Annotated in this window: 30 protein-coding genes and 1 rRNA gene; 7 read left to right on the plus strand and 24 right to left on the minus strand. The window is 34.5% G+C overall.

Annotation, left to right across the window (positions count from 1 at the left end; genetic code table 11):
• Window positions 1-74 precede the first annotated feature (74 nt).
• The 4 genes from BM289_RS22685 (at window position 75) to BM289_RS22700 (ending at window position 5,548) form a co-directional block, all read left to right on the plus strand.
• On the plus strand, window positions 75-1,070 hold the full coding sequence (locus BM289_RS22685; protein ID WP_091498062.1) for a hypothetical protein: 996 nt from the start codon (window positions 75-77) through the stop codon (window positions 1,068-1,070).
• A gap of 292 nt (window positions 1,071-1,362) precedes the next feature.
• Window positions 1,363-1,827 carry a hypothetical protein gene (locus BM289_RS22690; RefSeq protein ID WP_091498065.1) on the plus strand — a complete coding sequence of 155 codons (465 nt, stop codon included), beginning with the start codon at window positions 1,363-1,365 and terminating at the stop codon, window positions 1,825-1,827.
• Window position 1,828: 1 nt separating this feature from the next.
• Window positions 1,829-4,450 carry a BspA family leucine-rich repeat surface protein gene (locus BM289_RS22695; protein ID WP_091498067.1) on the plus strand — a complete coding sequence of 874 codons (2,622 nt, stop codon included), beginning with the start codon at window positions 1,829-1,831 and terminating at the stop codon, window positions 4,448-4,450.
• A gap of 177 nt (window positions 4,451-4,627) precedes the next feature.
• A complete protein-coding gene (locus BM289_RS22700) occupies window positions 4,628-5,548 on the plus strand; it encodes a bifunctional helix-turn-helix transcriptional regulator/GNAT family N-acetyltransferase (RefSeq protein WP_091498070.1) in 921 nt (306 codons plus the stop codon).
• 50 nt (window positions 5,549-5,598) lie between these two features.
• On the opposite strand, the gene BM289_RS22705 is transcribed toward BM289_RS22700, so the two are convergent.
• The 8 genes from BM289_RS22705 to BM289_RS22740 all read right to left on the minus strand — a co-directional run bounded on the left by BM289_RS22705 (window position 5,599) and on the right by BM289_RS22740 (window position 21,105).
• Window positions 5,599-7,107, minus strand: a complete 1,509-nt coding sequence (locus tag BM289_RS22705) for an aminotransferase class V-fold PLP-dependent enzyme (protein ID WP_091498073.1) — start codon at window positions 7,105-7,107, stop codon at window positions 5,599-5,601.
• Window positions 7,108-7,120: 13 nt separating this feature from the next.
• On the minus strand, window positions 7,121-9,130 hold the full coding sequence (locus BM289_RS22710; protein WP_091498075.1) for a protein-disulfide reductase DsbD family protein: 2,010 nt from the start codon (window positions 9,128-9,130) through the stop codon (window positions 7,121-7,123).
• Window positions 9,131-9,316: 186 nt separating this feature from the next.
• Complete coding sequence (locus BM289_RS22715) at window positions 9,317-12,106, minus strand: M16 family metallopeptidase (protein ID WP_091498078.1); 2,790 nt, start codon at window positions 12,104-12,106, stop codon at window positions 9,317-9,319.
• A 127-nt stretch (window positions 12,107-12,233) separates the two neighbouring features.
• A complete protein-coding gene (locus BM289_RS22720; protein ID WP_091498080.1) occupies window positions 12,234-13,373 on the minus strand; it encodes a TlpA disulfide reductase family protein in 1,140 nt (379 codons plus the stop codon).
• A gap of 98 nt (window positions 13,374-13,471) precedes the next feature.
• Window positions 13,472-14,674, minus strand: coding sequence for a TlpA disulfide reductase family protein (locus BM289_RS22725; protein WP_091498083.1), 1,203 nt, complete (start codon window positions 14,672-14,674; stop codon window positions 13,472-13,474).
• A gap of 61 nt (window positions 14,675-14,735) precedes the next feature.
• Window positions 14,736-16,142, minus strand: a complete 1,407-nt coding sequence (locus BM289_RS22730) for a RagB/SusD family nutrient uptake outer membrane protein (protein ID WP_091498085.1) — start codon at window positions 16,140-16,142, stop codon at window positions 14,736-14,738.
• 17 nt (window positions 16,143-16,159) lie between these two features.
• Complete coding sequence (locus BM289_RS22735; protein ID WP_091498087.1) at window positions 16,160-19,723, minus strand: SusC/RagA family TonB-linked outer membrane protein; 3,564 nt, start codon at window positions 19,721-19,723, stop codon at window positions 16,160-16,162.
• A 230-nt stretch (window positions 19,724-19,953) separates the two neighbouring features.
• Window positions 19,954-21,105 carry a FecR family protein gene (locus BM289_RS22740; protein WP_091498090.1) on the minus strand — a complete coding sequence of 384 codons (1,152 nt, stop codon included), beginning with the start codon at window positions 21,103-21,105 and terminating at the stop codon, window positions 19,954-19,956.
• A 279-nt stretch (window positions 21,106-21,384) separates the two neighbouring features.
• Between BM289_RS22740 and BM289_RS22745 the strand changes: the two genes are divergently transcribed.
• Complete coding sequence (locus tag BM289_RS22745; protein WP_091498092.1) at window positions 21,385-21,996, plus strand: RNA polymerase sigma factor; 612 nt, start codon at window positions 21,385-21,387, stop codon at window positions 21,994-21,996.
• Window positions 21,997-22,044: 48 nt separating this feature from the next.
• On the opposite strand, the gene BM289_RS22750 is transcribed toward BM289_RS22745, so the two are convergent.
• Window positions 22,045-22,794 (minus strand): MBL fold metallo-hydrolase, encoded by a 750-nt coding sequence (locus BM289_RS22750; protein ID WP_091498095.1) that lies wholly within the window; start codon window positions 22,792-22,794, stop codon window positions 22,045-22,047.
• 102 nt (window positions 22,795-22,896) lie between these two features.
• Here BM289_RS22750 and BM289_RS22755 point away from each other — a divergent pair, with 102 nt between their 5' ends.
• Window positions 22,897-23,775 (plus strand): LysR substrate-binding domain-containing protein, encoded by an 879-nt coding sequence (locus BM289_RS22755; protein ID WP_091498098.1) that lies wholly within the window; start codon window positions 22,897-22,899, stop codon window positions 23,773-23,775.
• 77 nt (window positions 23,776-23,852) lie between these two features.
• On the opposite strand, the gene fsa is transcribed toward BM289_RS22755, so the two are convergent.
• The 14 genes from fsa to BM289_RS22825 all read right to left on the minus strand — a co-directional run bounded on the left by fsa (window position 23,853) and on the right by BM289_RS22825 (window position 40,978).
• Window positions 23,853-24,509 carry a fructose-6-phosphate aldolase gene (gene fsa / locus BM289_RS22760; protein ID WP_091498100.1) on the minus strand — a complete coding sequence of 219 codons (657 nt, stop codon included), beginning with the start codon at window positions 24,507-24,509 and terminating at the stop codon, window positions 23,853-23,855.
• Between the two features lie 328 nt (window positions 24,510-24,837).
• On the minus strand, window positions 24,838-26,163 hold the full coding sequence (gene xylA / locus BM289_RS22765; RefSeq protein ID WP_091498103.1) for a xylose isomerase: 1,326 nt from the start codon (window positions 26,161-26,163) through the stop codon (window positions 24,838-24,840).
• A gap of 8 nt (window positions 26,164-26,171) precedes the next feature.
• Window positions 26,172-27,653, minus strand: a complete 1,482-nt coding sequence (locus BM289_RS22770) for a xylulokinase (RefSeq protein WP_091498106.1) — start codon at window positions 27,651-27,653, stop codon at window positions 26,172-26,174.
• Window positions 27,654-27,655: 2 nt separating this feature from the next.
• Window positions 27,656-28,663, minus strand: coding sequence for a GntR family transcriptional regulator (locus BM289_RS22775; RefSeq protein WP_091498109.1), 1,008 nt, complete (start codon window positions 28,661-28,663; stop codon window positions 27,656-27,658).
• Window positions 28,664-29,140: 477 nt separating this feature from the next.
• Complete coding sequence (locus BM289_RS22780; RefSeq protein WP_091498111.1) at window positions 29,141-30,175, minus strand: glycoside hydrolase family 43 protein; 1,035 nt, start codon at window positions 30,173-30,175, stop codon at window positions 29,141-29,143.
• Between the two features lie 21 nt (window positions 30,176-30,196).
• Complete coding sequence (locus tag BM289_RS22785; protein WP_091498114.1) at window positions 30,197-31,630, minus strand: MFS transporter; 1,434 nt, start codon at window positions 31,628-31,630, stop codon at window positions 30,197-30,199.
• Window positions 31,631-31,924: 294 nt separating this feature from the next.
• Window positions 31,925-33,034: an endo-1,4-beta-xylanase gene (locus BM289_RS22790; RefSeq protein ID WP_091498116.1), complete on the minus strand. Its 1,110-nt coding sequence runs from the start codon at window positions 33,032-33,034 to the stop codon at window positions 31,925-31,927.
• Window positions 33,035-33,112: 78 nt separating this feature from the next.
• The gene (gene uxuA, locus BM289_RS22795) at window positions 33,113-34,276 is read right to left on the minus strand and encodes a mannonate dehydratase (protein ID WP_091498136.1); all 1,164 of its coding nucleotides are present in this window, start codon (window positions 34,274-34,276) and stop codon (window positions 33,113-33,115) included.
• A gap of 261 nt (window positions 34,277-34,537) precedes the next feature.
• On the minus strand, window positions 34,538-35,275 hold the full coding sequence (locus BM289_RS22800; protein WP_091498139.1) for an SDR family NAD(P)-dependent oxidoreductase: 738 nt from the start codon (window positions 35,273-35,275) through the stop codon (window positions 34,538-34,540).
• Window positions 35,276-35,441: 166 nt separating this feature from the next.
• Window positions 35,442-37,595, minus strand: coding sequence for an alpha-glucuronidase family glycosyl hydrolase (locus BM289_RS22805; RefSeq protein WP_091498117.1), 2,154 nt, complete (start codon window positions 37,593-37,595; stop codon window positions 35,442-35,444).
• Window positions 37,596-37,871: 276 nt separating this feature from the next.
• Window positions 37,872-38,414, minus strand: coding sequence for a YbhB/YbcL family Raf kinase inhibitor-like protein (locus BM289_RS22810; protein WP_091498120.1), 543 nt, complete (start codon window positions 38,412-38,414; stop codon window positions 37,872-37,874).
• Window positions 38,415-38,500: 86 nt separating this feature from the next.
• Window positions 38,501-39,337, minus strand: coding sequence for a helix-turn-helix domain-containing protein (locus BM289_RS22815; RefSeq protein ID WP_091498122.1), 837 nt, complete (start codon window positions 39,335-39,337; stop codon window positions 38,501-38,503).
• Window positions 39,338-39,417: 80 nt separating this feature from the next.
• Window positions 39,418-40,446 (minus strand): LacI family DNA-binding transcriptional regulator, encoded by a 1,029-nt coding sequence (locus BM289_RS22820; RefSeq protein WP_091498125.1) that lies wholly within the window; start codon window positions 40,444-40,446, stop codon window positions 39,418-39,420.
• 85 nt (window positions 40,447-40,531) lie between these two features.
• The gene (locus tag BM289_RS22825; RefSeq protein WP_091498128.1) at window positions 40,532-40,978 is read right to left on the minus strand and encodes a PepSY-like domain-containing protein; all 447 of its coding nucleotides are present in this window, start codon (window positions 40,976-40,978) and stop codon (window positions 40,532-40,534) included.
• A 180-nt stretch (window positions 40,979-41,158) separates the two neighbouring features.
• Between BM289_RS22825 and BM289_RS22830 the strand changes: the two genes are divergently transcribed.
• The gene (locus BM289_RS22830) at window positions 41,159-42,175 is read left to right on the plus strand and encodes a proline-specific peptidase family protein (RefSeq protein WP_091498131.1); all 1,017 of its coding nucleotides are present in this window, start codon (window positions 41,159-41,161) and stop codon (window positions 42,173-42,175) included.
• A gap of 362 nt (window positions 42,176-42,537) precedes the next feature.
• On the opposite strand, the gene rrf is transcribed toward BM289_RS22830, so the two are convergent.
• A 5S ribosomal RNA gene (rrf, locus tag BM289_RS22835) occupies window positions 42,538-42,647 on the minus strand.
• Between the last annotated feature and the right edge of the window lie 233 nt (window positions 42,648-42,880).

Below are 42,880 nucleotides of genomic sequence, written 5' to 3' on the forward strand. Positions count from 1 at the left end.
GTTGGAGAAAAACAGATATTTACTTTCATGCAAAATGAAGGCCAGCATTCGATAATGATTTTAGGACTATAAGTATGGGGTTACGAAAAACAATATTTGGACGTAATAAAAGCAGTTATTATCTCTATTTTAAGACTAAAGCAGATTCAAGTGTTTTTAATATACAATTGACAGCAACTTATTCTGGCGCTGTACAAGTAAAACTTGTAGGACTTACATCAAACTATGTTTATTATAAAGGTTTAAAGACCAATAATCAAAACTTTGATTTATCCTATAATACAATTGACGAAGAAATAGGTTATTTTCTTTCAACAAAAGAATTTATCTGCTTTTATATCAACATGCCTTCCAAAAGTCTTACAATGATAGATTTTTCCAGATTTAGATGCACTTGGCTTTCCGTAAATCAGTTACAAAACAACAATATTACAACATGTATTTGGGGAGGTGCTCACCTTGAAACAGCTTCTACTGGTTACGACTTTACAGGTAATTTGAATTTTACTGAATCCATGTTACCAACTGATACAGTTTCTACTAGCAAGTTCATTACTTTAATCGTCCCGGAAACTAAAGTTACTGATGTTTATTTTTTGTTGAACAATTTTAAAAATTTAACAAATTTAACTATTGGAAATTCCTTTGATAATTTTGTGTTTCCGTCGCCAATTACAAGCTTAAAACTTTCAAGTTTTACTATAAAAGCGGTACAGAATACTATACCTAACCTAATATTTGAGAACTGTCCAATGTTGAAGTTTTTTGACTTTCTTCTTATTAAAATTGTAAACATTACTATAGATAACTGTCCATTATTCGAAACTTTTAATGCATGGAACAATAAACCAATATTTGATATTAACCGAAAAGGATCTTCTAAAATTAAATCCGTCAATATAGGTTTAAACAGTTTTACCCCTGCCATTAAAGATAAAATAATCGATTATTGTGTAAATGATGGTGAGCTAAATGGTTGGTTGCAAATTTCAAAAACACCAAATCCGCCAACAAATATGACTGGACTTGCTATTTTAAAAGCGAGGGGCTGGACAGGAAATTCATTATAATTCAAAATAAGATTAATCAAAAAACAATACCAGACACAACGAATTTAGTGATTATAGTTTAAATAGTTATGAGTTTGTTTTTTTAAAACGGTTCACAATAATCTGATTGAATATCAATTCTTCCTTAATCAACAAATAATACTGATAGTTCTTGAAAGTTATTATCTACAACTCTTATTTTATTTGACAAAGCTATTTCTTTTCCTGATTTTAACTAGAGGATTCAACTCAATTTATTACAAACAAATACGATAATCTCTTTACAAGGTAAAGACAAAAAAATAACAATCAAATGAACACAACCCACAACAGAATAAAAGTCTCCGATCTAGAAACCAATGATCCAGATAAAATTCTAATAACCAATGAAGATGGGGAATTAGAATTTAATGATTTAACCTCTTCCTTAGATTTCAAAACAATCAATGGAGAATCCATCATTGGAGATGGAAATATTGATTTATCAAATAAGCAGGATATTTCAAATCAGATTGAAGTAAGTACAAACCAAACCGTTTCTTCCAATTGGCATGGCAAAACCATTCTTTTCACTGCAAGTTGCACTATTACAGTTCCCGCTGTATTAGTAGAAAGCTTTATCTTTAACGGAATCACTTTAGCTGGCGTTACCATTACGTGGGTAATTACAGCCCCACACACTTGGCTGTTTGGAACACCTTCTCCCACAACTGAAAAACAAATTTTCACGTTTACAAAACGTGGCAATACAAATAGCGTTTTATTATTAGGAGTATAATATGGGAGCTCTATTACAAAATACAGTTTTCGGAAGAGCAAAAAATGCTTTCGTTTCGACTTGGAGAACTTCAAACATCTCTTCTGGTTCAAGTGCTGACAACCAAATAAAACTTCCTTTGGTTGCATCTGGAACCTATAATTTTTTAGTTGATTGGGGAGATGGAACTTCAAACAACATTACAACATGGAATCAAGCTCAGGTCACGCATACTTATGCATCAGCAGGAAATTACACTATAAAAATAAACGGAATTTGTAAGGGATGGCAGTTTGGTAACGTAGGAGACAGATTGAAAATATTATCAATACAATCTTGGGGAAAACTTAAACTAGGAACATCATCATTTAATCATTTTCAAGGATGTTCCAATTTAAATCTTTCGAATGTATCAGATATTTTGGATCTGACTGACACAACTTCAATTAGTGGTTTATTCGCAGGATGTTCTTCATTGACAACAATAGCTAGAATTAACGAATGGAATGTTTCTTCTGTGTCTATTATGAGTGGCGTGTTTTCTGGTGCAACAGCATTTAATCAAAATTTAGGTTCTTGGAATGTTTCTGCTGTGACCAATTTTTCATTTATGTTTTCTGGTACAAATTCATTTAACAATGGCGGAAGTAACAGTATTAATAACTGGACAATTAATACCACATCCTCTGTCTTAATGAATAGTATGTTTGCTGGTGCATTAATATTTAATCAACCCATCGGAGCTTGGAACACTTCTAAAGTTTCGAGTATGAATCAAATGTTTTTTAACGCAACTACTTTTAATCAGCCAATAGGATCATGGAATACATCTGCAGTTACAGACATGAGCCAAATGTTTCAAGCGGCACTTAGTTTTGATCAAAATATTGGCTCTTGGAATATTTCAAATGTAATTAGTTTTTCAAGCATGTTTCGAGGTGCAAAGGTATTCAACAATGGTGGAAGCTCAGATATAAATAATTGGACAATCAATACCATTAGTAATGTATCGTTTAATTCTATGTTTGTTAGTGCTTCTAAATTCAATCAGCCTATTGGAAACTGGAATACTTTGAGAGTGACGAATATGAGTTATATGTTTGATTCAGCTTCTGTATTCGACCAAGCTCTCGGAGATTGGAATATAGAAAATGTTACTATTACTGATTACATGTTTCAAAGTGCAATAGCTTTTAACAACGGAGGTATACCTAACATAAACAATTGGAATACTTCTAATGTTATTACAATGAACAATATGTTTTATAATGCAAAATCATTTAATCAAAACATCGGATCTTGGAATACGGCCAGTGTTACCACCATGTCCAATATGTTCAATAATGCAACATCATTTAATAATGGAGGAGATTCCAGTATTAGCAACTGGGTAACAGCTTCTGCAACATCAATGTTTAATATGTTTAAATCTACTCCTTTTAATCAAAATATTGGAAATTGGGATGTTTCAAATGTTACTTCAATGGCTGGAATGTTTGAGTCGGCAAAAGAATTCAATCAAAATTTAGGAAGCTGGAATGTTTCAAAAGTAACAGTATTTAATTTAATGTTTTCTATGGCTACAGCATTCAATAATGGAGGAAGTCCCGATATCAATAATTGGGCAATAAATACTACAGCAGATGTAACAATGAATGCTATGTTTTACCAATGCGCAAACTTCAATCAGCCTATAGGAAATTGGGACGTATCTAAAGTAACTAGTTTTCAGCAATTTTTAAATACTTGTTATACATTTAACCAATCGTTAAGCTTTTGGAATACCGCATCTTTAAAAAATGCAAATCAGATGTTTTCTGGTTGTGCAATCTTCGATGGTGATATAAGCAATTTTAATATGTCAAATGTTACTAATGCCTCAAACATGTTTCTTAATTGTTATGCTTTTAATAATGGAGGCAGTCCATTAATTAATTCTTGGGACGTAGGTTTGTTATCCAATGCTTCAGGAATGTTTAGTGGAGCTCGTGCATTTAATCAGCCACTAAATAACTGGAATACGGTTTCCTTTACAAACACGTCGGGAATGTTCGGCAATGCAATGTCTTTTAATCAAAATATTGGAAATTGGAACGTATCTAATGTAACCGATTTTTCTAATATGTTTACTTCAACTTCAACTCATAAATTTAATAATGGTGGAAGTCCGGATATTAATAACTGGACAATAAAAACTAATGGTACTGTTGTCATGAATAGTATGTTTGCAACAAGTACGTCATTTAATCAGCCCCTAAATAATTGGAATACTTCTGCTGTAACAAACATGTCGTTTATGTTTTCTACTGCAGTTAGTTTTAACCAAGATATAGGAAACTGGAATGTTTCAAATGTTACAAATATGCAAGGCATGCTAAACAATACCACATCATTTAACCAAGATATAGGCAGATGGAATGTATTAAATGTCACAAACTTTGTAAATTTTATGAGTGCAAAAACACCTGCCACATTTACAAGTGCAAATCTAGACGCAATATATAACGGCTGGAGCACAAGACCCGTTAAAACACCAATAAATATAACTTTTGGCACTGCAAAAAGGACTTCTGCGAGTAATGCTGGGAAATCTATTTTAACCTCCGCACCAAATAATTGGGTTATTACAGATGGCGGAATATAGTTTCCTAGAAGTTATAGATACTGACTTCTAATTTTTCCATATTTATAAAAAACATTCAACTTGTGTTGAATGTTTTTTATAAATATAATGTTCGAAAAAAATAAATATCAAATTAAACATAGTTGACAAAAGCAACTAATTTTATATATTTGTATCTAAACAATACATTTAAATCCCATGAATACCTCAACTTCAAAAATCAGAAGTTTCAACCGCTTTTATACCGCACATCTCGATATTTTAAACCAGCATTATCTGGATAGTAATTATTCTTTGACTGAAGTCCGAATCTTATATGAAATCAGCGAAAGCGAAAGTATAACGGCTCAAAGATTAACCGAAATCTTAAATCTGGATAAAGGCTATTTAAGCAGAATCCTGAAACGTTTTTTGAAAGAAAATCTCATAATCAGAGTTTCTTCTGAAGCAGATAAAAGAACTTTTAATATCAAATTGAGTGATTATGGGAATGAATTATTAAACGCTTTAAACACCAAATCTGAAAAACAGATTGAGAATAAAATTGAAAAACTGAATTTCACCGAAAAAGAAATATTAGTCAGTTCTATGCAAAAGGTTAGAAATCTTTTGACTGAAAATAAAATAGAACGTCATGAAATTTCGTATCGCCATAACATTAATCCAGGTGATATTGGATACATTATTTATCTTCACGGTTATATTTACGGAAATGAATCTCATTTTTCTACTGATTTTGAAAAATATGTAATCAAGACTTTTTATCATTTTCTGGAGAATTATGATTCTGAAAATGACCGTATTTGGATGGCAGAATATAACAACAAAATTGTAGGCTGTATTGCAATTCAGCATCAACCGGAAAATGAAGCGCAACTGAGATGGTTTTTACTGGATCCTGCTTTTAGAGGACTTGGAATTGGTAAAAAACTCTTAAATGATGCTGTTGATTTTTGCCGAGAAAAGAAATTTAAAAATGTATTCCTGCTTACAACCAATCTTCAAAATAAAGCACTCGAAATGTATAAACTGGCCGGTTTTGAGCTTACCTCATCTGAAGAAGTACAGGAATGGGGAAAAACATTTAATGAAGAACGTTATGATTTAAAACTGCAATAAAAAAACAACCTCCAAAATCAACTGACTTTGGAGGTTTATTTTTTTTGTTTTTAATCTAACGAAAACCACTCTTTCACATCTTCCTCAATAGTTTCTTTTATCACAAGATGATCAAACTCATTGGTTACAGGATTATATTGATAATCTTTCTGCCATTCTTCAATATTTATAACAATTTCCTTAACAGCATTACAAATAAATGAAAGCTCTTCATTTTTCATTGTTGGATGAAGTGAAAGCCTTACCCAGCCCGGTTTTTCGGTTAAGTTTTTCTGAAGGATTCCGTTGGTTATCGTAGCTGATTTTTCTTCATCAATATCCAATAGAAAATGAGCATAAGTACTCGCACAAGACCAGCCTCCGCGAACCTGAATTCCGAATCTATCATTTAAAAGCCTTACTATTAAATTGTAATGAATATTTTCAACAGTAAACGAAACACAGCCGATTCTTTCGGTTTCTAAATCTCCCAAAATGGTTAAACCTTTTATTTTCTGTAATTCAGAAAAACAAAGATCAAGCAGTTCTGTTTCTCTGTCTTTCATTTTTTGAACACTCATTTTGTCTTTCAGTTCCAGACATAAAGCCGTTCGCATTACCTGCAAAAATCCGGGAGTTCCGCCATCTTCCTTTACTTCGATGGCATCACTGTAATGATATTCTCCCCAAGGATTGGTGCATTTTACATTTCCACCGCCTGGATTATCAGGAAAATTGGATTTGTAGAGTTTTTCGTTGAAAACCAAAATACCGCAGGTTCCGGGTCCGCCCAAAAATTTATGAGGCGAAAAGAAAATGGCATCCAATTGCTCTTCTGGATCTTTTGGATGCATATCAATTTGTACATAAGGCGCCGAAGCTGCAAAATCGACAAAACAATATCCTCCGTTTTGATGCATTATTTTAGCCAATTCATGATAAGGCGTAATAATTCCCGTTACATTCGAACAGGCCGTAAAAGAACCAATTTTTAATCGTCTATTAGAATATTTTTTAAGCTCTTCGGAAAGCATTTCCGGGTCGACTAAATTATTTTCGCCGCAAGGCAAAACCACAACATCAGCAATGGTTTCATACCACGGAACCTGATTGGAATGATGCTCCATATGGGTAATAAAAACCACAGGTCTTTCCTCATCAAAATTCAGTTTTACATTGTAAATATTATCCTCAGAACGCAGTCCCATAATACGCTGCAGCTTGTTTAAAGCTGCTGTCATTCCGGTTCCGGTTGTGACTAAACAATCTGATTCTGATGCATTAACATGTTTTTTAATTAACTGTCTCGCATATTGATAGGCATAAGTAGAAGCTTTTCCGGTCTGACTGGAAAAAGAATGTGTATTGGCAATCATTGGTCCTATTTTTCGTAGCATAATGTCTTCAATAGGAAAATACAATCTGCCACTGGCAATCCAGTCAGCGTATAGTAAATGCTGTTCTCCGTAAATCGATTCGAACCTGTGAGTTATTCCTATTGTGTTCTCTCTAAACTCAGAGAAATAATTCTCCAATTCGCTTGGTTTTGTTTTCAAAATAGTGTCCATTTCGTTTATCATTTCTTAAAATGGTTTATTTTTTAAAGTTTTTAATCCCACTTTGCAGCCAGTTGTAATATTCCGTTATATCTGGATTATAAGCTGAAGTTTCCGTTAAAGAATTACTGCTGTGATCCACAATTACATAAAATGGCTGTGCGTTTGCCTTGTAAGTTTTAATCTGTAAATCGCTCCATTTGTTACCAATAGTTTTGATTTTTTTTCCAGTAGTTTCAGAAACATATTGCTCGTTTTCTGGCAGTTCTTTTTTGTCGTCAACATAAAGTGAAATCAACACCACATCGTTATTTAAAACTCCTAAAACTTTGGGATCCGACCAGACCAATTCTTCCATTTTTCGGCAGTTTACGCAGGCATATCCTGTGAAATCCAATAAAACTGGTTTTCCTTGTTTTTTGGCATATTCCATTCCTTTATCGTAATCATGAAAAGTGATAATATTCTGCGGGCCGTGTTCTGCTCCTTCCGGCAGCGAACCTGTTATTTTTAATTCAGAATTTCCAGAAACACCCAATCCGTTTGGAGATTCACTGTACTGCATTGGAGGAGGAAATCCGCTGATTAATTTTAACGGTGCACCCCAAAGTCCTGGAATTAAATAAATCGTAAAACTCAAAACGATGAGTCCGAAACCTAATCTTCCGACAGAAATATGATTTAATGGAGAATCATGCGGCAAGGTGATTTTCCCAAATAAATAAAAAGCCAGCATTCCAAAAACAGCAATCCAGATGGCTAAAAAAGTTTCTCTTTCCAGCCAATGCAATTGCAGCACTAAATCGGCATTGGATAAAAATTTGAAAGCTAAAGCCAGTTCCAAAAATCCTAAAACCACTTTTACCGTATTCAGCCATCCGCCTGATTTTGGCAATGCATTTAGCCAGCCTGGAAAAGCGGCAAATAATGAAAACGGTAATGCAATAGCAATTGAAAATCCTAACATTCCCACAATTGGAGCGATTCCGCCTTTTGAAGCCGCTTCAACCAATAAAGTTCCTACAATGGGTCCTGTACAAGAAAAAGATACAATGGCTAAAGCCAAAGCCATAAAGAAAATCCCGATCAGTCCTCCTCTATCGGCCTGTGAATCGACTTTGTTGGCTAATGCATTTGGAAGCATAATTTCGAAAGCGCCCAAAAAGGAACAGGCAAAAACAACCAATAAAATAAAGAAAATCAGGTTGAACCAGACATTTGTTGAAAGCGCATTTAAGGAATCAGCACCAAAAATAGCCGTTACAATAGAACCTAATAAAACGTAAATGATTACAATTGAAAAACCGTAAATCATCGCATTTCTAATTCCTGCTGCTTTGGTTTTACTTTGTTTGGTAAAATAACTTACCGTCATTGGAATCATTGGGAAAACACATGGCGTTAGCAAAGCTGCAAAACCAGATAAAAAAGCTAAAATAAATATAGTCAGCAATCCTCTTTGTTCATTTTTCTTTGGCGATTCGGCTGTTACTGCTTTTTCAGTTTTATCAACCGCTTTTACCAAAGTTACTTCCTCAGTAATGACTGAATCTTTTTCCGTCGCTGGAGTTTCTTCAACAGCGACGGTTTTCTTTTCTGCGGGAATTTTAAAAATTAATTCTTCTGTTGTCGGCGGTAAACAGTTGCTGTCATCGCAGACCATAAATTCTACTTCTCCGTCAATGCTCGAAAGACCTTCTGAGGTTAGTTTTATTTTCTGTGTAAAAAGTGCTTTATCTTCAAAATATTTAATTTTCATATCGAAGATTTTGTCGACAACTTCATGCCCTTTTTCTTCGGTTGTTTTCCCAACAAGTTCGAATTTTTTATTGGTGTTTTTGAAGGTAAAAGCAGTTCTCGAAGGACCACCTTCTTCAATATATTGTCCGTATAAATGCCAGCCAGATTGGATTACAGCTTTGGCTTTTAAAATATATTCTTTATCTGATACTTTCTCTACAGATGTCGACCATTTTACGGGATTGTACATTTGGGCAGACATACTCACAGAAAGAATTAACAGTATTATAATGATACTATTTTTCATGTTTTTTTGAGTTTGATTAAAAAAAGAGCTGCTTGCCGACAGCTCTTGAAAGTCTTTCCTATAAAATTTGGCTTACTAATTCAGATTTTAAAATGAAGTGATGGAAGACTTTTTTTTAGTTTTCAGTCTCAGTCACAGTTTTCAGATCGAAACTTAAAACTGTGACCGAAAACCGAGACTGAAAACTTACTTCAACGGATTCCCTTCTTTATCCAAAGAACCCGATTTAATGATGATCATTTTATCCAGTTTAACATACTTTTTAATCGCATCATTAACCTGCTGCAACGTTGCTTTTTCGATGTCTTTTGGATATAGGTCGATATAATTTGGTTCCAATCCTCTTTCCATGAAACTTAAAATTGTTCTTGCCATACCGTTTGTGGTTGACATTCCTACTTTAAAACTCCCGATTAAATTGGTTTTCTTGTTTTCCAGTTCTGCCGCTGTGATTCCTTCTTTAACCCATTTATCTACCTGGACCATAGTCGCATCAAATCCTTTCTGGAATAAATTCGGATTGAAAGAAGCATTTACAAACCAATAACCACCCGTTTCTATATTTCCACCGATTCCTGATGAAATGTTATAAGTTAGACCGTCATTGTCACGTACCGTCTGCATTAAACGTCCTGCAAATCCGGCTCCCAAAGTATAATTTCCAATGAAAAACGGAATATAATCGGCATCGGCTCTTTTTAAACCTGTAAACTGCCCGATAAATAATTCTGCACTTGGTTTTTCAGGAATGGTTACCACTTCTGTTTTTGAGTTTGATTTTGAAGCCTCTTCAAATTTTAATTTTTCTGTAACACCGCCATTCCAGTTTTTGAATGATTTTTTTAAGGAATTATTTAAGTTCGCTCCTTCTGTATCACCTACAATTACTAATCGCATTGAAGCCGGTCCGAAATATTTTTTATGAAAAGCTTTTATTTCTTCTAGAGTTGCTCTCTTAATATTTTCAATATTTTCCTCAACACTTAAACTGTAGTTTGGATTATTTTTTGGATAAATAGACTGCGATAAAGCGATGCTTCCTCTTTCCCCTGGATCGTTTAAATCCTGCTGCGTATTCCCGATAAACTGCTGTTTCAAATTTTCAAATTCTTTGGCGTCAAACAACGGATTTCTTAACTCTTCAGCCAGTAAAGCAATTACCTGATCCAGATCTTTCTTCAGACATTTAAATCCGATATTGATTTTGAAAGTTGAAGCATTTACATTTAAAGTCACTCCTAATTTCTGCAGTTTTTCCGAGAATTTGAATTTATCATTTAGCGTTGTTCCTTTTGATAACATAGAAGCCGTTAAAGCCGGAATACTATTATTTTTAGTTTCACTGGCATAATTTCCTAATGAAATGCTCGCTGCAACGGTAACAAAATCTTTAGCTGAGGTTTTCACGGAAACTACATCAATTCCTACAACCTTTTCTCTTTTGTAAGCTGAAGCAGATTTTTCAATTGTATCATCAAAAGTAATTGCAGCATTATTTTTTTGCTCTATTGAAACAGCTGTTGTTTCACTTTCTTCATGCACATGTCCATCTTCTGAATGTCTGTAATAAAACGGTCCATTATCTGGCATAAAATTACCCGTCTGTACTGTTTCCTTTTTCTGTGAACCAGTCTGTTTCGGAATAAAATAACCTGTTGTGCTCTGGTCTTCCACCAGATATTTATTGGCTACGCGCAATACATCTGCCGGAGTCACTTTTTTCAATCGGTCAACTCCTGTAACATAATCTGTCCAGTCTCCTGCTGCAATGGCTTCATTTAAAGCCGAAGCAATAACTCCCGAACCGTCGCGGGCTAAAACAGTCTGAGCGCTGATTTTTGCCACGACACGATTTACCTCATCCTGAGTTACGCCTTCTTTTTGGATTTTTGCCACCACTTCACTGATTTTAGCATCGATATCTTCGTGTTTGGAAGTAGTTGGAAATCCTACTCCAATAGTAAACAATCCTACTTCTTTGAAATTGGTTGCGCTGGCATAAGAATAAATTCCCAAACGGGTATCTACAAAAGTTTTATTCAAAATAGCTGATGGCCCATTTCCAATAATCTGAGCCAGAATATTCATAGCTGGAAGATCTTCATTTAAGGCACCTGGAATTTTATACGCTTTATTTACGACACCCAGTTCACCCGGTTTTCTAACCACAATTTTACGAGGGCCATATTGTTGCGGTTCTTCTGTGTAAGGCTGAGGCATTACATGAGGGGCTTTTGTAATTTTTCCGAAATACTTTTCAATCAACTCAAAAACATTCTCTTTTCTGAAATCACCGATAATGGTTAAAGTAGCATTATCCGGCCAATAATAGGTATTGTAGAAATTCTTTAAAACCTCAATCGGTGCTTTTTCAATATCCGATTTCCATCCAATTGTCGAATGATGATATGGATGTGCAATATAAGCCGAAGCCCAGATTTCTTTATCCAATAAACTGTTAGGGTTGTTTTCGCCTCGTTCGAATTCGTTGCGTACTACGGTCATTTCGGCTTCTTTATCTTCTTTGGTTAATAAAGAATTACGCATTCTATCGGCTTCAATTTGAAGCGCTAGCTCAATTTTATCGCTTGGTAGTGTTTCAAAATAGTTCGTTCTGTCGTACCAGGTTGTAGCATTTAATTGTGCTCCTGTATTTTGCAAAACATCCGTAATAGTATTTCCATTCTTTTTGTTGAAAGTCGGCGTTCCTTTAAACATTAAATGCTCTAAAAGATGCGTTGATCCTGTATTTCCTAAAACTTCATGTTTAGAACCTACGCGATATACAATTTGTACCGTTGCAACCGGCGAGGCATTGTCCTGTAAAAGTAACACACTCATGCCGTTTGGCTGGTATAAATATTCCTCTATACCGCCTAATTCTTTGATTTTCTTAAAATTAACTGATTTGTTCTGCGCTGAAATAAGGGTACAGAAAGCTAATGAGCAATAGCCCAGAAAGATGTATTTTTTCATTTTTTTGTGATTGAGAATATTTATTAGAGTGTTCCGTTTTTCAGTATTTAGTGTTCGGTCTCACTCCAGAATTGAAAACTTTGACCGAAATGAACTGAACACTAAATACTGAAGACTGTGAACTAATTTAAGATTTACTGAAAATTTCCTTCAATTTAGACTGAAGTTCAGCTTCTCTAAGGTTTTTTGCAAGGATTTTGCCGTCAGGGCCAATTAAGTAGTTGGTTGGCACCATTTTTACACCGTATAAAAGAGCAGCTTCATTCTGCCATCCTTTTAAGTCTGAAACATGAGTCCAGGTTAATCCGTCTTTTTCGATGGCTTTTTCCCAAAGATTCTTTTTATCATCCAAAGAAACTCCTAAAACATCAAATCCTTTGTCATGGTATGTTTTGTAGGCCACAACTACGTTTGGGTTTTCTTTACGGCATGGTCCGCACCACGAAGCCCAGAAATCTACCAAAACATATTTTCCTTTGTAATCTGAAAGTTTTACTACTTTTCCGTTTACATCTGTCTGAGAAAACTCTGGGGCTGTGGCTCCTATTGCTGTTTTATCATTCAGATCAATTGCTTCTTTTAATTGTTTTCCGTAAAACGATTTTTGAACTTCTGGCGTCAAAATGCCATAATACATTTTTACCTGTTCTGGCGTTCCATATGACACAATTCTGTCATTAATTACTAAAGCGCCAGCAATTTTATCTTTATTTTTTCTGATAAATTTATCGGTTAAATCATCAGCAAAAGTCTGAAGATCTTTCCATTTTTTGTCCATTGCAGTTTGCTGTTCTGCTGTCAATTTTAATTTTCCGTTCTGCGTTAACGAATCTGATAATTTATAAACAGGACCTGCAAGATCATGTATTTTTTTAAACTCGTTATCATAATAGGATCGATAAATATCATTCTGAACTGCTCCACTTACTTTTGCTTTATAAATTGAATCTTTTTTAGCTTCAACTTTAATATTTTCATTGTCTAAAAGAAAAAATGCACCGTAATCTTCTCCTTTTAATTTAATGGTATGCAGTAAAGGTTCTGAAACCTTTCCGGTAAGAATAAAAGTTCCATCCTTTTGAATTTCTGCGGAATCAGCGATTTTTTTGTTTCCTTTTTCATCTGTATTTTCCAGATAAACTGTTCCTTTTTCTAAACCAGCAATTGTACCGTTGATTGTAAATCCTTCTTCTTTTTTCGAACAAGAATTCAGCACGGTCAGCAATGCTAATCCAGCTAAACCTGATTTTAAGATTGTACTTTTCATGTTGTTATTTTTTGTTTATTACTTTTTTATTTTTTTTCAGTTTAGGTTTCCAGTCTTAAATTTTCGACTGCGACTGAAAACCACGACTGAAAACTGAACTACGATTTTAAAAGCTCTTTCAATTTCGCTTCCAATTCTGCACCTCTTAAATTGTCGCCGATAATTACACCTTTACTGTCCACTAAATAAGTTGCAGGAATTGTTTTTACATTGAACGTTTTACTTACTTTATCATCATCTAAAAGATTATGCCATTGCATGTTTTCCTGTCCTAATGCTTTTTGCCAAGCTTTTTCGTCTTTATCAATTGAAATACTCAAGATTTCAAAACCTTTGCCTGCATATTCTGCATAAGCCGTTTTTAAGTTTGGAATTTCTTTACGGCATGGTCCACACCACGAAGCCCAGAAATCAACTAAAATGTATTTTTTTCCTGCTACAATGTCTTTTGCATTATATGCTTTTCCGTCTTTATCTTTCAAATTGAAATTAGCGATACTGGTTCCGATTAATGATTTTGGATTCAAATCCTTATCCACTAATTGTCCATAATAGCTTTTCTTTGCTGCATCAGAAAATTGATCATATAAAGGTTTTTGCTCTGGTGTGAAATAACTGTAATTTGTTAACATGAAAAATGGTCCCCACCAAGTCGCCTTATGTTTTGCAATAACTTCTAAAGTTGTTTTTTCAACTTTGGAAAAAAAAGCTTTTTCTTTTGCTTCAAAAGTTTTCCATTCTTCTGTACTATAAAGAGAATCCAGAACTTTTTTGTTACCTTCTCTTCTAGCTTTACCCACTTTATTACTCAATTCATCTATTCCAACATGGTATGCGGCATAATCTTTATCTAGTTCCTCTTTAAAAGCAGTTTCTTTTTTGTAAAAATCATGTGCTTTTGAACCTATAACAACTACGTCTTTAAATTTAATATATTGTCCTTCATCATTTGAAACATTCCCTGCTGCTGTCACTTTAATTTTAGCATTTTCTGCCATAAGCGGAAAACTTCCTTTATTTTTTCCAAAAACAACATAGAAGAAACGAGGCTCATTTAACTTTCCCATAAAAGTGAATTTGCCTTCTTTGAGTGTAGTTTCAGCAACTGGTAATTCAGAAGAATGTGTTGCTCCCGGAATTAATTTTACAGCTGTTCCGTCTTCAAGACCTGTAATATTTCCATCAATTGTATAAGATGTTGCTGCAGGAGCTGTTGCTTTTTTCTTTTGTGCAATACTGCTGTTTGAAATCGCAAACAAGCAGATGCACAATCCTAATATTTTATATTTAATTGTGTTCATTTTTGATTGATATTAAAAATGCTTCCCTTTCGGAGTTCCTAATCAGGAAGCTTTTAAGCTATTATTTAGCTACGTTTTGTGTTATTGTTCCGTTTCCTGGATTTTGCACTGCTCCTTGTGGAAAAGGCATTGTCCATAAATGAGAATCAGATTTTAATGTATACGTATTTCCATTTGCTGTTTTGGTATAACTCACTTTGTAAATACCTTCTGCATTTAAACGACGTGCGTCTGCAAATGGAATCAATGTGTTCGTAAGTTCGTTATTCTTAGTTCTGAAAATAGCATTAAGAGCGGTTGTTTTATCTGCAGTTGCAATATCCTGATAAGAAGCAGGAAGAATACGTGTTTTACGAACTGTATTTAAAACGCCTAATGCCTCGCTGATTTTATTATCTCGTGCCAGACACTCTGCTTTGATTAAATAAACTTCAACAGTCGTGATTCCTCCAAAATTAAAAGCTCCTGATAATGTTCTTCTGTAATACGTTTCTGCCCCTACAGTATAAATTTTCCAACGCGAAATAAATTTAGCATCACCTGTTTCAAAACGTTGTGCTCGCTCTACCGGAATACTGTTTTCTGTTGTTAAACTATTATAAGTACCATGACGATACGTGTAGTTTTCTACATAATTATATCCCATTGGAGAGACAGTAGTCGTATAGGAATTTGGAAGATCAATAATGGCTTTGTTTGTATTGTAATACCCAATCCAATCGTATAATTTATTGTTTTCTGCCAATGCTAAATCTGCATATTTTAAAGCTTCTGCATAGTTATTCATTTGCAGATAAACTCTTGCATAAAATGCGTAACCTGCACCCAAATTTGGATGTAAAGGTGTTTGCGAAACTTTTAGCAGATAGGGTAAAGCCTCTTTAACATCATTCAAAATAAAATCATACATTTCCTGAATAGTCACCTGTTTACTTGGTGCATTGATATTGGCACTCGTAATTAAAGGAACTGATAATTTTGTAGAGGCTGTAGAAGCTACATAAGTGTCTGCATAGAAATTAACCAGATTAAAGTAATTCATGGCACGCAGTACTTTTGCTTCTGCCCAAACTACTCTCTGCTCTGCTTCTGTTGCTTTGGTTGTGTTTAATGCATTTTCTATAATTAAATTAAAAGTTGAAATTCCGGCATAACTGGAATAATATGTCGTCTCATCTGAGACTTTCAATGCAATGCGATCTGCATTTTCGTCCCACATATACAGGGCATTATACAATCTGTTGCTTGCTAAACTGGCAACTGTTACATATTGATCATTTAATAATTGTGAAGCTCCTGTAATATCAACTCTATGGTTAGTATATTCATCACGCAAAAAAGCTTCATAATCTGCTAAAGTTGTTGGCGATTTTGATCCTTTTGGCACATCATTCAAATAATCGTCACAAGATGCTAAAGTCAATCCTAAAGCCAATAAGCACGCTACTTTTTTATATATATTTTTCATCGTCTAGTCTTTATAAATTAGAAATTAACATTTACTCCGAAAACAAAACTTGGAGATATGAAACCGCCCAACATATACTTAGCATCTCTGCTTTTAGCAAAAGTATATACGTTTTCTGCGTTTAAATTAAAACGTACACCGTCTAACTTCACTCTTTTAACAATGTCGCTTGGCATTTGATACGCCAATGAAACATTGCTTAATCTCACATTTGAAGCATCCAGAATATTAATATCTGCGTATGAATAAATAGTACGGGAATCTGAATTAAATTCCGGATCATATTCATATACTACTCTTGGAACATTTGTAAATGCCTCGTCACCCGGTTGCTGCCAACGATCTGCAATATGATTGTTTACTACTGAAATATCAGTTACATAACCTCCTGCTGCTCCATTGTAAACATTATTTAGCATTGGCAGGAATGTATTTCTTACTTTATGTCCTAACTCATAAATGAAAAGAGCCGAAAGCGAGAAGTTTTTATAATTTGCAGAAGTATGGAAAGAACCACTATGAGTAGGAACTGTGGAACCAAAATCCTGAATTGCATCAAGTTGTCCCGGATTATATTTTACTGCTGTTCCTGAAGCATCATATACCTGAGGGATTCCTGTACTGCTTAATCCAGCCCATTTGTAGCCATAAATTGAATTATAATTTGTTCCTACTCTTGGAAAAAACTTCGCTTGATCCAATTGTAAATAATAAACTGGTGCTTTCACATTTACATAATCTACTCTGTTTTTGTTGTAAGCATATAAAACAGAAGCATCCCAGGAGAATGAAGGTGTTTTAACGATAGTTCCGCTCAAACTAACTTCAATCCCTTTGTTTGTCATTTCACCATTGTTAATGTAATATGTAGAATAACCCCATCCTTCGGTTGGAATTCCTTGGCTACTTGCTAACAAATCCTGCCCTTTTTTATTGTATAAATCCAAGGTTCCGCTTAATCTGCTTTTAAATAATGAAAAATCTAAACCAATATTGGTTGTAGTCGTTTTTTCCCATGACAATTCAGGATTTGGTCTTTTATTAACTGTTCCCTGATTTCCTCCAACATTTGAATTTGAATTGTAATATGCTGTCAAATACGGAGCAGAGTCTTTGGCAATATTCCCTCCAATACCGTAAGAAGCACGAAGCTTAAGACCATCTACCCAGTCAGCATCAAAAAACGATTCGTTGTTAATATTCCAACCAGCACCAGCTGACCAGATTGGTTTGTTTTGGTATTTACTGTCTGTTCCCCAAAGGTTTGAACGATCCCAACGAATACTTCCTGAAAGTGTATATCTTTTGTCATAAGTATAACCTCCTGTAGAGTAAACTGAAACATAACGGTTCTGTAATTCTTTTTCTAATGAAAATTCGTTTTGTGACATATAACCACTAAAAACAGTTCCGTAAACTTTTAATAAATCAGCCTGATTTATTGGTGCAAAACCTAAAGTTTGTGCGTCATAACCATATCTTGTGTTATCGTTATATTCTTGTTTAGAGTGACGAATTTCCATACCGGCAATCGCAGAGAAATCATGCTTTTCTGCAAAAGTTTGATTAAAGTTTAATTGCTGACGGAAATTATATGCATTAGAATATTGATTCGTTTCTTTAATAATATCACCGTAAGGTAAATTGTAAACGGCCTTATTATTTGCAATTGTTACCATTCCGTTTACCTTGCTTCTTACATAATAAGAGTCTTTACTATATAACTGACTTGCACGATCTGATCCAAATTCGTATTGGAACATCGCATTGTATGTAAATGCTTTGCTAAATTTTACATTGAATTTTGCAAAAGTTCTGTTTAAGAAAGTTTTATTTTCAATCAGATTTCTTCCAAACTCGTCCATTGGAGTAATATCCATGTTGTAAAGACCATAAGTCTGCATTGACTGAAGTGTAAAATTATTGTAACGAGAAGCTGCCGTAGAAACAAAATTAGTTCCATCGTTATTAACTAACTGATTGTATGGCTGATATTTAAAACCAGGTCCTGAACCAAAATAACTCTGCGTATCTCCTTTTCCAAAATTGGTGTAAGATCCTAAATCCAGAGACAACCAGCTGTTAATCTGAGTCGAGTTCTTTAAGTTAAGACCAACTGTTTCATTATCAGAATACCTGTCTTCAAGCTGATTGCTTTTGTATGTTAAAGAAGCATTGAAAGTATTGTTTTCTGTCGCCTTTCCTAAACTAAGATTATGCTGTAAAAAATACTGATCGCGTTTAGCATATTTAGCTATATCATCATAGTATTTATAGCCCTGAGAACCAAGCTGATCTAAACGACTGTTCATTTCTGCCATAGATGTTTTTCCTGCATAACCATTTAAAATAGTCTGCATTCCTAAACTTGTAAATACAGCATTATTTAATAATGACTGCGCGTAAGTGCCAGCATTAGCAGTTTTTAAATTAGGATTTCCATCTGCCCATCCTCTTTCCAGACCAATAATATCTCCGGAATCAGTCAGGTTTCCTGTATAATTTCTATAAGGCGTAACTGTTAAGTTACTTGAAAACGAAATATTGGTTTTTCCTGCTTTTGCTTTTTTAGTAGTAATTACTATAACGCCATTAGCAGCACGAGCACCATAAATAGAAGAAGCCGCCGCATCTTTTAAAACTGTAATTGTTTCAATGTCTTCTAAGTTAAGACTCGGAAGATTATCTTCTATTGTATTATAGGGGGTTAATCTTGTATTTTCTACAGGAAAGCCGTCAATAACATATAAAGGAGTTGTTAGCCCTGTCATAGAAGTCGTTCCACGGATTCTTCCATTCTGATATCCAACAACACGTCCTTCTAAAATTTTATTTAAACCGCTTAAACGCTGTTCCTGAAAATCTTTAGCTTTTAAGTTAGAAAAAGATCCAGTTGCTTTTTCTGCACTAATTTCCTGATATCCTGTCTTTAAAACAATTCCTTCTAATTCCTGTACATCTTCTTTTAATACAACATTGATAACGCTTCTGCCTTCAACTTTAATTTCTTGTCTAACATATCCAAGGTAAGAAAAGGCTAAAGTAGTTTCACTGCTTACGGCAATAATCTGGTATTCACCATTAAAATCTGTATTTACACCTCTTCCTGAACCATTGTCTGCAACCGCTGCACCAACTAGAGGCATTCCTTTTTCGTCGGTCACGCGGCCTTTTACAATAAAATCTTTCTCAGCTATAACTGTTTTGGTTTCTGGGGCTTTTCTTGCCATAAGAACGATATGGTTTCCGGAAACTTTATAGTCTGTACCTGTATTTCCAAAAATGGTATTTAAGATTGTTTCGATAGAAACATTATTCTCATTAACATTAATTGTTCTGTTTAAATCAACAGATCTTACATTGTAAACAAATCTATAATTCGTAGTATATTCAAGCTTTTCGATAACTTTTGCAACGGTCATATTATTTGCATTAAAAGACATTTTTGCCTTTTGTGAGTAGCTTACTCCCGCCTGCATAACCGTAAAAGTGGTTAAAATAAATAATGTGGTCAATTTCATTTTCAAATCGAATTTCAAAAAAGGCTCGTCGAACCTGATTCTGTTCAATAGTTTTTTCATACTTTTAAAATGTTTTTTTTAATGTTGGTTGGTTAATTAACTGATCGCATTTACTCTACCGGGAAATGTTGGCGCATTTTCCGGTTTTTTTATAACGATCCTTTTCATTTTTGGATTTTGTTACATAGGCGTTTAATTTATTTTAGATTTTAACTATAATCTTAATTCTTAATTCTTAATTCTTAATTCTTAATTCTTAATTCTTAATTCTTAATTCTTAATTCTTAATTCTATTTAATAGTAATCTTATCCCGATCTATATCGTAATCAATAGCATAACTATCGCTGAAATATTTCAGCACCACTTCAATTGGTTCATTATCAAAACGAGCATTGAAAATTTCCTTTCCAAGCGTTTTATTTCTATTGATGAAAGTGACATTGTAACGGCGTTCCAGTTTTTTAATAATATCCTCAAACGAAGCATTTTTAAATACCAGACTTCCTTTTACCCAAGCTGTATAATATTCTGTATTAACCTGCTCTGTCATAATTTTTGACTGTCCTCTTTCATTTGAACCTTTTTCTCCCGGTTTCAGATACACTTGATTTTCTTTTGTTTTCTGGTCTTTGCATAAAGACACTTTTCCTTCGACCAGAACAACATCTGTGCTTGTATTTTCACTATACGTATCAACATTGAACTTCGTTCCCAAAACCTCAACATTTATGTTTTGTGTATTTACGTTAAACGGATGTTCTTTATCTTTTTCCACTTCAAAATAAGCTTCTCCCAAAAGATACACTTGACGGTTTTGATTTTTAACAAACTGAACTGGGTAACGCAATGATGTTCCAGCATTTAAATGCACCAGCGTTCCATCAGACAATTGTACTTCAAACTTTTTCCCGTACGGAATTCGGATGATATTGTAAATCAATGTTCCTTCAGAATAAGCTTTATTATAAACCAATCTGTCTTTTTCCTGTCTTCCAATTACATTTCCGTCTTTATCGGTTATGTTTCTTGCTTCATTTAGCTTAAGATTCTGTGATTCATTTCCAAGTTGCAACACAATTTCATCTTCTCTTGGAATTACTACATTTTCTTTTGGCTTTGATACTATCTCTGAATTTTTATAAAAATAAAATCCGCCCAAAGCCACAATCAAAATCGCAGCATATTTATAGTAAGAAGAAAATCTTCTTTTATAAAAAACGTTATTTTCTTTTTTGATTCTCTCTGAAAGCTGTTTTCTAACTTCAGTAGAGTCAAAATTATTCATAGCGGTATCTATTGCGTAATTGGTTTTTACAAAATCCTCAAACACAATTTTATTTTCATCTTCCTTCAGCCATTCAGTCAGTTGTTCAATTTCTTCCTGACTCGCCTGATTTGTGATAAATTTCACGATTAATCGTTCTGATTTTTTCACGGTCATTTCAGTTGTTTTTAATATTATTACGAAGCAAAAAAACAAAACCCTAACAATTTGATAAAGTTTTTTTCATTTTGATGCTTTTTTTATTTTTCACAAGTTTTTTCTTTCATTAAATACTACTAATTTGATAGAAATAAAGAATAAATGTTTTTATCTTTGCCTTTTTTTTGAATTTTTATTTGTAATAAATTTCAAATAGAAATTGCCAAAAAGGAAGATTTTTAGCAAATAAAGGCCTTATTTAGGCAGCGAAAATTATAAATTTATATATTTGTTTTTATGAAAACGGGTGATTACAGCAATAATACTATACTTATTGAATCTCTAAAAAATGGAGATGAAATGGCGTACACTTATTTAATCGATACCTATCATCATAAACTTTGCGTTTACGCTAACAGTCTGGTTAAGAATGTTTACAGCGCCGAAGATATTGTGCAGAATGTTTTTATTAAGGTTTGGGAACAGCGTACGAGATTAAAACCGGAACATTCCTTAAAAAGTTTTCTTTATAAATTAACTTATAATGAGTTCATCGATTTATACCGAAAAAACCAGTCTTTGTTTTCATTGGAAAAATCCTATTATGATGCTTTGAACGGAATTGTTCAGGAAGAAGATTCCGAAGCTTTTCAGAGAGTTTTAAATGCTGTCAATAAGGAAATTCAAAATCTGCCTCCAAAATGCAAAGAGGTTTTTATTCTGAGTAAAAAAGAAGGTTTGACGAATATTGAAATCGCCGAGCATTTGGATGTTTCTATAAAGACCGTTGAAGCGCAGATTACAAAAGCGTTTTCTATTCTAAGAACTTCATTGGAAGAAAAAGTGAAAAGTGTTTTGTTTCTTTTGTTTTCTTCTAAAAAAAAATTCAGACTAAATAAATTAATCTGAATTTTCCTTTTATTGTTTTAGAGTTGAAATTCTTTGTAAATCTTTCATTTACGATACGTATTTCATTTTCTCTTCAAAAAACCTTGCAACAGGCGTTTTCATATCGTGATAAAAAAGCACTTTCCAGTTCTCCTCTTTAGCTTGTTGTTCCCATTTTTTACGGGATTCCATTGCACGTTTTCCATCAAAGTCTGTTTTATAAGCAACATGCATTGACCAGTATATTTTTTGAGGTAAATCATCTGCTCCATAAAAAACAATTTCATCATCGGCTTTAATCCAAAAAACCTGGTGATATTGGGTATGTCCAGCCGAAACTTCGTAGAAAATCTCATCTGTTATAGTGCCTTTATCATATTGCATTAACTCAACATTCGGCAGTTTTTTCAATTCATTTAAGATTTCAAAAACATAAGATAGATTATTAATTTGTTCTAAAGCAAAATCGATTTCTCGTTCCTGAATGTAAATCGTAGCATTTGGGAAATTACAGATAAAACTACCTTCATTAAAATAACCAATTCCCTCAATATGGTCTTTGTGCAGATGTGAAACTAAAACTTTTGTAATTTGTTCTGGCTCTATATTATGTTTTCTTAGCATTTCATGAATAAACGGAACACCATCATTCATAAATCCTAAACCAAAATCTAATAATATGACATCATTATCTGTAATAACCACAAAAGGCTGAATTGCCATTTTAAGCCCTTTTTCGGTTGTATTTTCTGTAATTAATTGAAACTCTTTTTGAGAATTCGCGATATAATTTCCTTCTTGTAAAGCTATAATTTCCATTTTGTTTTGCTTTAATTTTGCAACACGACAAAGTTCTTAAGAATTTCTATATTTGTAAAACCTTATTTTTCGATAAAATCAATCGATAAAACCGATTTAGAAATGGAACTTCGACAGCTAAAATATTTCCTAAAAGCAAAGGAATTGCTGAATTTTACTGAAGCTGCTTCGGCACTTTATATTAGTCAAAGTACGTTATCGCAGCAGATCAAACAGCTTGAAGATGAACTTCAGGTTCCGCTTTTTAATAGAATCGGAAAAAGAATTACAGTAACTGAAGCTGGAGATTTATTTGCCGTTTATGCCCAACAATCTGTCAACAAAGCTTCTGACGGTCTGGAGTTATTAAAAGATCTAAATAATCTGGAAACAGGAAAAGTAGCAATTGGCGTGACTTACGCACTTCGCCATGTGGTGACAAAAGCATTGATTTTATTTAGCTCTGAATATCCCAAAATTCAATTTGAAATTGTCTTCGGAACTTCACAGGAACTCATTCAAAAACTAAATCGTTTTGAATTGGATGTGATTTTGACTTTTGAAGAAATTGCTTCTGAAGCTCATTTTAAATATTTGGAATTATTTACTTCTCCAATGGCTTTGGTTACGGCATCTGAAACTCCTTTAACGCATAAAAAAAGTATTTCTCTTGATGAGGTTAGTTCTCTGCCTCTTGCGCTTCCATCTAGCGGTTTCAGTACAACGCAGTTCATCAATAAAGCCTTTGAAAAAGATAATCTTCACCCAAAAGTTACTATTGAAATTAACGACATTCCAACTTTGCTCGAACTGATTAAAACAGGAAAATGGCATACCATATTAACAAAAACAACAATTGAAAATGAGAAAGACTTACACGCAATTCCTATAAAAGGTGAGAATATGACCAGAACCGCAATGCTGATTTCCTTGAAAGAAGTTTATGAAAAAAAAGCGGTTGTGGCGTTTTTGAAAATGCTGATGGAAAATTTAAACACATAAAATTTACTTGAAATTTTCAATAAAAAAACCCTTTTCAAGATGAAAAGGGTTCATAGATTGTGTTGTTTATTCTTAGTTTAGAGATTCATCTTTTTCGCATCTTCAACAAACTGTTTCAATCCAATATCTGTCAAAGGATGTTTCAACAATCCTTTGATTGCAGAAAGTGGTCCTGTCATAACATCTGAACCAATTTTGGCGCAATTGATAATATGCATGGTATGTCTCACAGAGGCTGAAAGGATTTGTGTTTGATAATTGTAATTATCGTAGATTTCTCTGATTTCTGCAATTAGGTTCATTCCATCTGTAGAAACGTCATCTAATCTTCCTAAAAACGGAGAAACATAAGTCGCTCCAGCTTTTGCAGCCAGTAATGCCTGACCAGCAGAAAATACCAAAGTTACATTGGTGCGAATTCCTTTTGAAGAAAAATATTTACAGGCTTTTACACCGTCGCCAATCATAGGTAATTTTACCACGATTTGCGGATGCAAAGCTGCAAGCTCCTCTCCTTCTCTTACCATTCCGTCAAAGTCTGTTGAGATTACCTCAGCCGAAACATCGCCGTCAACGATATTGCAAATAGCCAAATAATGGTTTAAAATATTTTCTTTTCCTGTAATGCCTTCTTTTGCCATTAAAGACGGATTGGTGGTTACACCGTCTAAAACACCTAAAGCCTGCGCTTCTTCAATGTCCTGAAGATTGGCAGTGTCAATAAAAAATTTCATGTTTTTTTAGTTTAAGTTAAAAGTTTTTTGCGTAAAAAAACTTTGTCAAGGTTTAAAACTTTGACAAAGTTCTCAGCATGTTGCAGTGAGTTAAAAATGTGCATTTCGATTGATTCTATTCTTCAAAAAACCTTCAATAAAAAATATCCTCTTATTATTTTATCAAACTGACCTTTGATTTGTTTTGAATTTCAAAAAATAGCAACTAAACCTTAAATCTATTTTTTTTAAACCTCAATGACAAAAAAAGCCATAATCTTAATACACATTTTCAAAGTTTTAGATTTTCTTCCTCACTAAATAGGTTTGATATTAAAATCTAAACCAATTAAATATATTGGTTGATGATATTTTCAAACAATTCTTGTTTACCGCTTTGAAGGTTTAATTCTCCATTTTCGTGAGCGATAGTGTAAAGATCTTTCAAGCTTAATTTTCCATCAGCAAAATCTTTTCCTTTTCCAGAATCAAATGAGCTATATCTTTCTTTTCTCAATTTCTCGTAAGGAGAAGAAGTGATGATTTTATCTGCTGTCAATAATGCTCTTGCGAAAGTATCAGCACCGCCAATGTGCGCTAAGAAAACATCTTCTAAATCTGTTGAGTTTCTTCTAATTTTCGCATCAAAATTAACTCCACCGCCTTGTAATCCGCCAGCTTTTAAGAAAACCAACATAGCTTCAGTAGTTTCTTGGATGTTATTTGGGAATTGGTCTGTATCCCAACCGTTTTGGTAATCTCCTCTGTTAGCATCGATACTTCCTAACATTCCAGCTTTTGCAGCCACTTCTAATTCGTGTTGGAAAGTATGCTGTGCCAAAGTAGCGTGATTTACCTCGATATTGATTTTGAAATCTTTGTCTAAACCATATTCTTTCAAGAATCCGATTGCAGTTGCCGAGTCAAAATCGTATTGGTGCTTAGATGGTTCCATTGGTTTTGGCTCGATGAAGAAAGTTCCTTGGAAACCTTGAGCCCTTGCGTAGTCTCTAGACATTGCCAAAAATTGCGCCATGTGGTCAAGTTCTCTTCCCATATCTGTGTTTAGCAAAGACATATAACCTTCTCTACCTCCCCAGAATACATAGTTTTCTCCGCCTAAAGCGATTGTTGCATCAAGCGCTAATTTTACTTGTCCTCCAGCTCTTGCCACTACATTAAAATCAGGATTTGTAGCCGCGCCGTTCATGAATCTTGGATTTGAGAAACAGTTTGAAGTTCCCCAAAGCAATTTAATTCCAGATTCTGCTTTTTTCTGTTTTAAGTAATCTGTAATAAAAGCCAAACGTTTTTCTGATTCTGCGAAAGTTGCTCCTTCAGCAATCAAATCGTAATCGTGAAAACAGAAATAATCGAATCCCATTTTGCTGATGAATTCAAAAGCAGCATCTGCTTTATCTTTTGCAGCTTGATAGGGATCTGATGAAGCATCCCAAGCAAAATTTTGAGTTCCTGGTCCGAATGGATCACTTCCTTGTCCGCAGAAAGTATGCCAGTAAGCGATAGCAAACTTAAAGTGCTCACGCATTGTTTTTCCAGCTACAACTTGGTCTGGATTGTAATATTTAAATGCCAAAGGATTATCTGATTCTTTGCCTTCAAATTTAATTTGGCCGATACCTTTGTAGTATTCTTTGTCTCCTAAAGTTATCATTTTGTCTTTTATTTATTTGTTAATATTAATTCTAATTCTTGTTTCCATTTTTTATAAGCCGTTTCATATTCCTCTTTGTTTTTTAGAGGCAAAAAGGTCATTACGTGATCGTTTGTTGTAATTCCTGAACCAAATTTCTCAAAGTCACCATCTGTCAAGCCTACGGCTCTTGCCGCTCCTACTGCTCCGGTCGTATTATAAATTTCTATTTCATGCCCAATTAATGTTGCCACAGTATTAGAGAAAATTTCAGAACGGAATAAATTATCATTTCCAGCCCTGATTACATTAATTGTTGCATTATCGTCTTTCAAGCATTCCATTCCGTACACAAAAGAAAATGCAATTGCTTCTAAAGATGCTCTGAATAAATGAGCGTTGGTATGAATATTAAAATTCAAGTTTAAAATATGAGATCCAATGTTTTTGTTATTGAACATCCTTTCGGCGCCATTTCCGAACGGAATTACAACCAATCCTTGTGAACCTACATTTATCTGGGATGCTTTTTCATTCATTTCTTCATACGACTCATTTCCGATATTGTTTCGCATCCATCGGTATTGGATTCCAGCTCCGTTTATATTCAGCAATTTCCCAACTCTCGGATTAGATTCCGTATAATTCACATGGACGAAGTTGTTTACACGAGTACTTTTTCCTGAATTTGTTTCTGTAACAGCATAGAAAACGCCAGACGTACCACCTGTTGCAGCAACTTCTCCCGGACGAAGTACATTTAATGATAAAGCATTATTTGGCTGATCTCCCGCTCTATACACAATAGGAATTCCTGCTGGCAATCCAGATTCTTTTGAGGCTTTTTCAGTAACAACTCCCTGATTCGTAAAGTTTTCTACAATTTTTGGAGTCATTTTTGTATCGATTCCGTAATACTCTAAAAGCCAGTCGGCTACCTTATTTTCTTTGTAATCCCAAAGCATCCCTTCAGATAAACCGTTTTTCGTAGTCGTTACTTCGCCTGTCAATTTCAAAGCGATGTAATCTCCGGGAAGCATGTATTTAAAGATTTTATTGTAAACGGCTAGTTCGTTTTCTTTAACCCATTTCAGTTTCGAAGCGGTAAAATTCCCTGGCGAATTCAATAAATGTGACATGCATTTCTCTTCTCCAATTTCGGCAAAAGCCTTATTCCCAATTTCAACCGCGCGACTGTCGCACCAGATAATTGAATTTCTAAGTGCATTTCCAGCTTCATCCACAATCACCAATCCGTGCATTTGGTACGAAATACCAATTCCCTGAATTTTTGATGCATCTATATTTGCTTCTTTAATCGCCCTTTTTGTTGCCGTACAAATGTACTGCCACCACATTTCGGGATCTTGCTCTGCCCAATCCGGGTGAATCGAAAGGATTTCCATTTCGTTCTGAGGTTCATTCAAAACGATCACTTTTTTACCCGTTTCTGCTTCAACAATTGCTGTTTTCACAGAAGAACTTCCAATATCATATCCGATATAATACATACTTACAATGATTCTCTTATTATTAATTTTGTCGGCACATAACACTTCGTTACTTCGTCATGTGTAATAAATGCCGCCGCTTTGGTTCCTATTTCTTTAAAATCGGTTGAGATAACCGAAATTCCTTTGTATATAAATTTCTTCATTGGGGTTTCGTTGTACGATAAAAAACCAACATCTTTTCCCGGTTCGTAATCTTTCTCTTTGCATTGTTCTAAAAAGTGCCCCAAAATCCTGTCGCTTACGCTGATATAGGCAATTCCTTTTTCGATATTGAACTTCTTTGGATCTGTAATCAGATCATATTCAAAACCAAAATCAGCGCAGAATTTCTTAAAAAACTCCACTGTTTCCCACGGATGATTCGTAAAATCAGGATATACAAATTGTATTTTTTTATATTTTTTAAACAAACCCACCGCTTCTGTCAAAGACTCATAAAATGCTTTTCCAAAATCTTGAAACACATAATTGTTGGCTTTATCTGCCTGAATATTCCAGTCAATCAAAAGCAGTTTATCTTTTGAAATCGCCGATAATGTCGGAGCAATATCTGGGTGATCAAAATTCATTACCACATATTTATAATACTTCCCAATTCCGTTATTGATGATCGTTTTAAAAACATCAATATTATAATGATGAAACTGCACATCAATAATCACATTTTCTGCCAAATTATTCACAACCGAATGATACAAAACCTCTTTATAAGCCTTAAACGTATCTAGAACCAAAAGCACTTTTCTCGTTTCACCCGCTACATAATAGCCTTTATTCGGCACAGAATCAATCACTTTTTGATCTTTCAGAATCGAATAAGCCTTAAAAACTGTATCTCTCGAAAGCTGATACGTTTTGCAAATCACATTCACCGACGGAAGCAAATCTCCCTTCTGTAAAATATTCTCTGCAATCGAATTTGTGATTCCATCCACCAACTGCTGGTACTTCGGAATATCACTTTCGTGATTGATTATAAACTCAAATTTTTCTTCTTCTTTTAGCATACCGTTCTGTTCCGTTCTGTTATGCTAAAGTAGGCAAAATTATTTTATAAAAAATTGTTTTTTATATTAATTATGTTAAGTTTTTAAAATTATATATTTCAATAATTTGGGCGTGCCCCTCCGGGTCGGGCTATCCGTTACAAGTCCTCGCCTGTTCGTTCCTCACGGCTGTGGGCTTTCCACTGCTATCCCTCACGCAAACGGTTCAGAAGATGTAAAAGAACATTATTTTTCATAAGTTGTTCTACATAATTTAACCGCAAAATACGCAAATGTTTACGGCAAGGTTCGCAAAGGTTTGATCATCAATATTTGTCATTTCGACTGAAAGGAGAAATCACAATAGAAACTCCGCACTGCAAGTAACCATTCTTTATCGATTCCCTAATGTGATTTCTCGTTCCTCGAAATGACAAACTATACGAATACCCAACACAACCGATTGTAATTTCTTTCAAATTTTTTTACCAAAAAAATCTAATCAAACAATCTTCTTATTCCGTACGGATCAATTGTTACTATCGAACCGTCTTCGAGATAATCGATTTTGGTCACTTTCATGCTTCTTAAATGCGTTACGCCTTTCGATAAACTTGAATCGTGGTAGAACAAATACCATTCCCCCTCAACTTCACAAATAGAATGATGAGAAGTCCATCCTACAACAGGATTTAAAATTCTTCCCTGATATGCAAACGGCCCATACGGATTGTCTCCAATAGCATAACAGATAAAATGTGTATCTCCTGTTGAATAAGAGAAATAATATTTTCCGTTGTATTTGTGAACCCATGAAGCCTCAAAAAAACGACGATTGTTATCTCCTGCCAAAATCACTTTCCCTTTTTCATCCAAAATTTGAATTTCTTTTGGCTCTTCAGCAAATTCCAGCATATCATCACGAAGCAAAGCTACGATTGGACCTAAAGCAGGTTCATTGCCAAACGGTTCTTCGTTATTGGAATCGTATATATTATTTCGATATTTCTGAAGCTGTCCGCCCCAGATACCCCCAAAATAAATATAGTGTTTTCCGTCTTCGTCTTCAAAAACTGCCGGATCAATACTGTAACTTCCTTTTATAGCATCTGGTTGCGGTACAAAAGGACCTTCTGGCGAATCGCCTATCGCCACTCCAATCTGGAAAATTCCGTTGGCACGTTTGGCTGGAAAATACAAATAGTACTTTCCATTTTTATGCGCCGCATCGGGTGCCCACATTTGTTTTTCGGCCCAAGCCACATCATCAACATGAAGTGCTACTCCGTTATCCACAACTTCAGAGGATATCGTATCCATCGAAAAAACGTGATAATCCTCCATCCCGAAATGGTCGCCGTTATCGTTAAACGGAATTCCGGCATCTATATCATGCGACGGATAAATGTAAATCTTCCCATTGAATACATGCGCCGAAGGATCGGCCGTATAAATATGAGATACTAAAGGCTTCGAAATCGCCAAATCATTAATTTCCTCAAAATTAATGTGTTCAATGCTATCTTCAGGCATAGTGGTATTTTATTTAAATAATTAAGTTCTTCTTTCTTTTAGTTCAGTTTCAATCTGCACTTCCATTTCTTTGTTGATTTTATAGAAAAACAGCAATCCAACTCCAATTAAAAAAGGTATTGCCGGGAAAATACTAACTAATAATTTTATTCCATTTATAGCTGTCTCCGATTGCTCAGGTGCATTTGGAACATAATGAAAATAACCCAGGAATAATGTCGTTAAAGCGCCTCCAATGCTTAATCCGCTTTTCAAACCTACCATCATAGCTGAAAAAATAATTGCTGTCGCTCTTCGATTATTAAGCCATTCTGAATAATCGGCTACGTCGGCAATCATTGCCCAAAGAATTGGGATCGTGATTCCATAGAAAAATCCGTGTAGGATTTGAGAGAAAAACATCAGACTAATTGACGTCGACGGGTAGAAATAAAAAGCGATGATAAACAGTGTCGAAATGAATAAAAACAATCCGAATATGTTTCTTTTTCCGTATTTATCAGCCAGATTTTTAGACAAAGTAATTCCGACAATCATGAAGATGATTCCGCCTGCATTAAACAATCCAAAACCTGCAGAAACAGGATCATTCCCAAAATGATTCAATCCAATATTCGTCAGAAAATCCAAAATAGGCTGAATAAAAACAGCTAATTGTTCTTTATCTACATAATTCTCAAAATAGTACACATACGAACCGCCTTTGATAGCCAAAGTCACAAAAACCAAAGTCGTCAGCGAAAGCATAATAACCCAAGGTCTGTTTTTGATTAAATCGCTCAAATCTTGTTTAACGCTTGACTTTTGTTCCGGTTTTGGAATAATTCTTTCTTTCGTCGTTAAAAAAGTAATTAAAAGCATGATCGTTCCTATAATCGCCAAAGCGGTCATTACTTTTTCAATCCCGATTGCTTTATCTCCATTTCCGGCACTTTTGATAATCCCAAGCATAAAAACCTGAACAAAAAACTGTGCAAACATGACCGCAACAAAACGGTAGGATGACATACTATTTCGTTCTTTCATATCGCCCGTAATCACTCCGCTTAAAGCAGAATAGGGCAGATTGTTTCCGGCATAAAAAAGAAGCAGTAAAGTATACGTTACAACAGCATAAATCACTTTTCCTTTATAGGAAAAATCAGGAGTTGAAAAGGCTAATAATGCGACTACTCCAAGCGGAATTGCAGTCATTAAAATCCAAGGTCTGAATTTTCCCCATTTGGTACTCGTTCTGTCTGCCAAAACCCCAATAATTGGATTAAAAATAAAAGCAGCAATTAATCCAACAATCAACATGATGATGGAAGAATCTGTTGGTGATAATCCGTAAATATCGGTGTAGAAATACGCCAGATAGGTCATCAAAGTCTGAAAAACCAAATTGGCAGCTAAATCTCCTAAGCTGTATCCAATTTTTTCTTTAATAGATAGTTTCTGTGGAAGGTTTGTCATTCGTGGGTTTGTGGTCATTTTGGATTGTTAGTTAGGTTCTTTTTTTGTCATTTCGCCGTAAGGAGAAATCACACGCGGGATTCGACAAAGATTGGCGACATTCTGTGCGGAGTTTCTAGTGTGATTTCTCCTTCGTCGAAATGACAAGATTGAGTTGAATTACATTCAAAACAATCGGTTGTGTAAAATTAGACAAAAAAACATATTATGCAAATTAAGTTTACTTTATTTAAATTATTTTTTATATCACAACCCATTGTTAGACAATTCATCAAAATTTAGTCTATTTTGGTATCATTTTTTAGTTTCTTTCAGCTTTTTTATACTATCATAAGCTTTTTTATGTCTTAAATCTCTATCGAATGGCAACGGATAATTGGTTCTTCCTTTTATCGGCCAGTCGTTTAGCCAAGATTGACCATCATGAACACCCCAAAACGTAACTCTGCTAATTTTGTCTTTATGCTTTAAAAATAATTTAAAAATAGATGCATAACGTTCTGCAAGTTTATTTTGAATAGAATCAGGTAATGCTTGTGGATACGGATTCATTTTAGCACTTCCCTCAAAATTCTGATTTACATCTGCTCCTTTTAAATCCCACGGATTTGGTAAAACCGTAATATCCAATTCCGTAAAAGCCACTTTAAGTCCTAAAGCAGAATATTCTAATATGCTTTTTTCAATCTCTTCCAATGATGGACTTTCCAGTCTCCAATGTCCTTGAATTCCCACTCCATCAACTTTTCCCCCCTCGGCTTTTATTTTTTTTATTAAAGCAATTGCTCCAGCTCTTTTTGCCGGCTCTTCGATATTATAATCGTTATAATATAAATCCACTTTTGAATCGGCTTTTTCCGCCAGTTTGAAAGCATCAACCAGATACTTTTCTCCAAGTGTTTTCAGGAAAATTGATTTTCGTAAAGTTCCGTCTTCGTTTAAAGCTTCGTTTACCACATCCCACGAATTGATTCTGCCTTTGTATTTAGAAACTATTGTTGTGATATGGTCTTTCATGAAGGCTTTCATTTCTGTACTGTCAGCGATTTTTTGCATCCAAGGCGCTAATTGGCTGTGCCAAATTAAAGTATGCCCATGAATAAACATTTTATTTTTCTCCCCATACGCCACGAATTTATCTGATAGAGTAAAATCGTATTTATCTTTCTGCGGATGCGTAAACATCGATTTCATAATATTTTCTGCTGTAATCGCGTTAAATTCTTTACGAATCAGAGAATCTTCTTTTTTATTTTTTTCGTTAATCTGATTTAAATCTAATGCCGTTCCTATATAAAAATCATTTTTATATACATCTTTTAAACTAGATTTCTCTTTTTGAGATGTACAGCTTATAGACAACAGAACCGTAAAGGCAAATAAACAAGGTTTAATAAATTTCATATCTTTTGGTTTAAATAGTTAATAATTTTTATTTGAGATTTAAGACATTTCGAAACTTGCTAGAATCCGTAACTTTATTTACAAATTCAATTTATACCCAATTCCCATTTCCAAACCTCGTAACTCCGCCAAACCTTTTAATCTTCCTGTCAAAGAATAACCTGGATAAGTTTCAGTTTCTTCATCAACTCGATGCAGAAAACCGTGATCTGGACGCATTGGCAGACTTGTTTTGGTTTTATTCATTAGCACCAACAATTTCTCAACAATCACTTTCATTTTAACATCGCCGTTTAAATGCTCTGATTCCCTAAAAATAGTTTCGCTTTCGCGGATGGTGTTTCGAAGGTGTAAAAAATGAATTCGGTCTCCGAAATCATCGATTATTTTTTCCAAATTGTTTTTGGGATCGGCACTTAACGAACCAGTGCAATAGCACAATCCATTTGCTGTTGATGTAACGGCACCAAAAATTGCTTTCAAATCTTCTTCTGTTGAAACAATTCTTGGCAGACCTAAAACCGAAAATGGCGGATCATCGGGATGAATCGCTAATTTTTGCCCGTTTTGCTCTGCAATCGGTGTTACTTCTGATAAAAAATAAATCAGGTTTTCTCTTAGTTTTTGATTGTCTATTTCAGCATAATTTTCTAAAAGAGACAAAATCTGTTCTGCCGTAAAATTGATTTTACTTCCTGGCAATCCCAATAAAACATTTTTAAACAACAACGCTTTTTCTTCTTCTGATAATTGACTTCCAAATTGCAGTGCTTTTTCTTTTTGAGCATCAGAATAATCATTTTCTGAGTTTGGCCTTTTTAAAAGAAAAACATCAAAATACGTAAAGGCATCCTGATTATACAATAAAGCTCTACTTCCGTCTTCGTTTATAAAATCATGATTCGTTCGCACCCAATCCAGAATCGGCATGAAATTGTAGGTTATGGTTTTGATTCCACACTCTGCCAGATTTTGCAAACTTATTTTATAATTTTCAATGTATTGCAGATAGTTTCCAGAAGCCCGTTTGATTTCTTCATGAACAGGAAGACTTTCCACCACAGTCCATTCCAATCCATAATTGCGAATAATTTCCTTTCTTTCTTTTATCGCTTCAACAGTCCAGATCTCGCCAACAGGAATTTGATGCAATGCGGTTACAATTCCCGTTGCACCCGATTGTCGAATGTCAATTAATTTGACGTTGTCATTCGGCCCGAACCATCGCATGGTTTGTTGCATTTTAATCATACTTCTTTTTTTTTATGCCACTAAGGCGCTAAGGCACAAAGTTTTTTTTCTACCATTAAGGTATTAAGTTCATAAAGCTAAGCCTTTAATTATCCTTTTTTCTTTAGGTTTAAGTCCATAAAGTCACGCCTTAATTTCCCTTTTATCATAACGATTGAGTTCAAAGTTTTGCTTAATTTTCTTAATACCTTAATGGTAGAAAAACTCTAAAGAAAACCTTTGGGCCTTAGCGCCTTTGTGGCATTTTCACAATTAAAAACCAATACTATTTCCGCCATCAACTGGTAAAACTGTACCCGTAGTATATTTTGATTCACTCAAAGCGAAATAATAAACCGCATCTGCAATATCTGAAGGTTCTCCTAAATACCCCATTGGCGTTCTTCCTAATACTTTATTTTTTCTTTCCGGATCGTTGTCAAGTGCTGTTGACGACATTTTAGTTTTAATGAATCCCGGAGCAATGCAATTGGCACGAATACCAAACTGAGCCAATTCAACTGCCATAGCACGCGTCATCGCTTCGATAGCCCCTTTGCTTGACGAATATGCAATAACTTTTGGGATTCCGTATTGCGATGCCATCGAACTAATATTGATAATACTTCCACCTCCGTTTTCTTTCATGTTTTTAATGACTTCTCTGCTTACGGCGAAAACGCTCAATAAATTGGTATGAATTATCGAAAGGAAATCTTCATCGGTTACATCAGGAATTTCTTTTTTCATATTGATTCCGGCATTGTTAACCAAAATATCTACTGGCCCATTCTTCGTAATACTTGCGATCATTTCGGGAATTCCGGCTAGATTATTTAGATCAAAGATTACAGGAACAGCATTTTCACCAATTTCTTTACAGGCTTCTTCTGTTTTTTCTTTTGATCTTCCAATTATATACGTTGTGATTCCGTTGTCACAAAGTTTTTTTGCCGTTGCAAAACCTAATCCCGAATTTCCTCCGGTTACAATTGCCGTTTTCTTGCTCATAATTTTTATACTATATTTTTTAGGACGCGGATGACGCGGATTCGCTATCGCGAAGACACGGAAAAAAACGGATTTTTGAATAAAAATCATAAATAAAAAATCCGTGTAAATCAGCGTTTTCGCGATAGCGAATCTGCGTCATCTGTGTTACAATTATCCAATTTATTTATCCATTTCCCGGTGCAAAAGGAAATTTTAATGATTTAAAATACTCTAATGTCTGTGTTGGCTTTTCTACTCTTTCAGGAAGTTCTTTTCCTGAAAATTGCTGAAAATATAACAAACAGGCATCACGCCACCATTTTGCTTCTTTATGCTGAATTTCTAATAACATTTTCACTTCATTAAAACGTTCGCTGTCCACATATTTTTCAGCTTTGTTCCAAACGTTTTGCATTTCTCTAACCTGATTTACACCTTCCTGATATTTTAGTGCCAGACCATTCCAAAGCGTTTGTCCATTTTTCAGTTTATAATCCCATGAAACGTGATGAAACCATAAAAGATCTTTTTCCGGACAAGTTTCTAAATTATCAAAAAGATTTGCGACTTCTGGTGCGTATTGCGAAACGGCATTTGTACCTGATTTTGATCTATCGAAACCAATTCCGTTTTTGTCTGCTTTATGATAATAGGTCGGATTCCATTCTGGTCTTGATAAATTGGAAACCCACGGTCCTGGACCGTAATGATGCCCCGTATCCATAATATGATGCAAACCCAGTGGCGTCATATAATTGACAACGGCTTCACGCGATTCTATCATCATATCCTTAACTGGTTTAATGAAATTTTCATCGTTAGAAAAAGTGCTTCTTAACCATTCCTCTGCAATAACTTCAGAATCTAAATATGGATTCCAAGCCAGTCTTCCAAAACCATACCAATTGGCTTGTGCAAACGGATGTCCTGTCCAATTTAAATCGTTCCCAATATTGGCAACGCCGGCAATTCCCGTTAGTTTATTTTGGTATAAAGTGCCGTCAACGACTTTGGCAACTGTCGAACCTTTTCCTTTTTGATACGTATCTGATTCCAGAACTTCCTGAAACAATTTAGGCAGAAAAACCAAATGTGTACTAAAACCCAAATATTCCTGCGTAATTTGAAATTCCATCATTAAAGGTGTTTTTGGCATCGCTCCAAATAATGGGTGAAATGGTTCTCTTGGCTGAAAATCAATCGCCCCGTTTTTTACCTGAACAATTACATTTTCTTTGAATTTTCCATCATATGGCTGAAATTCGGTATAAGCTTGTTTCGCGCGATCATTGGCATCATGTTCAGAATACACAAAAGCCCTCCACATAACTACTCCGCCAAAAGGTGCAACGGCATCAGCCAGCATATTGGCTCCATCAACGTGATTTCTGCCATAATTTTGTGGTCCTGGCTGACCTTCTGAATTGGCTTTTACCAAAAATCCTCCAAAATCTGGAATTCGTTTATAAATTTCTGCCGACTTATTTTTCCACCAATTCATCACTTCAGGATCTTTTGGATCGGCTGTTTTTAGGCTTCCAATTTCAATTGGTGCCGAAAACCTTGCCGTTAAGTAGACTTTTATTCCGTAAGGTCTGAAAACATTGGCTAAGGCTTCAACTTTTTCTAAATATTGTGGAGTCAGAATTAAGGCGTTTGCATTTACATTTGTTAAAACCGTTCCGTTAATTCCAATTGAGGCATTCGTTCTGGCGTAATCAATATATCGTTGATCAATAAAATCAGGCAATTTCTGCCAGTTCCAAAGAGAAAATCCTGCGTAACCACGTTCTACCGTTCTGTCAAGATTGTCCCAATGGTTTAAGATTCTGATATTGGTTTTAGGAGAATCAGCAATATTTAAATTTTTAACTGATTTATTGGTTTGCAATATTCTCAGGAAATGAAAAACTCCATATAAAACAGCAACATCATTCTTTCCGGTAATAACAATTTGTTTTTTATTTTTAATGGAAATAGATTTTATGATAAAACCTTCATTATTTATTTTATCAAAATCAGACTGCAGTTCATTTTTAATTTCTGCATTTAAATTTGACTGTGAACCTACAATAATATTGTACTCTCCTTTTACTTCTGATTTAATTTCTGGAATATTTCCCAACATATCCGAGAATCCTGTTTTGAGTTCTTTTTCAGCAATTCTAATGGTTTCTGAATTTCCCAAAACGACAATGCCTTTAAGATTGCTTTTGTATTGCGAAGCTACTGTTGGATTAGTAACCGTATTATATTGAAGCCACAATTTATAATCCTTTTGCGCCGAAGCCGAAAAGGAAATCAGAAGAAACAGGAAAACAAATCTTAATGAGGTCATTAGTTTACATTTATTTTATAAAAAATCTTTCGAAAAGAATCAGCATTTTATTTCCAATTAAAAGTATTTGATAAAATTTTAATTCAAAAAATACATTATATTAAATAAAACAACAATTGCAATCGGTTGCGTAAAAATATAGGATTGTTGTTTAAGAAAAAAATTTTGACTGTCTTTTTTTCGAAAAAATTATTTCTATAACAAATTAAAGCAGGATAATTATAAAAACTATCCTGCTTTAACGGGGTTGGGTTTAAGGCTTGAACCCTAAAATTATTATCGTTTGTAATAAGCTATAATACTGGCTTTTGCTAAAGTCTGATTCCAAAGATTAAAGCCAACTACAGCAGGATTTGTATTTTCATCAGTTCCCAGTTTATCAGTTTTTAAAGCATAAACTGTAATAATGTATTGATGGTATCCGTGACCAACTGGCGGACAAGGGCCTCCAAATCCTTTGATTCCATAATCGGTTACACTTTGGATTGCACCTTTTGGAACCAGATTTTTTGTTCCTGCATTGGTAACCAACTCGCTTACATTTGCCGGAATATCCACTACAACCCAATGCCAGAATCCGCTTCCTGTAGGCGCATCAGGATCGTACATCGTTACGGCAAAACTCTTAGTTCCTTCCGGAGCGTTTTTCCATAATAATTGTGGAGACTGGTTTTCCCCCGAACATCCAAATCCGTTGAATTCCTGAATTTTAGTCGTTTCTCCTCCTAAATCTTTACTGGTTAAGGTAAATGTTTTCTGCGCAAAAATCGATGTTGAAAAAATGGCTGATATCGCCAAAATCATACTTAGCTTTTTCATTTTATCTGTTTTAAAATTTTAAGCAAAGTTAGATTTGGAACAGCTGAATCATTTTAGGTAAAAGATCAAAAACTGTTGCTAAAAGCTCAAACTTTTTTGTGTTCTCTTGGCGTAACGCCATATTTGAGTTTATAGGCTTGGCTAAAACTCGAAAGGTTTTCGTAACCGGCTTCAAAATATACTTCAGAAGGGCTTTTCTCCTGACTTAACAAGTAATGCGCATGTTCCAATCGTTTGTTCTGAAACCATTTCATTGGTGATGCCGAATAGTATTTTTCGAATTCCCTCTTAAAAGTCGACACGCTCATATTGCACAAAAATGCGAGTTCTTTTACAGTCAACTTATCGAGATGACTGTTTTCTATAGTACGAATGAATTTCTGAGCCGTTTGATTGTTGTTAGTAATTAATGAATATAAAAAATCGGTTCCATATTGAGAAGTCAGATAAAGCATTACTTCTTCAAACTTAACTTCCAATAATTTTATCTGAACCGTTTTTGAAAGTTTAGCAATATCGGCTAAACTCTCTACAAAACGTTTTAAAAAATCATCATAACCAAAATCATAAACCGATTTAGGTTCAATCAATTCTGATTTTTCTGATTCCATTTTTCTAATGAAATTATGAACTATTTCATTAGAGAAAAACAAAAGAATGCTTTTATAATTCGACGTTTCTGAAATTCTTTTTTCGGTCATCAGACAATTTCCGGAACGCATTATGATGAATTTAGAACGATCAATCGATAACGCTACATTATTAAAAATAACTTCTTTGGTACCTTCAATTAAAAAACTAATGATATTTTGATTGAGAATAATCTGCTGTTTAGAAACATCTTTAGAACTGCTGTACTCCACAACATGCACTGGCTGTGATATTTCTAAATTCATTTCGTCTGGAAGTGTAATGGTTTTCATTCCAAAAAATAATATAAACGGTGATGGCTTATTCAGCTATAAATAAACTAATAAGCCCTAAATTCAAAATTGAGTCTGATTTATTTTCCCGAAGATTCTCTTGCCAATACTTCTGTATTTAAGAAGGTAATTTCTTTGGCATCATCACTCTTAGAAGACTTTAGATTTTTGATAATAATTTCTGCAGAAGCTTTTCCCATTTTTTCAGCAGGATGCGTTATAGTCGATAAATTAGGATCTATAATCTGCGAAATCGGGTCGTTGTTAAAACCAATTACTTTAAATTCTTCAGGAACTTTGATCCCTCTCTTTTTAGCAGTCTGAATAGCACTTACGGCTAAAATATCTCCTGGAGCAAACAATCCGTCAGGAATTGGATTTAAGTCAAATAAGGCATTGCTGGCTTTCACACCGTCTTCGTAAGTAACAGAATTTAGATTGATAATCAATTCTTCTTCCACTTCGATATTATGATCTTTTAAGGCTTCAATATAACCTCTTTTTCTTTCGTTATATAAATTTCCTAATTCTGAGCCGGCTGTTAAATGCGCAATACGAATACAACCCTGTTCAATAAGGTGCTTGGTTGCTTTGTAACCTGCAGAATAATTATCAATAACCACTCTAAAAGTATTGTAATCTTTCGGAACCCTGTCGACAAAAACTAACGGAATATTATTGTTGGAAAACTGATGGAAATGCGCCGTATTTCTGGTTTCCATTGCCAAAGAGCAAATAACACCACTCACGCGATTGCTGTACAAAGATTTCGCCATATTGACTTCTTCTTCATACGAGTCATGCGACTGCATAATGATTACCGTATAATCCGATTTTTGGGCAGTAATTTCAATTCCACTGATTAATGAAGATAAGAAAGGCTGCGTAACAGTGGGGATTAAAACACCAATTGTTCGGGTTTTGTTCCCACGTAAACCTGCTGCTAAAGTGTTGGGAACAAATCCCATTTCTTCAGCGGTTTTTTTCACTTTCTTAATCGTTTTGTCACTTATGGTATGATGATCTTTTAAAGCTCGTGAAATGGTAGATGTCGCCAGATTCAGTCTTTCGGCGATATCATATATCGTTACATGTTTATTTTCTTCCATGAAATAAAAAATAAAGATGTAAATATAAACTATTTTCTCTCAAGATGTTCTCTTGTAAGATCTCGTCAAAAACAAAATATACTATCTAATTCTTGACATTATACTTTTTATCTTTTAGAATTTTACCATCTTTGGTAAATTCCAGATCAATTTTATTAGTCAAATCAACATCCAAATCTTTGTGTCCATAGTCAATGTGCGTTATTTTTTCGTTCGGATGATTTTTGGCAACATAAGCTTTGATATTATCAGGTATAAAATCAGTTGGAATTGGATTATCACCGCCGTCCACTTCGCGGTATGAACCATCTTTCCAGAACTCTACTTCTGTTCCGTCTTTTAGTTTCACTTCATAGCCCTTTTCTCCGTGTTCAGGATCTTTCTGAGCTTTCTCTACTGAAGTATGACTAAAATGTTTCTTTAAAAATTCCTGTGCCGGTTTTGGCAATTCTGTTACTTCAATTTTCTTCTGTGCGCTGGCCGAAATTGTCAGGATTAACAAGGCAACGGCTAAAAATATCTTCATTTTCATAATTCATTTCTTTAAGGTATAGTATTACTAATTTACCATTTCAAAAAATGCATTCAAATTAATTTAAGAAACATTTAGTGTTTCAAAAACATCACAAATAATCAATCCACAAACAATTAAATTAATATTTCATATGTAACTATAATTCGTAAATTAGTAGAAAACCTTAAACCTAAACCTATGCGTACAATTATTGCACTCTCAGCTTTTCTTCTTTTAACCTCTTGTAAAAATGAAAGCAATACCAATATTTTATCAGATTATTTTACTTATGGAAAAGATAAAGTAGAAACAGCCGGAGTAAAAATGATTCCAATAAAAACACCTGTTGGCGAATTTAAAGTCTGGACAAAACGTTTTGGAAATAATCCGAAAATCAAAGTTTTACTCTTACATGGAGGCCCTGCAATGACGCATGAATACATGGAATGCTTTGAAACCTTTTTTCAACGTGAAGGATTCGAATTTTACGAATATGACCAATTAGGTTCTTATTATAGTGATCAACCGAAAGACAGCAGCCTATGGACAATTGACCGTTTCGTTGATGAGGTTGAGCAAGTCAGAAAAGCCATTAATGCTGATAAAGACAATTTCTATGTTTTAGGTAATTCATGGGGCGGAATTCTGGCAATGGAATATGCTCTAAAATATCAGCAAAATATGAAAGGATTATTGGTAGCAAATATGATGGCAAGTGCACCAGAATATGGAAAATATGCTGATGAGGTATTAGCCAAGCAAATGAAACCGGAAGTTCTTAAAGAAATACGAGATTTAGAAACGAAAAAAGACTTCAGCAATCCAAGATATATGGAATTACTAATTCCAAATTTCTATAAAGAGCATTTATGCCGTTTAGAAGAATGGCCAGACGGTTTAAATAGAGCCAGCAAACATGCAAACGGAGAAGTTTACACTCTAATGCAAGGTCCAAGCGAATTCGGAATCAGTGGAAGATTAGCCAAATGGGACATCAAAAACAGACTGCATGAAATCACAATTCCAACGCTAATGATTGGTGCCAAATACGATACAATGGATCCAAAAGCAATGGAAGAACAAAGCAAATTAGTCAAAAAAGGAAGGTATTTATACTGCCCAAATGGAAGTCATTTAGCCATGTGGGACGACCAAAAAGTATTTATGAATGGAGTAATTAAATTCATTAATGATGTTGATGACAAAAAAATCTAAAACGAATAAAAACACAAATACCTGACTTACAACACATAAGTATTTAACAAATAAGAATATTTATGGCGTTTCCCTCCGGGCCGGCTGTGCGCTGTATTCCCGATTAACAAAAACTAGGACTAAAAAAGCCTTGTTTTTCTAAATCGGGAGATGCCGCTTCCACCCCTAAAGCACCCGGACCTGAAAGAACTTTCTGATTTTACGCATACAAAAATCTACATTTCAACATAGGAAGCCAACACAGACAGCCTCTGGGTTCTTTTTCAGCGTCAGGTATAAAAAAATCCCTTCGCTCTCTGCGTAAAAACCCAAAAGTCTATAAAACAAAAAACCCTGCTTCGTTAGAAACAGGGTTTTCAAAAGAAAGGCGACGACATACTCTCCCACAAAACTGCAGTACCATCTGCGCAGGCGGGCTTAACTTCTCTGTTCGGGATGGGAAGAGGTGAGCCCCGCCGCAATAACCACCTTAAGGTTTTCAGTTAATGGTTTGCAGTTTACAGTTTGTAGTTTTTCAACTCATAACTCATAACAAACAACCTTTAACTTTCCGCGTGCGGACAATATCTTAACATACTGGGATAAAGAAATGCAATAGTTTTATTTAGAAAGTTTCCTCCCTCCCTGGTCTGGGACCAGGGAGGGAAAAGTTCGTACATAAGCTTACGGATTATTAGTACTACTCGACTGTGACATTACTGCCTT

The organism is Flavobacterium phragmitis, from assembly GCF_900112575.1.
GTDB lineage: Bacteria > Bacteroidota > Bacteroidia > Flavobacteriales > Flavobacteriaceae > Flavobacterium > Flavobacterium phragmitis.

Excerpts from the sequence above, each read along its gene's own strand:
- BM289_RS22685 (WP_091498062.1), top strand. The coding sequence starts at position 75 with ATGGGGTTACGAAAAACAATATTTGGACGTAATAAAAGCAGTTATTAT.
- BM289_RS22690 (WP_091498065.1), top strand. The coding sequence starts at position 1,363 with ATGAACACAACCCACAACAGAATAAAAGTCTCCGATCTAGAAACCAAT.
- BM289_RS22695 (WP_091498067.1), top strand. The coding sequence starts at position 1,829 with ATGGGAGCTCTATTACAAAATACAGTTTTCGGAAGAGCAAAAAATGCT.
- BM289_RS22700 (WP_091498070.1), top strand. The coding sequence starts at position 4,628 with ATGAATACCTCAACTTCAAAAATCAGAAGTTTCAACCGCTTTTATACC.
- BM289_RS22705 (WP_091498073.1), bottom strand. The coding sequence starts at position 7,107 with ATGATAAACGAAATGGACACTATTTTGAAAACAAAACCAAGCGAATTG.
- BM289_RS22710 (WP_091498075.1), bottom strand. The coding sequence starts at position 9,130 with ATGAAAAATAGTATCATTATAATACTGTTAATTCTTTCTGTGAGTATG.
- BM289_RS22715 (WP_091498078.1), bottom strand. The coding sequence starts at position 12,106 with ATGAAAAAATACATCTTTCTGGGCTATTGCTCATTAGCTTTCTGTACC.
- BM289_RS22720 (WP_091498080.1), bottom strand. The coding sequence starts at position 13,373 with ATGAAAAGTACAATCTTAAAATCAGGTTTAGCTGGATTAGCATTGCTG.
- BM289_RS22725 (WP_091498083.1), bottom strand. The coding sequence starts at position 14,674 with ATGAACACAATTAAATATAAAATATTAGGATTGTGCATCTGCTTGTTT.
- BM289_RS22730 (WP_091498085.1), bottom strand. The coding sequence starts at position 16,142 with ATGAAAAATATATATAAAAAAGTAGCGTGCTTATTGGCTTTAGGATTG.
- BM289_RS22735 (WP_091498087.1), bottom strand. The coding sequence starts at position 19,723 with ATGAAAAAACTATTGAACAGAATCAGGTTCGACGAGCCTTTTTTGAAA.
- BM289_RS22740 (WP_091498090.1), bottom strand. The coding sequence starts at position 21,105 with ATGACCGTGAAAAAATCAGAACGATTAATCGTGAAATTTATCACAAAT.
- BM289_RS22745 (WP_091498092.1), top strand. The coding sequence starts at position 21,385 with ATGAAAACGGGTGATTACAGCAATAATACTATACTTATTGAATCTCTA.
- BM289_RS22750 (WP_091498095.1), bottom strand. The coding sequence starts at position 22,794 with ATGGAAATTATAGCTTTACAAGAAGGAAATTATATCGCGAATTCTCAA.
- BM289_RS22755 (WP_091498098.1), top strand. The coding sequence starts at position 22,897 with ATGGAACTTCGACAGCTAAAATATTTCCTAAAAGCAAAGGAATTGCTG.
- fsa (WP_091498100.1), bottom strand. The coding sequence starts at position 24,509 with ATGAAATTTTTTATTGACACTGCCAATCTTCAGGACATTGAAGAAGCG.
- xylA (WP_091498103.1), bottom strand. The coding sequence starts at position 26,163 with ATGATAACTTTAGGAGACAAAGAATACTACAAAGGTATCGGCCAAATT.
- BM289_RS22770 (WP_091498106.1), bottom strand. The coding sequence starts at position 27,653 with ATGTATTATATCGGATATGATATTGGAAGTTCTTCTGTGAAAACAGCA.
- BM289_RS22775 (WP_091498109.1), bottom strand. The coding sequence starts at position 28,663 with ATGCTAAAAGAAGAAGAAAAATTTGAGTTTATAATCAATCACGAAAGT.
- BM289_RS22780 (WP_091498111.1), bottom strand. The coding sequence starts at position 30,175 with ATGCCTGAAGATAGCATTGAACACATTAATTTTGAGGAAATTAATGAT.
- BM289_RS22785 (WP_091498114.1), bottom strand. The coding sequence starts at position 31,630 with ATGACAAACCTTCCACAGAAACTATCTATTAAAGAAAAAATTGGATAC.
- BM289_RS22790 (WP_091498116.1), bottom strand. The coding sequence starts at position 33,034 with ATGAAATTTATTAAACCTTGTTTATTTGCCTTTACGGTTCTGTTGTCT.
- uxuA (WP_091498136.1), bottom strand. The coding sequence starts at position 34,276 with ATGCAACAAACCATGCGATGGTTCGGGCCGAATGACAACGTCAAATTA.
- BM289_RS22800 (WP_091498139.1), bottom strand. The coding sequence starts at position 35,275 with ATGAGCAAGAAAACGGCAATTGTAACCGGAGGAAATTCGGGATTAGGT.
- BM289_RS22805 (WP_091498117.1), bottom strand. The coding sequence starts at position 37,595 with ATGACCTCATTAAGATTTGTTTTCCTGTTTCTTCTGATTTCCTTTTCG.
- BM289_RS22810 (WP_091498120.1), bottom strand. The coding sequence starts at position 38,414 with ATGAAAAAGCTAAGTATGATTTTGGCGATATCAGCCATTTTTTCAACA.
- BM289_RS22815 (WP_091498122.1), bottom strand. The coding sequence starts at position 39,337 with ATGAAAACCATTACACTTCCAGACGAAATGAATTTAGAAATATCACAG.
- BM289_RS22820 (WP_091498125.1), bottom strand. The coding sequence starts at position 40,446 with ATGGAAGAAAATAAACATGTAACGATATATGATATCGCCGAAAGACTG.
- BM289_RS22825 (WP_091498128.1), bottom strand. The coding sequence starts at position 40,978 with ATGAAAATGAAGATATTTTTAGCCGTTGCCTTGTTAATCCTGACAATT.
- BM289_RS22830 (WP_091498131.1), top strand. The coding sequence starts at position 41,159 with ATGCGTACAATTATTGCACTCTCAGCTTTTCTTCTTTTAACCTCTTGT.